Source organism: Streptomyces sp. DSM 116793 (genome assembly GCF_057320905.1).
Genome location: NZ_CM170494.1, coordinates 8,623,432 through 8,681,102, shown reverse-complemented (window position 1 = coordinate 8,681,102; position 57,671 = coordinate 8,623,432). Strand labels below are relative to the sequence as shown.

General features: G+C 72.9%; 44 protein-coding genes and 1 pseudogene (2 of these 45 only partly in view). 21 read left to right on the top strand and 24 right to left on the bottom strand.

Annotated elements, in window-relative coordinates:
* The 3 genes from ACSMXW_RS34300 to ACSMXW_RS34290 form a co-directional block, all read right to left on the bottom strand.
* A protein-coding gene (locus tag ACSMXW_RS34300) for a response regulator (protein WP_485802130.1) crosses the window boundary here: on the bottom strand, positions 1–652 show its 5' portion. It extends 50 nt beyond the left edge of the window; the window shows 652 of its 702 coding nt (coding positions 1–652); the start codon lies at positions 650–652; its stop codon lies off the left edge, out of view.
* A gap of 339 nt (positions 653–991) precedes the next feature.
* Complete coding sequence (locus ACSMXW_RS34295; protein WP_485802129.1) at positions 992–1,729, bottom strand: L,D-transpeptidase family protein; 738 nt, start codon at positions 1,727–1,729, stop codon at positions 992–994.
* A gap of 208 nt (positions 1,730–1,937) precedes the next feature.
* Positions 1,938–3,578: an amidohydrolase gene (locus ACSMXW_RS34290; RefSeq protein ID WP_485802127.1), complete on the bottom strand. Its 1,641-nt coding sequence runs from the start codon at positions 3,576–3,578 to the stop codon at positions 1,938–1,940.
* 274 nt (positions 3,579–3,852) lie between these two features.
* Between ACSMXW_RS34290 and trpS the strand changes: the two genes are divergently transcribed.
* Together trpS and ACSMXW_RS34280 are read left to right on the top strand one after the other, a co-directional pair.
* Complete coding sequence (trpS, locus tag ACSMXW_RS34285; RefSeq protein WP_485802125.1) at positions 3,853–4,971, top strand: tryptophan--tRNA ligase; 1,119 nt, start codon at positions 3,853–3,855, stop codon at positions 4,969–4,971.
* A 312-nt stretch (positions 4,972–5,283) separates the two neighbouring features.
* The gene (locus tag ACSMXW_RS34280) at positions 5,284–8,676 is read left to right on the top strand and encodes a CHAT domain-containing protein (protein WP_485802124.1); all 3,393 of its coding nucleotides are present in this window, start codon (positions 5,284–5,286) and stop codon (positions 8,674–8,676) included.
* 268 nt (positions 8,677–8,944) lie between these two features.
* Here ACSMXW_RS34280 and ACSMXW_RS34275 read toward each other — a convergent pair whose 3' ends face one another.
* Entirely contained in the window at positions 8,945–9,901 is a 957-nt protein-coding gene (locus ACSMXW_RS34275; protein ID WP_485802122.1) for an acetoacetate decarboxylase family protein, read from the bottom strand.
* A gap of 436 nt (positions 9,902–10,337) precedes the next feature.
* Between ACSMXW_RS34275 and ACSMXW_RS34270 the strand changes: the two genes are divergently transcribed.
* Positions 10,338–11,474, top strand: coding sequence for a PP2C family protein-serine/threonine phosphatase (locus ACSMXW_RS34270; protein WP_485802120.1), 1,137 nt, complete (start codon positions 10,338–10,340; stop codon positions 11,472–11,474).
* 351 nt (positions 11,475–11,825) lie between these two features.
* On the top strand, positions 11,826–13,148 hold the full coding sequence (locus ACSMXW_RS34265) for an FAD-dependent oxidoreductase (RefSeq protein ID WP_485802119.1): 1,323 nt from the start codon (positions 11,826–11,828) through the stop codon (positions 13,146–13,148).
* A gap of 79 nt (positions 13,149–13,227) precedes the next feature.
* On the opposite strand, the gene ACSMXW_RS34260 is transcribed toward ACSMXW_RS34265, so the two are convergent.
* The 3 genes from ACSMXW_RS34260 to ACSMXW_RS34250 form a co-directional block, all read right to left on the bottom strand.
* Entirely contained in the window at positions 13,228–15,534 is a 2,307-nt protein-coding gene (locus ACSMXW_RS34260) for a CehA/McbA family metallohydrolase (RefSeq protein ID WP_485802117.1), read from the bottom strand.
* A gap of 458 nt (positions 15,535–15,992) precedes the next feature.
* Positions 15,993–17,549 (bottom strand): alpha-L-arabinofuranosidase B, encoded by a 1,557-nt coding sequence (locus ACSMXW_RS34255; RefSeq protein ID WP_485808484.1) that lies wholly within the window; start codon positions 17,547–17,549, stop codon positions 15,993–15,995.
* Between the two features lie 400 nt (positions 17,550–17,949).
* Positions 17,950–18,666: a DUF2267 domain-containing protein gene (locus ACSMXW_RS34250; protein ID WP_485802116.1), complete on the bottom strand. Its 717-nt coding sequence runs from the start codon at positions 18,664–18,666 to the stop codon at positions 17,950–17,952.
* A 165-nt stretch (positions 18,667–18,831) separates the two neighbouring features.
* Between ACSMXW_RS34250 and ACSMXW_RS34245 the strand changes: the two genes are divergently transcribed.
* Positions 18,832–19,179, top strand: a complete 348-nt coding sequence (locus tag ACSMXW_RS34245; protein WP_485802114.1) for a DUF3140 domain-containing protein — start codon at positions 18,832–18,834, stop codon at positions 19,177–19,179.
* Between the two features lie 204 nt (positions 19,180–19,383).
* Here the strand turns inward: ACSMXW_RS34245 and ACSMXW_RS34240 are convergent, their stop codons facing one another.
* Both ACSMXW_RS34240 and ACSMXW_RS34235 read right to left on the bottom strand, forming a co-directional pair.
* Entirely contained in the window at positions 19,384–21,177 is a 1,794-nt protein-coding gene (locus ACSMXW_RS34240) for a TIM barrel protein (RefSeq protein WP_485802112.1), read from the bottom strand.
* 27 nt (positions 21,178–21,204) lie between these two features.
* Positions 21,205–22,080, bottom strand: coding sequence for a shikimate dehydrogenase (locus tag ACSMXW_RS34235; protein ID WP_485808482.1), 876 nt, complete (start codon positions 22,078–22,080; stop codon positions 21,205–21,207).
* 408 nt (positions 22,081–22,488) lie between these two features.
* Between ACSMXW_RS34235 and ACSMXW_RS34230 the strand changes: the two genes are divergently transcribed.
* From ACSMXW_RS34230 to ACSMXW_RS34215, 4 genes are all read left to right on the top strand, one after another.
* Positions 22,489–23,148, top strand: coding sequence for a TetR/AcrR family transcriptional regulator (locus ACSMXW_RS34230; RefSeq protein ID WP_485802110.1), 660 nt, complete (start codon positions 22,489–22,491; stop codon positions 23,146–23,148).
* A gap of 203 nt (positions 23,149–23,351) precedes the next feature.
* The gene (locus ACSMXW_RS34225) at positions 23,352–24,722 is read left to right on the top strand and encodes an MFS transporter (RefSeq protein WP_485802109.1); all 1,371 of its coding nucleotides are present in this window, start codon (positions 23,352–23,354) and stop codon (positions 24,720–24,722) included.
* A gap of 185 nt (positions 24,723–24,907) precedes the next feature.
* Positions 24,908–25,156, top strand: coding sequence for a hypothetical protein (locus tag ACSMXW_RS34220; RefSeq protein WP_485802107.1), 249 nt, complete (start codon positions 24,908–24,910; stop codon positions 25,154–25,156).
* 131 nt (positions 25,157–25,287) lie between these two features.
* The gene (locus ACSMXW_RS34215; protein ID WP_485802105.1) at positions 25,288–26,241 is read left to right on the top strand and encodes a TIGR01777 family oxidoreductase; all 954 of its coding nucleotides are present in this window, start codon (positions 25,288–25,290) and stop codon (positions 26,239–26,241) included.
* Positions 26,242–26,298: 57 nt separating this feature from the next.
* On the opposite strand, the gene ACSMXW_RS34210 is transcribed toward ACSMXW_RS34215, so the two are convergent.
* Together ACSMXW_RS34210 and ACSMXW_RS34205 are read right to left on the bottom strand one after the other, a co-directional pair.
* Positions 26,299–27,084 (bottom strand): SAM-dependent methyltransferase, encoded by a 786-nt coding sequence (locus ACSMXW_RS34210; RefSeq protein ID WP_485802103.1) that lies wholly within the window; start codon positions 27,082–27,084, stop codon positions 26,299–26,301.
* A 228-nt stretch (positions 27,085–27,312) separates the two neighbouring features.
* Positions 27,313–28,206, bottom strand: a complete 894-nt coding sequence (locus tag ACSMXW_RS34205) for an arginase family protein (protein WP_485802101.1) — start codon at positions 28,204–28,206, stop codon at positions 27,313–27,315.
* Positions 28,207–28,529: 323 nt separating this feature from the next.
* Here ACSMXW_RS34205 and ACSMXW_RS34200 point away from each other — a divergent pair.
* Positions 28,530–28,942, top strand: a pseudogene (locus ACSMXW_RS34200) (formylglycine-generating enzyme family protein); the annotation flags it as partial.
* 139 nt (positions 28,943–29,081) lie between these two features.
* Positions 29,082–29,354, top strand: a complete 273-nt coding sequence (locus tag ACSMXW_RS34195; RefSeq protein WP_485802100.1) for a hypothetical protein — start codon at positions 29,082–29,084, stop codon at positions 29,352–29,354.
* Between the two features lie 124 nt (positions 29,355–29,478).
* Here the strand turns inward: ACSMXW_RS34195 and ACSMXW_RS34190 are convergent, their stop codons facing one another.
* On the bottom strand, positions 29,479–30,516 hold the full coding sequence (locus ACSMXW_RS34190; RefSeq protein WP_485802098.1) for a cytochrome P450: 1,038 nt from the start codon (positions 30,514–30,516) through the stop codon (positions 29,479–29,481).
* 365 nt (positions 30,517–30,881) lie between these two features.
* Positions 30,882–31,598, bottom strand: a complete 717-nt coding sequence (locus ACSMXW_RS34185) for a class I SAM-dependent methyltransferase (protein ID WP_485802096.1) — start codon at positions 31,596–31,598, stop codon at positions 30,882–30,884.
* 512 nt (positions 31,599–32,110) lie between these two features.
* Here ACSMXW_RS34185 and ACSMXW_RS34180 point away from each other — a divergent pair.
* The 6 genes from ACSMXW_RS34180 (at position 32,111) to ACSMXW_RS34155 (ending at position 42,301) form a co-directional block, all read left to right on the top strand.
* Positions 32,111–33,205: a LacI family DNA-binding transcriptional regulator gene (locus ACSMXW_RS34180; protein WP_485802095.1), complete on the top strand. Its 1,095-nt coding sequence runs from the start codon at positions 32,111–32,113 to the stop codon at positions 33,203–33,205.
* Between the two features lie 214 nt (positions 33,206–33,419).
* On the top strand, positions 33,420–34,649 hold the full coding sequence (locus ACSMXW_RS34175) for an extracellular solute-binding protein (protein WP_485802093.1): 1,230 nt from the start codon (positions 33,420–33,422) through the stop codon (positions 34,647–34,649).
* A gap of 13 nt (positions 34,650–34,662) precedes the next feature.
* Complete coding sequence (locus ACSMXW_RS34170; protein WP_485802091.1) at positions 34,663–35,622, top strand: carbohydrate ABC transporter permease; 960 nt, start codon at positions 34,663–34,665, stop codon at positions 35,620–35,622.
* Between the two features lie 6 nt (positions 35,623–35,628).
* Positions 35,629–36,510, top strand: coding sequence for a carbohydrate ABC transporter permease (locus tag ACSMXW_RS34165; protein ID WP_485802089.1), 882 nt, complete (start codon positions 35,629–35,631; stop codon positions 36,508–36,510).
* A gap of 16 nt (positions 36,511–36,526) precedes the next feature.
* Entirely contained in the window at positions 36,527–38,836 is a 2,310-nt protein-coding gene (yicI, locus tag ACSMXW_RS34160) for an alpha-xylosidase (protein WP_485802087.1), read from the top strand.
* Between the two features lie 111 nt (positions 38,837–38,947).
* Positions 38,948–42,301 (top strand): glycoside hydrolase family 3 C-terminal domain-containing protein, encoded by a 3,354-nt coding sequence (locus tag ACSMXW_RS34155; RefSeq protein WP_485802085.1) that lies wholly within the window; start codon positions 38,948–38,950, stop codon positions 42,299–42,301.
* A gap of 133 nt (positions 42,302–42,434) precedes the next feature.
* Here the strand turns inward: ACSMXW_RS34155 and ACSMXW_RS34150 are convergent, their stop codons facing one another.
* The 10 genes from ACSMXW_RS34150 to ACSMXW_RS34105 all read right to left on the bottom strand — a co-directional run bounded on the left by ACSMXW_RS34150 (position 42,435) and on the right by ACSMXW_RS34105 (position 53,113).
* The gene (locus ACSMXW_RS34150) at positions 42,435–43,613 is read right to left on the bottom strand and encodes a cytochrome P450 (RefSeq protein ID WP_485802083.1); all 1,179 of its coding nucleotides are present in this window, start codon (positions 43,611–43,613) and stop codon (positions 42,435–42,437) included.
* A 357-nt stretch (positions 43,614–43,970) separates the two neighbouring features.
* Positions 43,971–44,828 carry an alpha/beta hydrolase gene (locus tag ACSMXW_RS34145; RefSeq protein ID WP_485802081.1) on the bottom strand — a complete coding sequence of 286 codons (858 nt, stop codon included), beginning with the start codon at positions 44,826–44,828 and terminating at the stop codon, positions 43,971–43,973.
* 72 nt (positions 44,829–44,900) lie between these two features.
* The gene (locus tag ACSMXW_RS34140; protein ID WP_485802079.1) at positions 44,901–45,086 is read right to left on the bottom strand and encodes an acyl-CoA carboxylase epsilon subunit; all 186 of its coding nucleotides are present in this window, start codon (positions 45,084–45,086) and stop codon (positions 44,901–44,903) included.
* A 20-nt stretch (positions 45,087–45,106) separates the two neighbouring features.
* Positions 45,107–46,744, bottom strand: coding sequence for an acyl-CoA carboxylase subunit beta (locus ACSMXW_RS34135; protein ID WP_485802077.1), 1,638 nt, complete (start codon positions 46,742–46,744; stop codon positions 45,107–45,109).
* A gap of 119 nt (positions 46,745–46,863) precedes the next feature.
* Positions 46,864–47,844, bottom strand: coding sequence for an ACP S-malonyltransferase (fabD, locus tag ACSMXW_RS34130; protein WP_485802076.1), 981 nt, complete (start codon positions 47,842–47,844; stop codon positions 46,864–46,866).
* Between the two features lie 217 nt (positions 47,845–48,061).
* On the bottom strand, positions 48,062–49,015 hold the full coding sequence (locus tag ACSMXW_RS34125; RefSeq protein WP_485802075.1) for an aromatase/cyclase: 954 nt from the start codon (positions 49,013–49,015) through the stop codon (positions 48,062–48,064).
* Between the two features lie 61 nt (positions 49,016–49,076).
* Entirely contained in the window at positions 49,077–49,862 is a 786-nt protein-coding gene (gene fabG, locus ACSMXW_RS34120; RefSeq protein WP_485802074.1) for a 3-oxoacyl-ACP reductase FabG, read from the bottom strand.
* 158 nt (positions 49,863–50,020) lie between these two features.
* Positions 50,021–50,284 carry an acyl carrier protein gene (locus ACSMXW_RS34115; RefSeq protein WP_485802072.1) on the bottom strand — a complete coding sequence of 88 codons (264 nt, stop codon included), beginning with the start codon at positions 50,282–50,284 and terminating at the stop codon, positions 50,021–50,023.
* A 187-nt stretch (positions 50,285–50,471) separates the two neighbouring features.
* A complete protein-coding gene (locus tag ACSMXW_RS34110) occupies positions 50,472–51,773 on the bottom strand; it encodes a ketosynthase chain-length factor (RefSeq protein WP_485808480.1) in 1,302 nt (433 codons plus the stop codon).
* A gap of 2 nt (positions 51,774–51,775) precedes the next feature.
* Complete coding sequence (locus ACSMXW_RS34105) at positions 51,776–53,113, bottom strand: beta-ketoacyl-[acyl-carrier-protein] synthase family protein (RefSeq protein WP_485802071.1); 1,338 nt, start codon at positions 53,111–53,113, stop codon at positions 51,776–51,778.
* 320 nt (positions 53,114–53,433) lie between these two features.
* On the opposite strand from ACSMXW_RS34105, the gene ACSMXW_RS34100 reads away from it, so the two are divergent.
* The 4 genes from ACSMXW_RS34100 (at position 53,434) to ACSMXW_RS34085 (ending at position 57,053) form a co-directional block, all read left to right on the top strand.
* The gene (locus tag ACSMXW_RS34100; RefSeq protein WP_485802069.1) at positions 53,434–55,056 is read left to right on the top strand and encodes an alpha/beta fold hydrolase; all 1,623 of its coding nucleotides are present in this window, start codon (positions 53,434–53,436) and stop codon (positions 55,054–55,056) included.
* Positions 55,057–55,129: 73 nt separating this feature from the next.
* Positions 55,130–55,627 (top strand): MarR family winged helix-turn-helix transcriptional regulator, encoded by a 498-nt coding sequence (locus ACSMXW_RS34095; RefSeq protein ID WP_485802067.1) that lies wholly within the window; start codon positions 55,130–55,132, stop codon positions 55,625–55,627.
* Between the two features lie 83 nt (positions 55,628–55,710).
* The gene (locus tag ACSMXW_RS34090) at positions 55,711–56,220 is read left to right on the top strand and encodes a hypothetical protein (protein ID WP_485802065.1); all 510 of its coding nucleotides are present in this window, start codon (positions 55,711–55,713) and stop codon (positions 56,218–56,220) included.
* A 65-nt stretch (positions 56,221–56,285) separates the two neighbouring features.
* Positions 56,286–57,053: an AfsR/SARP family transcriptional regulator gene (locus tag ACSMXW_RS34085; protein ID WP_485802064.1), complete on the top strand. Its 768-nt coding sequence runs from the start codon at positions 56,286–56,288 to the stop codon at positions 57,051–57,053.
* Positions 57,054–57,216: 163 nt separating this feature from the next.
* On the opposite strand, the gene ACSMXW_RS34080 is transcribed toward ACSMXW_RS34085, so the two are convergent.
* Positions 57,217–57,671: the 3' portion of an AfsR/SARP family transcriptional regulator gene (locus ACSMXW_RS34080; protein WP_485802063.1), read on the bottom strand. The gene runs 343 nt beyond the window's last position; only the last 455 of its 798 coding nucleotides appear in the window; its start codon lies beyond the right edge, outside the window — the gene reads right to left on this strand; the stop codon is at positions 57,217–57,219.

Sequence of the window (57,671 nt, the reverse complement as noted above, 5' to 3'; positions counted from 1 at the left end):
GGCGGACGGGCCGGCGCGGGTCGGGCTCTATCTTCCTGCGCAGGTTCATGATGTGGGCGTCGATGGCCCGCTCGGTGGACGCCCGGTCGATGCCCCGGGTGCACTCCAGGAGCTGTCTGCGGGAGAACACCCGGCCCGGCTCGGCCGCCATGGCCAGCAGGATCTCGTACTCGCCGGGGGTGCAGTCGACCGGCGAGCCGTCGCAGCGCACCTCGTGACGGGCGGGGTCGACGACGAGTCCGGCGGCCCGCAGCACGGGGGTGGTCGCGGGCCGGCCGGGCGCCGGGGGCCGGCTCCGCCTGAGGACCGTTCGGATCCGGGCCATCAGCTCCCGCGGGCTGTAGGGCTTGGTCATGTAGTCGTCCGCGCCCAACTCCAGGCCGAGCAGCACATCGTCCTCCGTGGAGCGGGCGGTGAGCATCAGGATGGCGACGTCGTCGTCGCGCCGCAGCACGCGGCACACCCCGTAGCCGTCGATCACCGGCAGCATGAGGTCCAGCACGACCAGGTCCGGCCTGTCCCGCCGCACCGCGTCGAGGGCGGCCCGCCCGTCGTGGACCACGGTGGCGGTGTGGCCCTCCTGCAGCAGGGAGCGGCGGATCAGCTCGGCCTGCATCTCGTCGTCCTCGGCGACCAGCACATGTGCGCACACGCCGCTGATGCTAGGCCCGTACGGCGGTGCCCGGAGCGGGGACCCGTACCGGGGGCCCGTACCGGGGGCCCGTACCGGGGGCCCGTACCGGGGGCCCGACGCACCCGAGCAGGGTGGGCAGGCGCAAGCGGAAGGGGTGAGCCGAGTCGAACCGCCGCCGGGACTCAACCGCTCCCGCAGGCGCACCCGTTCCCCAGAACCCACCCGCCGCGACCGCTCCCGCAGGCGCACCCGTTCCCCAGAACCCACCCGCCGCGACCGCTCCCGCAGGCGCACCCGTTCCCCAGAACCCACCCGCCGCGACCGCTCCCGCAGGCGCACCCGTTCGCGGCGAGCCGCTCACTTCCGCAGGGCCGCCGCGTCGCCCATCACCACCACCGGATGCAGGGCGGGGTCCAGCGCGCGCAGCAGTTCCTTCATGTGGTCCTTGCTGAGGCTGACGCACCCGTGGGTGGGACCGCCGTGGTCGACGTGGAACCAGATGCCGCCGCCGCGTCCGGCGCCGAGCGGCCGGGTCCAGTCCAGCGGGGTGGTGCCCGGCTTGCGGTTGTAGTTGATGGCGACGACGTAGTCGAAGGAGCCTTCCAGCGGTTCGCCCTCGAACCCGGTGCCGGGCATGGTGAAGGCCCCCGAGTGGTCGTACGGGAGTCTGGTGCCGGGGTCGGCGAGCCGGCCTCCCGCGTCCGTGAGGGTGTAGACGCCGATCGGCGAGCGCAGGTCCCCGGCGCGGTGGTGGCCGGTCCAGCCGTGCAGGGCGTTGTGCGCGGGCCAGCTCTCCCCCGCGCGCCAGCCCGCCGCGGTGCGTTCGTAGAGCACGGCGGTGGACAGCGGCGAGTCCTTGTCCCGGCCGGTCACCACGACGGCCTGGCGGGCCGTGGGCGGCACCTCGGCCCAGGTCTTGGGCCCGAGGCCGGGGATCTGCTGGGGTGCCACCTCGACGGACAGCGAGGGCGCCGGGGACGGTGCGGCACGGTCGTCCGCGGTGGCCGCGGCCTCGCTTCTTCCGCCGGTGGTCACGGCGCCGCACCCGGACAGCAGCAGCGCACCCGCGAGCACGGCCGCCGGCACGGCCGGCATCCGCGGGCGAACGGTGCGTCCACGGGGCACGGCGGAACCGGGGGGTGCCACGGAGGCGGAGGACCCCGCAGAGGCGGCGAACAGTCCGGTGTGGGGGGCGGATCCAGCGCGCGGGCCGGAACCGGTGGTGCTGTGCGGCTTCCTCGTCATGACTCCGACCATGGCGCCCAGTTGTGAGGAAATCGTCAGGTCCCAAGAGCGATCTCCGTCACTCTCGGGCGGCTCCCCCGCCGTGCACCACCCGGCCGCCCACCACGGTGAACTCCGGGCGCAGCGTGAGCAGTCGCTCCTCGGCGCAGGCCAGCGGGTCGTCCGGGTAGGCGACCAGGTCGGCGGGGGCGCCCGGGGCGAGCCCGCCGGTGCCGCCGAGGAGCCGGGCACCGGCCGTCGTGGCGAGCCGGAAGGCGGTGTGCCGGTCGATCGCGTGGCCGGGCCCGAGGACTCCGACGGGAGTGCGGCGGGTGACCATGCCGTGGACGGCCCGCAGCGGGTCCAGGGGGCCGATGGGGTGGTCGGTGCCGGCGCTGATGGAGACGCCCGCGGCCAGCAGCTCGCGCAACGGGAAGAGACCGGCGGCCCGTTCGGCGCCCCATGCCGTGCTGAGCGCCTCGGCGAGGCCGTCCAGCAGCGGCTGCTGGACGGTGATGTGGCACCCGAGGTCCGCGGCGTCGGCGATCCGCGCGCCGACCAGACCGCCGTGCTCGACCACCAGGGCGCCCGGCGGCAGCGGTCCGAGCCGGTCGCGCACCGCACGCAGCACATCGAGGAGGAGCGCCACGGCACGGTCGCCGAACGCATGGGTGCCGACCGGCCAGCCACGGCGTGCGGCGGTGGCCAGGACGTCGGTGAGCGCCGCCCGGTCCCACATCAACTCGCCGTGGTAGCCGGGCCGGTCGGCGTAGGGCTGCTGGAGCGCCGCGGCCTCGACACCGCCGTCGAGCACCAGCTTCAGGCCCCACAGCCGCAGTCCGGGGCGGCCGGCGCCGGGCCGGATGCCCTGCTCCTCCAGCGCGTCGAGGTAGGCGTCGGGCGAGCCGGCGCTCTCGACCTTCGTCCGGGTGGAGAAGATCATCGCGTGGGAGCGCACGGAGAGCCGCCCGGCGTCCCCGGCAGCCGTGTAGGCGGCCCACTCCGCCGGGGTGACGGCCGGGTCCCTGACCGTGCCGATGCCGTGCCCGGCGTAGTGCGCCGAGGCCTCTTCGAGCCCGGCGGCGAGCAGGTCGGGGGGTGTCGGCGGCAGGGCGCGCTGGGCGTGTTCGAGCGCGGTGTCCTGCACCCACCCGGTCGGGTTCCCCGACGCGTCGCGGGCGACGAAGCCGCCGGGCGGGTCCGGAGTGCCGGGGCCGATGCCCGCGAGGCGCAGGCCCGCGGTGTTCAGTACGCCGTTGTGGCCGCCGCGCAGCACCAGCACCGGGTGGTCCGCGGTGGCCCGGTCGAGCTCGGCCGCGGTGGGCAGGCGCCGCTCGGTGAGCCGGAGTTCGTGCCAGTCGGCCGCCGTGACGATCCACCGGCCGGGCGGCGTGTGCGCGGCGCGCTCCCGGACCAGCCGCAGGAACTCCGCGAGGTCCGCCGCCCCGGACACCGGCACGCCGAGGCGGTTGCGGGCGGCGAGCATCAGATGGTTGTGGGTGTCGACGAAGGCGGGGAGCACGACGGCGGACGGGCCGCCGAGCCGGCGCGTGCGGGGCCCGCACAGCGCGTCCAGGGCGTCGGCCTCGTCGGCGGTCCTGGCGACCGCGGCGATGGTTCCGTCCCGTACCGCCAGTGCCACCGCGGTGGGGTGCGCCGCGTCCATGGTGTGGATCCGCCGTGCGCGGACCACGAGATCGGCCGCTGCGACTTCCGCCATGCGGGCGATCGTACGGGCGGGGTCGGCCGGGGCGCAGGGCCGGGGTGCCGTCGGCACGGGGCCGGCCACCGGAGCCGGAGGCCCTGGACCTCGCGGTGGCCGGCGTTACGATGTGCCCATGCGTCTTTCGTCGTGTCTGAGCTGGTGGCGCTCCTCGTAGGAGCGGCCACCTCTCACGCGCGCACCGGGCCGTTCGGACGGACGGCCCTTCCGTGGTCCCTGGATCAGGGGTCGTGTCGTCCTGACGGCGATACCGACCCCACCAGGAGACACCATGAACACCACACTCCGCACCGCGGGCCCCGCCGCCCCCGTCCCAGCCTCCTCCGCCGGCGCCGACGCGCTCCGGACGTCTGCCGCCCGGGCCCGCAGCGCGGAGCTGGAGAGGCTGATCGCCGAGGATCCCGAGCGGTTCCGGGTGCTGACCGGCGACCGCCCCACCGGGCGGCTGCACCTGGGCCACTACTTCGGCACCCTCCACAACCGCGTACGTCTCCAGAACCTCGGCGTGGAGATGTTCGTGATCATCGCGGACTACCAGGTGCTGACCGACCGCGATGTGGCGGACAACCTGACCGGGTACGTCGAGGAGCTGGTCCTGGACTACCTCGCGATCGGCGTGGACCCGGCACGCAGCACGATCTTCACGCACAGCGCCGTTCCCGCCCTCAACCAGTTGCTGCTGCCCTTCCTCAGCCTGGTCTCGACGGCGGAGCTCGGCCGCAATCCCACCGTCAAGGACGAGATCGCCCAGGCGCGGCAGTCCTCCGTCAGCGGCCTGATGTTCACCTACCCCGCCCACCAGGCCGCCGACATCCTCTTCTGCAAGGCCAACCTGGTCCCGGTCGGTCAGGACCAGCTGCCCCACCTCGAACTCACCCGGACCATCGCCCGCCGATTCAACGACCGTTACGGCGCCGGCACCGCCGTCTTCCCCGAGCCCGGTGCGCTCCTGTCGGACATACCGCTGCTGCTCGGCACGGACGGCACCAAGATGAGCAAGAGCCGGGGGAACGCCATCACCCTGGCCGCGGGCGCGGACGAGACAGCCCGGCTGATCAAGGGTGCCAGGACCGACTCCGAGCGCCACATCACCTACGACCCGGCCACGCGCCCCGAGGTGTCTTCGCTCCTCCTGCTGGCGGCCCTCTGCCAGCACCTCACTCCCCAGCAGGTCGCCGCCGACATCGGCTCCGCGGGAGCCGCCGCTCTGAAGAGGACGGTGACCGAGGCGGTCAACGAGTACCTGGCTCCGATCCGGGCCCGCCGTACCCGGTACGCGCAGGACCGCGGTTACCTCCGCCGGGTCCTGCGCGAGGGCAACGACCGCGCCAGAGCCGTGGCCGACACCACCCTCGCCGAGGTGCGTGCCGCCATGAACAGCCACTACTGACACCGGGCCGGGTCAGGCCGGGAAACCGCGGAGGGTGCTCCACGGGCGCGTCGGGCCGCTCCTCAGGGATGAGGTGACCGCGTTCGGGGATTTCGGCCCCGGTGACCCGGTCCGCGTACCCGCGCGAGCCGTCTGGTGCCGGGGCCCGCTCCAAGCGGACAATTCCCTTGGCGGGGCGTGGCGTCGGACATCGTCGTGGCGGGGCGTCTCACGGCACCGCGGCCACCGTCGGCGTCCGGGGCCGCCCGAGATCCCGATGCGGGACCGTCCACGCCGCCGATGCGCCACCAGAGCCGGTGAGGGGGGAAACCGATGACGTCGTGTGGGGTCTCCGGCAGCGGGCCCGGGGGCGACCCGCTGGCCGATGCCGTCCGCGGGGTCCTGCCCTGGGCTTCCGGGGACGTCGCGCGGTTCACCGGCCTGGTCTGCTGGCTTGCCACCACCGTCTACGATCCGTGTGTCCCCGCCGGACAGGCCGCCGCGGAGGTCGGCGCCCTCGGGCTGGACGCCCCGCTGTACGCGCCCCTGCGCGCCCTGCTCACCGGGCTGAGATCGGGCGGCGACGCACCCGCCGGGGCGCGCGCCGAGGACGTCCGGCGCTGTGCCGACGTGGTCCGTGGGGCCCTGCGCTCACTGCCTGGGCGGGCCCACGGCGAACGGCCCCGCCTGGCCCGGCTCCACGCCGCCCTGCTGGTGCAGGCGAACGTCCTGGTGCCCGGGATGATGGACTTCGACGAGGTGGACGAGGCGGCGGAGCAGCCGGAGAGCGATCCCGCCGGCCGCCGTGAGCTCGCGGGGTGGGGGCAGGTCGGCCTGGTGGAGTACCTGGCCCTGTCCGTGGACAACGTGCGTGCCTGCCAGAGCGGGGACATGGGCGCCCTGGAACGGCTCGTCGCCCGGATCCGGCGGCTGATCACCACGCTGCCGGGGGACCCGTCGGCGGCCACCGCCTACGGGCCGCTGGCCGGCATGCTCGCCACGGCGCTGTCCCAGGCGGCGGGCCTGGGCGGCAGCCTCCAGGACGCCGAGGCGGGACTGGCCGTGCTGCGGGAGCTGCGCACCGCCCTCGGCCGCGCGGGCACCGCCCTCCCGGTCTCCATGGCGGTGGCCGCCGCACTCGCCGAGATCGATGTGGCCCGGCGGCGCGGGGACCCCTCGGCGCTGCCGCCCCTGATCGCGGAACTGAGCGCTCTGGCCGCCGCTCCGCCCGCGAGCGACCACGACCGGTTCGCCGTCGCCGTCGTCCTGGGGATGGCGTACGAGACGAGCGCCGACTGCGCCGGGGACCCGGCCTCGTACCACCTCGCCGCGCGCTGCTTCCGGCAGGCGCGGCAGGTCGCCCCGCAGGGGCTCCCTCCGTCGATGCGGGTGTTCTTCCAGTACCAGCAGGCCTCGCTGGTGACCCGGCTGGCCATGATCGAGCCCAGCCGGGAGGCCGTGCGGCGCGCCGTCGAGGCCGTGCACGAGGCCCTCGCGGGGACGGGGTGCCCGGCGCCCACGGAGATGGCGCTGCGACAGGGCCTGGCACGGGCCCTGCTGCGCGCCGCCGACCTGCTCGGCGCCCCCGATCTCCTCGGCCCCTGCCTGCGGGAGCTCTCCCTGCTCCTGGCACGGACGAGGGAGCTGATCGACCGGGGCGAGGTGTGGCCGGGCACCGCCGACGTGATGATCCTGGCGTCCGACGCCGTGTGGGCGCACGGCCGGAGCCGCACCGGCGACGACGCGGCCCGGGCCCGGGAGGCCAGCCTGTCGATCCGCGGGAAGGCCCTCCTCGTCATGGCCTTCAACGTTCTGATCCAGGGCAGGGCGGAGCACGGCCTTGCGGTGGCCCGGTCCGGGACGGTGCACGCATTGTGGCTGGCGCACCGCAGGATCGAGTCCGGCGAGGTCGCCGACGCCGTGTGGGCGCTGGAGCTCGGCCGCGCCCTCGTCCTGCGCAAGGCCACCGCCTCACGCGGTCTGTCGGAGCAGATGGCCGCGGCGGGCCGGCCCGACCTCGCAGCGCGCTGGCACGCCGAGGCCCTGCGGGACCTGCTCAGCCCGGACGCCGCCGCGCTGCTCGAACCGCCGAGCGGACCGCAGTTCTCCAGCACCCTGCGGCGCAGGATGATGCAACTGCGTCCGGCGAGCGAGTACACCAGGGACGTGGTGGAGGTGCCGGGTGTGGCCGAGCTGACCGGCGCCCTCGCGGCCGCCGGCGCCGACGCGCTCGTCTACCTCGTGCCCGGGGAGGGGCCCGGGCAGCCCGGCCACGCGCTGGTCCTCAGGCCGGGCGCCGGAGCGCAGGAGCCCGTCACCCTCGCACTGCCGCTGCTCACCGACGCCAGCCCGCCGCTGGAGGCCTACCTCGACGCCGCCGCGCAGCGCTCGCGGGCCCGCACGGAACGCGTCCACATGTCGTGGCAGTCGGCGTGGGACGCCCACTGGGAGGTCATGCTGGACAAGCTGTGCGACTGGGCCTGGCCGGCCGCCATGGGCCCGGTCCTCGCGGCCGTCGGCCACCCGGGCCGGACACCGCGGATCGTGCTGGTGCCCTGCGGGCGGCTCGGCGTCGTCCCCTGGCACGCGGCGCGCGCCCCCGGCGACCCCGGCGGGGACGGGGCAGGCGGACACCGCTACGCCTGCCAGGAAGCGGTGATCAGCTACGCCTCCTCGGGCAGCCAGTTCCGGCGCGCCGCGGCCCGGGAACGCATGCCCGCCACCGGACGTAAGGTACTGGTCGACGACCCGCAACTCGAGCTCGTCTGGGCCGCCATCGAGACGGAGGCCCTCCTGACGGCCTGTTATCCGGACGCCCTGTGCTACGGGGAGCTCTCCTCGGACGGCGGGGGCGAGGGCGCACCGGGCACTCCCGAGGACGTCCTCGCCGTCCTGCCGGGCGGCTCGGCGCCGGCCGCCGTCGTGCACATCGCCTGCCACGCCCTCGCCGGTCCGGATCCGACCCGGTCCGCCCTGCGGCTCGCCGCGCCGCCCGGCGCTCCACCGGACGCGGGGCGCCTGACCGTGGCCAGGATCCTCGACAGCACCGCGGTCGCCCGCCCCGGCACCGCGGGCCCGCTGGTCGTGCTCAGCGCCTGCGAGACCGACCTGAGCACCCGTGACCACGACGAGGCCCTCACCCTGGCCACCGCCCTCGTCGCGCACGGCGCCTCGGACGTGGTCGGCTCGCGCTGGGCCGTGCACGGCGCCCCGACCGCCCTGATGATGGCCGTCTTCCACCACTTCCGCACCGCCCGGGGCCAGGCGCCCGCCGACGCCCTGCGTTCCGCGCAGCTCTGGATGCTCGACCCGGACCGGAAGGTCCCGCCCGGCCTCCACGACGTGCTGCGCCGCGAGGCCGCCCGGACCGACCTCCACCGCGTCCACCGCTGGGCCGCCTTCACCCACCAGGGCAATCCCACGACGGACGAGAGGACCGACGAGATCACGGCCGTCAGAAGGCGACGGGAACTCTTCAGGGCCGGCGGTCACCGGCTCGGCGTGGCGACGGCATCGAGCCACCTCGGAGCGCTGCTGCTGCGGGAACGCAGGTACGAGGAGGCCGTCGCGGCGCACGACGCCGCCCTGGAGGCGTGGCAGGGACTCGGCGACGGCCATCCCCTCCGGACCACGGCACTGGTGGCCTGGACGGTGGCCCACAACGAGCGCTGGCTGCGGCGGGCCCACCACTCCCCCGTCCGGGCGGACGCGCTACGCCGGGCGTGACGGGTGGCGCCGAACCACCACCTGACCCCGAACCACCACCGGACCACCCACCTGCGGTCGCCGCGGCGCGCCCACCGGAGGTGACCCGGTGGGGCGCCGCGCACCGTACACGCGGCGCCCCGGGTGCCGGGCCGTGCCGGGCCGTGCCGTCCCCCGGCCCCCCGAGAGCCGTCGCCTCCCCGTACCGTGACGCGGCGACGGACGGGCGCCGGGGACGGCACCCGGCGCCCGGCGGTCCACGGACGCCGGGCGGCCGGCCGGGCAGCTCCTACGCGTCGGGGCCGGTGAGGATCTTCAGGTCCGTCACGGTGTAGGAGAGCGAGCCGCGGAAGCCCACACCGGTGCGTTCGATCTTCAGGTCGGCCAGCTCCTCGTTCGGCGCGGCGAAGAAGCCGAGGTCGCCGCTTCCGGTCCAGACCCCCGCCACCTGCGGGCTGTCCAGCACGGACTGCGTGAGTTCGTGCACGGCCGGGTTGTCGTACTGCCCGGCGGTGAGCCGGGGGAAGTGCCGCAGGTTCACGATCGGCCGGCTCAGGGCGGGCAGGCTGGTGCCCGTCTTCTCCAGGGTGATCCGGGCCTCGGCTAGCCGGTGCCCCGCGGCGGACATGCTCGCGGCGAAGGTGCCCCCGGGGCCGACGACCGGAGCGGCCTTGCTGTCGACGGCGAAGGCGCGGGTCTGGCGGATGGCGCCCAGCTTCTTGGGAAAGCCCTGGAACCAGCCGCGCGCCAGCGCCGCGTCGTTGTCGACGTAGATGAACGGGCACCAGGCGACGGGGCTGCTCTGCCACTGCGCGTCGAGCAGGACGAGGAACTCCGCGTACCGGCTGCGCACCGGGTCGAGGTACTCCTGCTTGTCGCCGGAGAACTGCCAGTCGATGAAGAGGGCGTAGCCGTGCCCCGACGTGGTGGGATCGGGCGTCAGCCCCGCGGGCAGCGCGGCCTCCGCGGCGTCGGAGGACGTCCAGAACTCCACACCGACCACGTCGCCGACGTAGTGCCACGGCGGCGCCCCGACCAGCTGTGCGGTGCCGCGTGCGCTGAGCGGCAGGCTGTAGCCGAGCAACTCGCCCTCCGGGACGGTCACGTCGGCGCGGGCTCCGGACGTGGCCGTCGCCGCGTCGGCCGAAGCGGGTGCCGCCAGTGCGGTGGTCGCCACGGCCGCGATCCCGCCGCCGATCAGGCCGCGTCTGCCCAGGGTGGCCCGGGGCGCGTCGTTGTCTGTCATCGAGATCGGTCTCCTTGGTGCTCGTCAGGTGCCAAGGCCGGCGCGCCGGCCCCGCCTCCCGCGCCTCCCGGAGCGCGGTGCGCCCGTGCGGGCCTCCCCCGAGAGGGTGTTTTCCATGGACGTACGTAAGGGGGGAACGGAGGCCGGCGCGGCACCGTTCAGCCGGATTCGGCGCGGGCGGGATCTCCTGCCCGTCCCGCGGCCGCACTTCCTGGGGCGGGACGACACGCGCAAGCCGCCGGAAACCGGCTGTTCGGCCCCGGCCGCGCGCCGCTCACCACGGCCCCACCGCGCGAGGCGGCTCCGGCATGTCCGGCCCTGCGCAGCGCACCGCGACGCCCCGCCGGACGTCGCCGATCGGCCGCAAGACGCCCGTCGGCTATGCTCACCAACCGGTCCAATACCGTCATTCCTCATGTTCCGGGAAAGAGGGGCCGTGCGGGCAGGGCAGAGAGCACCGAAGGCGCGGGCCGCGATCGGCCTGGGTGCGGCGAGGCCGCGCAGGGCCCTGGCCTTCCCGCTCGGCCTGATCGTCGCCATCGTGCTGGCGGACGTGCTGACTCCCCCTGAGGTCCATCTGGGCTCTCTGCTGATCGTGGCTCCCGCGATCACGGCGTCCTTCGCCGGAGCGCTCGTCACGGGCGCCGTCGGGGCGCTGGCGGTCGCCGCCCAGTTGGTGACCAGCCTCCTTCCCCCCGCCCCGCTGCACATGGAGAACGTGGTCGCGCACACCATCGCCATCGTGGTGGTCACGGTCCTGGTGAGTCTGTTCCGCCACCTCCAGGACCAGCGGGCCACCGAACTCGGCCAGGTCAGGCGCGTCTCCGTGGCGGCCCAGCAGGCGGTCCTGCGTCCGCTTCCGCCGCGCGTCGGCCCGCTGCGCGTGGAGTCGCTGTACCTGGCGGCCGAGGACCACGCGCTCATCGGGGGCGACCTCTACGCGGCCGTACGCACCCCGGGCAGCACCCGCCTGCTGATCGGCGACGTCATGGGCAAGGGCATCACCGCCATGGGGGACGCCGCCCTGCTGCTCGGCGTGTTCCGCGAGGCCGCCCCGCGCATCACAGGACTCGACGAACTGATGGCCTATCTGGAGAGCCGGATCTCCGCGAACATCACCGAGCCGACGCGCCCCGACGAGGCCACGGAGTTCTTCATCACGGCCGCGGTCGTCGACATCCCCGACACACCCGGCTCCGCCCGGATCATCAACTCCGGCCATGTTCCCCCGCTCCTGCGCCGGGGGGACCGGCTCCTCACCCTCGACACCGAGACCGACCCTCCCCTGGGCCTGGGCCTGCCGGGCGCCCGCTCCTTCCGCCCCTGTTCGTTCGCCTTCGGCGGCGACGACGTCCTCCTGCTGTACACGGACGGAATCACCGAGGCCCGCTCCCCGGACGGCACCTTCTTCCCCCTGGCGCATCTCGCCGCCGGGTGGACCTGGGACAGCCCCCGGACCGTGGTGCAGCAGCTGCGACACGATCTGGAACGCCATGTACAGGGCCCTCTGCGGGACGACGCGGCGGTCGTCGCCATCCAGCGCACCGGGACCCACCGGCCGGACCGGGCATGACGCCCCACGGGGGCGGCGCCGGGCACCCGCACCTAGGCGGCCGGGCGTTCCCGCGCCGCCCGCCGTCCCGCAGGTCACGGCCTGCGTGGCCGTGTGGTTTCCTCCGGCCCGTTGACCTCGCGCCCCGGCGCCGCGCCCTGATCGCCTTCACCCCGGGTGCGTCGCACGATGAGGTCGGATGCGGCCCAATCGGTGGTCGACCGGGCCCCGGGTGCGCTTGGCTGTACGCAGCGAAGCGCGGGTGGGGTCGCGGCTGCCGGGCGTCCGTGCGGCGGATCGTCGCCATCCGGTGGATCACCGTGCCGCCGGTGGACCGTCGTGACTCCGGCGGGCCGTCGTCGAGGAGGTCTCATGGGCAGGGGCAGTGCGGTTGTCGTCGGGGGAAGCGTGGCCGGTCTGCTGGCCGCCCGCGCGTTGAGTGACCGTTTCGAGCGCGTCACCGTCTTCGACCGCGACACCCTGCCGACCGCGGCCCGGCCGCGCACCGGGGTCCCCCAGGGACGCCAGGTGCACGCCCTGCTCAACCGCGGCGCGCAGGCCCTGGAGGCGCTGCTGCCCGGATTCCTGGACGACCTGAAGGGCGCGGGAGTGCCCACGGGGGACGGCCAGCTGGACCACTACATGTACCTGGACGGCCGCCGCATCGCGCCCGCCGCGTCCGGGCTCACGCTGTACGGCGCGAGCAGACCGCTCATCGAACACCTGATCCGCACCCGGGTCGCCGCGCTGCCCAATGTGACGATCCAGGACGGCACCGCGGTCACCGGGCTCGTGCTCGACGGGGACGGCCGGGGTGTCGCCGGGGTGCGGCCGGCCGGCGCCGCCGACGAGGTCCGCGCCGACCTCGTCGTGGACGCCGCGGGCCGCGGCTCGCACGGGGTGCGCTGGCTGCGCGAGGCCGGTCTCACGGTGCCGCGGTCCCCCGCCATCCGTGCCGACGTCGTGTACGTCACCCGGCACTACGCCCGCAGGCCCGAGCACCTGAACGGGCTGCTCGGCGCCACCATCGTGCCGTATCCGGGGATGCACCGCGGCGGCGTCGCGGTACGGCAGGAGGGCGACAGGTTCGCCGTCGTGCTCGCCGGCATGCTGGGCGAGGAACCGCCGCTCGACGACACGGCGTACGCCGCCTGGGCCCGTACCCTGCCGGCGCCCGACGTCGCCGATGTCATCGACGTCGCGAAGCCGCTCGACGAGCCGGCCAGGATGCGCTTCCGCCAGAGTGTCCGCCACCTTTTCGAACGGCTCGACGCACCGCCCGCCGGCTTCCTGGCCGTGGGCGACGCGCTGTGCGACTTCAACCCCGTGTACGGGCAGGGCATGACCGTCGCCGCCATGGAGGCCGAACTGCTGCGGGGACTCCTCGCCGGTGGGGGTGAGCGGGACCTGCCGCGGCGCTTCTTCGCCGCGGCCGCCAAGGTGGTGGACGGACCGTGGCAGCTGGCGGCCGGAGGCGACTACCGGTTCCCCGAGGTCGAAGGGCCGCGCCCGGCCCTGGGGAGGCTCGTGGGCCGCTACCTCGACCGCTATCGGGCGGCGTCCGCCGTGGATCCGGTGCTGGGCACCCGCTTCCTGCGCGTCGCGCACCTCGTGGACCCGCCGTCCGGCCTGCTGTCCCCCGGGGCGGTCCTGCGGGTGATGCGGGCACGCCCCGGGCGGATGCCCGGCCGCTGACCCACGCCGCGGCCATGCCGGCGGCATCCCGGTCCGGGATCCCGCCGGCATGGCCGCTCCGTGCGGCCGTCCCCACCGGTCAGCGCAGGTCGAGCAGGTACACCTGGTGGGTGCGGTCGCGCTGGGTGCGGCGCCCGGCGCGGTCGCCCGTGAAGACCACGGTGCCGCGGTCCAGCGCGGGCCAGGTGGAGTTGCCGCGGGTCGTCACCTGCCGCGCGGCGGACCAGCCCGACGTCGCGTCGAACGTCGCGGTGTACACCTTCCACCGCCAGTCGGCCGAGCGTGAGTCGTACCAGACCGCACGCAGCGGGCCGCCGGGGTCACGGCTCAGCCTGGCCCGCTGGCTCATCGCCGCGGGAGCGGGAGCGACCTGCTCGAACGGCGTCCAGGTGGCACCGCCGTCGGTGGAACGGCACGCGCGCAACTGGAGGTTGGCGCCGGAGCTCTGCAGCGCGCCGCTCTCCCAGATCGCGACGAACGCGCCCGCGGCGTCGACTGCCACATCCGGGTGCCGGTCGGCCCGGTCGGTGACCGCGCTGACCTGCACGGGGTCACTCCAGCCGCGGCCGGGTGCGGTGCGGACCGCGGCCAGGATCTGCCAGTTGTCCGGGTCCGTGCCGCCGCTCGCGGGCTGTCCCGGGGGCGGAGTGTGGCCCGTCCACAGGGGGTCCGGGTCGAAGCGGTCGTCCTGCCAGGTGATCACGGCGTGCCCGCGGTCGCCGACGGCGATCGAGGGGAAGAGGGAGGCGGGATGGCGCGGTGACCGCGCGTCGTCCGGTGTGCCGGCGCTGACCGTCTTGCCCGCCGCGGAGATGTTGACCGGGGCCTTGTCGACGCCGACGATCTGCGCGAAGACGTCGAACGCGCCGGAGCTGTTGTCCGACCAGGCCACGAGCGGGTGCGTGTCGTCGATCAGGGCCAGCGCCGGGTGGATGGAGCGGCCGTCGCCGCCGCCGAGTCGCCGGGGAGGCCGGAAGGACGCGCCGCCGTCGGTGCTCTGCCGCAGGAGGATCACCGGGCGGTGCGGCTGCTCCCGGCCCAGCTCGTCCTGCCAGACGACCCAGACGTTCCGGCCGGCGGCGATGATCCGGGGGAAGCGGGCGGTGGCGGAGTCGCCGGACAGGGTGAGGGTCCGGGTGAGCCGGCCCTTGGCGTCCAGCCGCCGGTAGACGATCCTCGTCGCGCCGTCCTGGTGGTCCTCCGCGACGACATGGGTGGCGTCGCCGGCCACGGCGACGTCGGGGAACCCGGTGAACCGGCCCTGCTCACCGGCCACGGACCGCGCAGCGTCGGGCCGGGTGTCGGCGGGCGGCAGGGCGATCTCTGGCCGCGGGGCGGCGGGCGCGCCGACGGAGAGGAAGACCGGTGACGTGGCGCCGCGCAGCTGGGTGGGGCGGGTGGGGTCCGCGTCCGCGCCTGAGGCGCTGCCGGGCGAGCGTGCCTCAACCCGGTACCAGGTGTGGTCCGTGCCGGGCGTGGGCAGCGGCAGCTCGTAGGTCTCGACCTGCTTCGCCGGTGTGAAGGTGGCGACGGGCCCGGCCGAGCGGCCGGGCGCGGCGTACACCTGGACGGTCGTGCCCACGCCGCCCACCACCGTCACCCGCAGGGCGGCGCGCTTCGGCAGGCGGCGCGCGGCCAGGACGATCTCGTCGCCGCCGAGGGCCTCGAACACGCCGTCGCCGTCGGCGTCGGCCTCGATGGTGAGGAACGGTCCGCGGACGTTCTGCGCGACCGTGGTGCGGCCGCTCTGGAAGCCGTCGAGGATGGCCCGTACGGAACGTGCGGAGGCGAAGACGTGCGTGGTCGGCTCGCCGGGCCCGGCGATGTCCCAGTACTCGCGGAAGTGGCAGTCGCTGGCCGCGGCCACACCGAAGCGGAAGCCTGCGTTCCAGCGGTTCTCGGCGTAGTCGAGCTGGGCGTCCGGATCGGTGGACACGTTCAGCACCTCCACCAGGTCCGCGCCCTGGACGCTGGCGTTGTCGTTGACGCCGTCGGCCGGCGTGTACTCGCCGTCGTCCGGGTGCGCCTGCGAGAAGACCGCGTCCTGGGCGTGCACGTCCCAGACGGACTGCTGGACGTGCCGGAAGGCCGCGGAGCCCTCGGGGTTGGCACCGTCGACGACCACGTCCACGGTGCCGAGGAGCACGGCGTGGGGTGAGCCGTTGGCCTCCTCACCGGGGATGAGCAAGAGTTTCGAGGACGTCCACTGGGGATCCCAGTGCTGGTCGTACGTGCGGTGGTCGGTCAGCGGCATGAAGGCCAGGCCCGTCCGCTCACCCTGCGCGATCTGGTCGCCGACGGGGAGGTTGCCCGGCAGCGTCTGCTTCGAACGTCTGCCGGGGTGCGCTGCCGTCCGAGGAGTGGTCGTCGTGGACGTGCGTGTCACCGGCCAGCCACTGGCCCGACGGCGCGGTGCGCCGCGCCCCGGAGCCGTCCGCGGGGCCCTGCTCCGTCCCGCCCGGGCCGCCGCCGGCGCCGGTGGCCGCCTGCGCCTGTCCTGCGCCGGCCCCGGCGGCCGCGACGGCCGCACCGGCCGCCGCCACGAACCCCCTGCGCGTCAGCTCTCCGCGGGCCGCCGCTCTCTGTGGATCGGACGCTCTCTCCGGATCGGACGCTCTCCTGGATGTCCCCATCAGGGCCTGCCTTTCGTGTACCGCTCCGCACCAAAGCGGTGCGAACCGGCGGAGAGGCTAAAAACTGCCCTGTCCTGTGGCGTGAACCCATTGGGAAGGGACCGTGCAGGGTGGGCGAACAGCAGGGGCTGCCTCGGTGCGGGGCCGCGCCACCGAGGCGGTGACGCGGCCCCGTCACCGGCGCGAGTACCGGCGGGGGTGGGGGCCGGGCTCAGGCCCAGGGTTGGGCGATGGCCCAGCTGGTGTCGTCGTTCCAGGACGTGGTGCTGTCCCAGGTGTGGGATCCGCCGTTGCCGGCGATGTAGACGGTGTAGCTGTAGTGGCGCAGGTAGTCGTCGGGATAGTTCACGGCCTGGAATGAGAGGCCCTGGCCGTTGTGGCCCGGCTGCGGGCAGAAGGTGGCGTCCTGGGCGAACTGGGAGCTGCCGTCGTTGGGATCCAGGTGCAACTGGAAGTTGTTGTGCCGCAGGTACTGGCCCGACTTGTTCGCGGACTCGAAGGAGACGCAGGAGCCGTTGGACAGGCCCGCGCGGACGATCCAGGTGGCGTCGGCCTTGTCGGTGGCCGGGCTGGACGAGGAGATCGCCGAGATCACCACGTTGCTGTCGGCATCGTCGTGCCGGACGTAGTCGTTGGTGCAGCACGAGGTCGTCGCCCGCAGCGAGATCCTCGACCCGGGCGCCGGTGAACCGGTTCCCGACGACGACGTCCCGTAGCCGACCGACGTGATGTTGGCCTGCACCGCGTTCTCGGTGGCGTCCGACGGATAGCCGGAGGTCATCACGCCCTCGTAGAAGGTGCCGGCGGAGCCGTGGCTGTTGTCGCCGCCGATGCCGAGGATGATGGCCCCTTCCTTCTTCATCGGGTTGTAGCCGGCGACGTTGGGGCGGGGCCCGTTGTAGTAGGTCGACAGGCCGCCCGACTGCGCGTTGCCCGCCCGGATGGACCAGTGGTTCGGCTCACCCTTGACGATGGCCGTCAGGAAGCGGTGGTTGACGGTCGGATCGCCCGCGTTGTAGCCGGCGTTCACCCCGGAGAACAGGCCGTTCTCGAGGTCGGCCATGACCCAGGGGCCGTTGCCGGTGCCGTAGCCCCAGACCTTGATGTTGCCGAAGTAGATGGCCTCCATGGTGCCGTTGCCGTTGTCCCGGCTGTTGGTCTCGGCGTTGCCGTAGTCGAAGCAGCAGCCGCCGTTGTAGTGCGAGCCGTCGAAGATCGCGTACATCCCCTCCGGCTGGTCGCCGGTCGCGACGCCCGAGGTGCTGTTGTCGCGGTAACCGGTGCCGGGCGCCACGAAGACGCCATAGGCCTTGTGGCCGCCGACCGTGACCGGCGCCGCGGTCGCGTCCGCGAGGTTGTCGTATCCGCCCGGAGCCGGGCCGGAGAAACCGCCGGGCGGCGCCTGGGTGAGCTTGTTGCCCCGGCCGGACTGGTCGTAGATGACGGTGATGAGACAGGTCGTGCCGGAGCAGAACGAGTCCTGCGCCGCGGCGTTGGCGTATCCGCCCGCGCTCAGCACGCCGATGTCCCGGGTGGCGTTGTCCGAGGCGCGTCTGACCTGGTAGAGCGGGCCGTTGTAGCCGGCGTACAGCGCCCGCGTGGTGCTGTGCGCGGCGACACAGGGCGTGCCGCCCGCGGCATAGATGTCGCAGGGCAGCGACGCCGCGGCGAGCGCGCCGCCACCGGCGCCCGCCCGGTGCGCCCCGGTGGGCGAGGCCGCCGCGGGCCCGTTGGCGGCCGCCTGACCGCCGAACACGGCCGCGGCCATGGCGAGCACGAGCACGAGTACGGCAAGCGGTCTGGCCCGCCGGACACCGGTCGATGGTAAGGACATGCGGGTCTCCTTGAGAGGTGAGCGATGGGGGCCACGGCCGGCGAAGAGGAGTTGCCGTACCGAGGTCCCACCTCGACAGGCAGGGACTGCCATGAACATGACATACCTGGTGCGTTCCGAACCTCGGCGGCTTCCGGGGGCAGCCAGCGGCCCGCCGCGTACCCGGCGTGCAGCTACGGAGTCCGCGAGGAGGACACCGATCAAGGCCGATATTTCGAACAATGGTCGAACTCTCGGACAACCACTGATGATAGAGGGGGGCCGAAGGGTGTCAACACCTCGCGCGCGCCGGACGCGGCGGCCGGAGAACGCGCGTACGCACGGGTGCCCCCGGTCAGGACGGGCGGCCGCCCGAGCCCACGGCGGTCACCGCCGCGTCGATGCGGTCCGCCAAGGCCATGTCCAGCATGGTGACGGCGTCCACCGAGCGGGTGCGCAGGGTGAAGGTGATGCCGTCCCCGGCCCGCTCGTGATCGACGTGGTGGTTCAGCTCTCGCGCGTCCTTGGTGATCTGGTTCATCAGGGGCGGCATGCGGTCGGCGGGCAGCACCACGGTCCGGGTCATGCGGTGGGCGTCCCCGCTCCACTCGGGGCGCCGGCGCAACTCTGTGCCGAGTTCCTGCGGGGTGAGCGGGCTGGGGGACACGACGGCCGAGTTCCGGCGTTCCGGATAGGACTCGGGGGCGGTGAACAGTTCCTCGACGTCCTCCGGCAGGCTCTCGCGCAGTTCCCGGCCGAGGCCCGGATCCTCCGCCGCCACGGTGGAGAGCACCGTCCGGGCCAGGTGGCGGGCGCGCTCCGGCGTGGACAGAAGATTGCGGGCGATCTCCTCCTGCAGCTCGGCGACCCCGCCCTCGGCACGCGGAACGGTCACCACCGCGGCGTCCCGCTCGGGGCCAGGCAGGGCCTGCCGCAGCCGCCGGCGCCGGGGCATCTCCAAGCGGCGGGCGAGCGCCGCCAGTGTGACGTTGACGACCCGTACCGCCTCGCCCGTGGTGGCAAGCCGCGCCTGGGACGCAACGTCCTCCACCAAGCGCTCATGAGTGATCATCGCTGCCTCCAAGCGGATCCGCCATGACCCGGTCGGGTGCCCGTGACCTGATCGGGTGCCCGCGGGAAACGCGCCCCAAACGGCCGGGCCGCCCGGCCACCGGGACCCTCCGCCCTCTCCCGAGGTCCCTCGTTTCCACCCGGGCCGAGGGAGCACTCGGCGGGCATGCGCAATATCTCCATCTCCGAGTCCGAGCTCGACGCTCTCTGGCAGGAGTTCCACCGCGTCGTGAACATGACGTCCGTGGAGCTCAGCGAATGGTTGCGGGTGGCATCGGCGCACGAGCGGTCCGAGGAGCTGCCGGAGGATTCCGGGTCGATGACCGGCCGGCATGTGCTGGCGATCCTCCAGAAGCGCCGCAAGGACCTCACGGACGACGATGTGCGAATCATGCGGAAGGTGGTGAACACGGTCGAGAATCAGCGCCGCAGTGATCTGGCCACCACCGCGGGTGACAGCGGCTGGCGGCACCGGCTCATGACCCTGGGGCACGACCCGCTGAAGCCGGCGTGAGCCGGCCGGCGCGTACGGCGGGGAGAACCGCGGACGGGCTGAGCGCGCGGGCGTCCGGCCCGTCATATGCCGGTGAGTGACCGGATGTGCCGGTGAGTGACCGCCTGGTCGGGCGCCGACGGCCGGCGCGCGCCGGCCGTCGCCGGTCGTCGCCGGCCGTCGGCGGCCGTGGGGGCACCGGGCCGTGGCCGGGCCCGCACGTGTTCAGTACTGACCGGTCGCGGAGTGCTGCGCGGCCAGCCGGATGGGGGCGTTGACCGCTCCATAGCCCCGGTAGCCCGCGTCGCGCTGGACCAGTTCGAAGAACAGCCGGCCGGTGGTCGCCGTGTAGCAGTGCCGGAAGGCGCCGTGTTCGTCCTGGTCGTAGAGGATGCCCAGCTCACGGTAGACGTCCAGGACGTCATCGGGGAGCTCGAAGCGGGCCGCGAGGTCGTCGTAGTAGTTGCGGGGAATGGCGAGGAGCCGGCCGCCGGCCGCCCGGAAGGCGCGGGCCGCGGCGACGACGTCCTCCGTGGCCAGCGCGATGTGCTGGGTGCGGGGCCGGTCGTCGGTGGGGGCCGGGCCGATGCTCAGCGCGATACGGACGCGGCCGGCGGTGTCGGCGACGGCCCGGCTGCGCAGCAGGCCGTGCGGCTCCGCCACTTCGACGCTCTCCTGGGGGCTGAGACCGAGGACGGTGCGGTGGAAGAGTGCGGCCTCGTCGAACTGGTGCCAGGGCTGCGTCAGGGCCAGGTGGTCGATGCCCAGCACGGTCGCGGGACGGCCGGGGCGGTGACCCGTCGCCGTGAAGTCCGCCAGCCAGTCGGGCAGCCCGGGGCGGGCGGTGGCGCAGAAGAACAGCTCGGTGCCGTCCGGGGCGGCGACGGCGTCGAGCGGGGTGTCGTCGGCGTCGCGACGGCGGGGCAGCACGGGGGCGAGGAGGGCCTCCGCGCGCTTGGCCGCGGCGGCCGGATCGGACGATTCGAGGCCCACGGCCGCCAGCCGCGTCCCCGCGCGCCGGCTGGCCGGCCCGGTGTTGAGGAGGATCCGGGCGCCGCCGTGCTCCCACAGGGAGACGGGCTTGGTGCGGTGCGCGCCGGTGCGGGTGAAGCCGAGGGCGGTGAGCTGGGCGGCGGGGAGTTCGGGGTCGGGGGTGGTGAGTTCGGCGAACGCGATGCCGGTGGGGGGTGCGGGCGCCGGCAGGACGGCGGCGCCCACGGCCTCCTGCAGAGCGAGCAGGGAGCGGTGGGCGTCGACCGCGGTGGGGCCGGGGTCCGCCTGCCTGAAGACGTCGTTGAAGACCTCCAGGGACAGCGGGCCCCGGTAGCCGGCGGCCAGCACGTGGCGTAGCAGCGCGGGCAGATCGAAGCCGCCCTGGCCGGGGAAGCAGCGGTAGTGGCGGCTCCACTGCAGGACGTCCATGGCCATGATCGGGGCGTCGGCGAGCTGGAGGAAGAAGATCTTCTCGCCGGGGATCGCCTCGATGGCCCCCGGATCGCTGCCCCGGGCCAGGATGTGGAAGCTGTCCAGGCAGACGCCCAGTGACGGGTGGTCCGCGGCCTCGACGATGCGCCATGCGTGGTCGTAGGTACTGACGTGCCGCCCCCAGGAGAGGGCCTCGTAGGCGACCTTGATGCCGTGATCGGCGGCGAGTTCCGCGAGCCGGTACAGGTGCTCGGCGGCCAGGGCGTCGTCGTCCACCGCGTGGCGGGCCAGAGTGGAGCAGACCAGGACCGTGTCGGCGCCGAGCCGCTGCATGGTGCGGAACTTGTGCCGGGCGCGCCGCAGGTTGCGCGCGAAGTCCGCCTCGGGCACCGCCTCGATGTCGCGCATCGGCTGGTAGAGGTCGACGCCCAGGCCGAGGTCGGCGCAGCGGGCACGGATCTCCTCGGGGGTGAGCGGGCTGGCCAGCAGGTCGTTCTCGAAGATCTCCACACCGTCGAAGCCCGCCCGGGAGGCGGCGGTGAGCTTCTCGGTCAGGGAGCCGCTCAGGCTGACGGTGGCGATGGCGGTGCGCACGGGGCGCTCCTTCCCGGTGATGGCTGATCAGGTGCGGGCGCGCGGCGCCCCGGTGAGGTCGGCGAGGTCGGCGAGCATCCGGGCGCGGTCCGGTGCCAGGCCGGTGAAGAGCCGGAACGCGTCCGCCGCCTGATGGACGGCCATGCCGCCGCCGTCCAGGACACGGCAGCCCCGGGCGCGGGCGGCCCGCAGCAGCTCGGTGTCGAGCGGGCGGTACACGATGTCGGCGACCCACAGGCCGGGGTGCAGGAGGTCGGCGGGGAGCGGGACGCCGGGGTGGGCGGCCATCCCGGTGGGCGTGGCATGGACCAGCCCGTCGGCGCGGGCCAGCTCGGCGGCGAGGTCCCGGGGTGGGCGGCTGCGGACGCGGTCGGTGCCGAAGTGCCCGTTCAGCGCCCCGGCCAGGGCGTGGGCCCGCTCGGGCACGGTGTCCACGAGGGTGAGGTGCCGCGCCCCGAGGCCGAGCAGCGCGTGCGCGACGGCCGCGCCCGCGCCGCCCGCGCCGAGCTGGACGACGCGGTCGAGCGGGCCGTCCAGGCCGCGGGCGAAGGCGGCGGCGAACCCGGTGACGTCGGTGTTGTGCCCGACGGCCCGGCCGTCCGGCGTGAGGACGACGGTGTTGACCGCCTTGAGCGCGGCCGCCTGGCCGGAGAGCTCGTCCAGGTGTCCTATGACGTGCTGCTTGCAGGGGTGGGTGATGTTCAGGCCGGTGTAACCGGTGTCGCGGGCCGCCCGCAGCAGGCGCCCCACCTCGGTGGGCGGGATCCCGAGCCGGTCGATGTCGAGGAGGCGGTAGAGGTAGCGCAGACCGTGCCGGTCCGCCTCGCGCTCGTGCAGCGCGGGGCTGAGGGAGGGGCCGATCCCCGACCCGATGAGACCGACGAGGTGGGAGTCCTGGGCCACGCTGCTCTCCACTGGCTCACGAAAGCTAATGTACGAACTGGTTCGTTATCTATATCAGTCGGTGCGCTTCAGCGGAAGCCCCGATGCCGGGGGTGCCCGATGAGTGCACGGAAGCCACGAGCACACACGGAGGTCCGAGCACACGGAAGCCGCGGGCGCCGCCCGGTGCACGCCGCGGGCGCACGAGGTATCCGTGAGCCCCGTGAGCATGCGGCGAGCGCTCGCGAGGAAGCCGCAGACGCGCACCACGAAGGCGCGTGCGCCGTCCCGGCGAGCCGCGTGCGCTGTCCACGGCGGGAGCGCGGAACACGTCCGGCCGTGCGGAAGGTGCCTCTAGGATTCCGGCGGGAGGTCCGGCGGCATGCCGGCCGGACACCGTGTTCACGCTCCGCGCCACCGAGGAACCAGATGCCCACTGCCGAGAAGCCGGCCGCAGGCCGGACGCGGGACGCCGCCCGCACCCAGGCCGAGATCCTCGACGTGGCCACCGCCGAGTTCGCCCGGGCGGGCTTCACCGGTGCCCGGGTGGACGAGATCGCCGCACGCACCCGCACCACCAAGCGGATGATCTACTACTACTTCGGCAGCAAGGAGCAGCTGTTCACGGCCGTCCTGGAGCGGGCGTACGCGGTGATCCGGGGCGCCGAGCAGGACCTGGACGTGGAGCACCTCGACCCGGTGGCCGCCATACGCCGGCTCGCCGAGCTCACCTTCGACCACCACGAGGCGCACCCCGACTTCATCCGGCTGGTCAGCATCGAGAACATCCACGACGCCGAGCACATCGCCGCCTCCGAGAAACTCGGCCGGCTCAACTGGCCCGCCATCGACGTGATCGCCCGGATCCTGGCGAACGGCCGGGAGAGCGGCGTGTTCACCGCCGACGTGGACGCCGTGAACCTGCACGCGATGATCAGCTCGTTCTGCTTCTTCCGCGTCGCCAACCGGCCCACCTTCGCCGCCCTGTTCGGGCGTGACCTGCTGGCCGCCGGGGAGCGCGAGCGCTACCGCACCATGCTGGGTGACATGGTGGTCGGCTATCTGACCGGCGGCACACCACGCCGGTAGGCGGCGGCCGACGCCCGCCCCGTGCGGCGCGTCGCGACGCGTCGCGTGCAGGGGCCTTGACACCCGCGGTCCGGCGCAAGCAGCATCCGTCCCACCACTTAATTAACTATCTAGTGGGTTATTCGCGGTGCCGGCGTCCCGCTCCCCGCCCGCCGGCACCGCCAGCCGTCCTGCCCCCTCCCCCGGAGCCGAAGGAGTTCGCCGTGCCCTCCTCCGCCACGCCGCCCGCCGCACCCCACGGGCAACCGCGCAGAGCCGCGTTCGCCGCCTGGATCGGCAGTGCCCTGGAGTACTACGACTTCTTCATCTACGGCAGCGCCGCCGCGCTGGTCTTCCCGAAGGTCTTCTTCGACGAGTCCGACCCGGCGAACGCGACGCTGCTCTCGATGGCCACTTTCGGCGTCGCCTACGCGGCCCGCCCGGTCGGCGCGCTCGTCCTCGGGCACTTCGGGGACCGCATCGGCCGGAAGAAGATCATGGTCTTCACCCTGGTCCTGATGGGTCTGTCGACGTTCCTCATCGGCTGTCTGCCCACCCGCGCAGAGGTCGGCGGCCTCGCGCCCGTCCTGCTGGTGCTCTGCCGGATCCTCGGGGGCATCTCGGCGGCGGGCGAGCAGGCGAGCGCGAGTTCCATGACGCTGGAGCACGCGCCGCAGCTGCGCCGCGCCTACTTCACCAGTTTCACCCTGAACGGCACTCAGGCCGGGCAGTTGCTGGCCACCCTGGTCTTCCTGCCCGTCGCCGCCCTCGGGGACGACGCGCTGCTGTCCTGGGGCTGGCGGCTGCCGTTCCTGTTCAGCGTGGTCGTCGCCGTCGTCGGCTATGTCATCCGCCGCACCCTCGAGGAGCCCCCCGCCTTCACCCGGCAGGCCTCGGCGGAGGGCGTCGACCGGCTTCCGCTGGTGTCGCTGCTGCGCGGGCACTGGGCGGACGTCCTGCGGGTCATCGGCGGTGCGCTGGTGGCCTCGGTCAGCACCATCTTCACCGTCTGGTCGCTCTCCTTCGCCACCTCCGACGCGGTCGGCATGAACCGTACGTTCATGCTGTGGGTGGGCGCGCTCGCCAACCTGGTGGCGCTCGGGGCCATCCCGCTGTGGGCCGTGCTCTCCGACCGCATCGGCCGCAGGCCGGTGTTCCTCGTGGGCGCGGTCGGCAGCGCGGCCTTCATGTTCCTCTACCTGTGGGCGATCGCCGCCGGCTCGTACCCGCTGACGGCGCTGCTCGGCATCGTGGCCTTCGGTGTGGTCTACAGCGCGGCCAACGGCATCTGGCCCTCCTTCTACGGAGAGATGTTCCCCACGCGTGTGCGGCTGTCCGGGGTCGCCGTCGGCACCCAGATCGGCTTCGCCCTCTCCGGCTTCGCCGTCACCTTCGCCGCGCAGATCGCCGGCCCGGACGACGACTGGGTCGCCGTCGCCCTGTTCACGGCCGCGCTGTGCGTCCCGCCGGTGATCGCCGCGCTCACCGCGCGCGAGACCCATGACGTGCCCACCGACGAACTCGGCCCGCGCACCGCCGGCGCCGCGGACGGTGACCCGGTCAGGGCCGGCGCGAGGGCGGTCCCGCCCCGGTGACGCCGGACGGGGCCCCGACCAGACGAGCACCGTGCGGCCGTGCCGTCGGCCGCCGCCGCGGTCCGTCCGGGCCGGCGACGAGGGCTCCGTCCGCAAGCCCCGCACCCGCGCCCGGCCCGCCGAACCGGCTCGATAAGCCGCGGCCGCGGTCCCATGTGCCCGCACGCTTGGCGGGCATCTCCTCCATGTCCCTGCGCCAGACGGTCACCCCTGACCGGCTCCTCGGCCGGGTCACCTCCGCATGCTGGACGGTGCACGGCTCGCTGGCGCCCGCCGGGGCCGCCGCGCCGACCGCGCTGGTGGGCCGTTACGGCGTACGCGGACCGCTGCTGGGCGCGAGCACCGTGTTCCTCGCCGTGGTGGCGGTGGGCGCCTGCACGCCCGTCCGCTGGCGCAGGCCGGAGGCGGAGGTCGTCCCCGGTGCCGCCTCCTGAGCCCGCGTCGGGACTGCCGGGCATGCCCGTACGAACTGCCGGCCAGGGCTCCGGAGCCGCCGGTACGGCCCCGCGCCGGGAGTCCGGTGGACGGGACGTACCCTCGGTGCACCACACGAGGGGAGAGCCGAGTGAAGATGGTGCTGCCGGGGGGAACCGGCCAGGTGGGCGGCATTCTGCACCGGGCGCTGACCGCCGCGGGCCACGAGGTCGTGGTCCTGACCAGACGTCCGGCGCGCGAGGGCGACGTCCGGTGGGACGGCAGAACGCTCGGTCCCTGGGCGGAGACGATCGACGGCAGCGACGTCGTGATCAATCTGGCCGGCCGCAGCGTCAGCTGCCGCTACACCGATGAGAACCTCCGCGCCATGATGGAGTCGCGCGTGGACTCCGCGCGGGTCGTGGGCGAGGCGATCGCGGCTGCCCGGCGGCCGCCCCGGGTCTGGCTCCAGATGAGCACCGCCACGATCTACGCCCACCGTTTCGACGCGCCCAACGACGAGGCGGCCGGGGTGATAGGCGGCGGCGAACCCGGTGTCCCCGGTTACTGGGCCTTCAGCGTGGAGATCGCGAGGAACTGGGAGCGGGAGCAGGAGCGGGCCGCGACGCCGGGCACCCGCAAGGTGGCCCTGCGCTCGGCGATGGTGATGAGCCCCGATCGCGGTGGCGTCTTCGACTACCTGCTGTGGCTGACACGGCTCGGCCTCGGCGGGCCGGTCGCGGGCGGCGCGCAGTACGTGTCCTGGATCCACGACCGTGATGTCGTCCGCGCGGTGGAGTTCCTGATCGACCGGGACGACATCACCGGCCCGGTCAATCTGGCGGCCCCCGCTCCCCTCCCGCAGCGGGCGTTCATGCGCGCGCTGCGCAGGGCCTGGGGCGTCCCGGTGGGGCTGCCGGCGACGAAGTGGATGGCCGGCATCGGAGCGTTCGTGCTGCGCTCCGACACCGAGCTCCTCCTCAAGAGCCGCCGGGTCGTGCCGGGCCGGCTGCTCGAAGCCGGATTCACGTTCGACCACGGTGAGTGGCCGGGGGCCGCGGCCGACCTCGTGCGGCGGGTGCGTCAGGAGCGGGCCCGTACCTGATCGTCCCCGGACACGCGAGTCCCGTGTCGGTGGGCCGCCGCCCGCCGCGGCGGCGGCTCACGGCGTCAGCGCGGTGCCCGCGTACAGCGGCGTCGGCTCGTCCACCGGCGCGGGTTCCTCCTTGTACCACTCGACGGCGCGGACCACCCCGGGGTCCACCAACGTGAGACCGTCGAAGAACCGTGCCACCTCCGCGCGCGTGCGCGGCACCAGAGTGATGCCGCCCGACTGGTACACGCTCGTGACGTCGGCCTCCAGCTCGCCGTGGAAGTCCGCGGTGCCGTGGGAGAGGACCAGCGCGCTGCCGCTCGGCAGGGCACTCACCAAGGTCCGGGCCACACCGTAGGGATCGTCCGAGTCCGGGATGAAGTGCATCAGGGCGACGAGGAACAGGGCGATGGGCCTGTCGAAGTCGAGGAGGCGGCGGGCCTCGGCGAGGATGGTCTCCGGTTCGCGCACGTCGGCCTGGACGTAGTCCGTGGCGCCCTCGGGCGTGCTGACCAGCAAGGCTTCCGCGTGGCGCAGGACGATCGGGTCGTTGTCGGTGTAGACGACGCGGGCCGTCGGGTCGATCCGCTGCACGATCTGGTGGAGGTTCGGCTCGGTCGGGATGCCCGTGCCGACGTCCAGGAACTGGTCGATGCCCTCACGCGCCGCCCAGGCCGCCGCCCGGTGCATGAAGGCCCGGTTCTGTCGGGCGCTGTCCCTGGCTATCTGCGGGAGGCGCAGCCCCACCTCCTCGTCGACCGGGTAATTGTCCTTGCCGCCCAGCAGCCAGTCGTAGACACGAGCCGGATGCGCTCTGGAGGTGTCCACCAGGCCTCTGCCTCTACCGGATGTCATGTACGGCTCCGATCTTGGTCCGAGTTCCCACGCGCACAGCCCTGGACGGCGGTACGCGGCACTCACATGATCGCACCCGGCCGTTCCCGGCCGCGGCGAGGCTGCCGACGGCCTGCCCGCTCCGCGGGCCGTGGACGCGCCGGCCGGCACCGGACACGGTGCCGGCCACGACCACGGCCACGACCACGGCCACGGCCACGACCACGACCACGGAACGAGCCCTCCGGCTCAGCTTCTCCGGCCGGCCCGCCGGGAAAGCCCACGGGTCAGGCACTCCGTGAGGCGCGCTGCGATGCTCCCGTCCGGATCGAGGCGGGGGTTGAAAATCGTGACGTCGAGCCCCAGGGCTCGTTCGTCGGCCAACGCCACTCCGAGCACGTTTTCCAGTTCGAGCCAGGTCAGTCCGCCGGGCAGCCGGTAGTCGACCGCCGGCATGACCGCATCGTCCAGGACATCGACGTCGAGATGGACCCAGAATCCGGCACCGACGGCGGTGAGCCGGCCGACCGCCTCGCGTGCCGCCGCGGCGGCTCCGGCTGCCCGCACGCCGGCGAGGTCGATCGCGTGCAGCCCGGATGGCAGCGGCTGCATCCCGTCGGCGGCGGACTCCGCGGCGTCACGGAAGGCGAAGGCGACGACGTCCTCGTCGCGCAACAGGGGTCCACGGCCTTCGAGGTCGCTCAGCGGGCGAGGGCCGCGGCCCGTGGCCAGGGCGAGTTCCATCGAGGCCGCCTCACCGGTGGGCTCGGCCGACGGCTGATAGAAGTCGGTGTGGCCGTCGATGAACAGCAACCCATGGCGTCCGCGGCGCCGCAGGGCGAGGAGGTTGCCGAGCAGGATGCTGCAATCACCGCCGAGGACCACGGGAAACCCGCCACCGTCGAGGACACCGCCGACCGCCTCTGCCAGCCTGACGGAGTACTCCGCGATGCCGTCCGGGTTGAGGATTCCGGTCTCGTCGTCCCGCCTCGGGTCGTATTCCGGCGCTTCGACGCGGTCGGCCCACTCCGCCCCGAGACCGGCCAGCAGACCGGCGTCGAGCAGCGCCGCCGGCAGGTCCTGGACCCCGGAGGGCCGCAGCCCCAGCACCGACGGCGCTTCGATGACCACACATTGCCGCATGCGCGAATCCCTTTTACGCCGCGAGACGCCGCCGCACCGGAAGCAGGGGGGCCGCCGGCCGTGCTCAGCTCCTCGACTGAGAAGACGCCGATGCCGCCTTCTCTATCACGGGCGGGACCCGCCCATGGGTACGACACCGGCACACCGTGCCTCGCACACGCGTGAGGGTCCGTGGCGCCTGCCGGCCCGGCTTCTGGCCGGGTGCGGCCGGGCCGGTGCGGCGCCGACTGCCTCCCCGCCGACCGGAGTCACGGCCGTGGCTTGCGGCAACCACAGCCGCCGCACGTCAAAAAAGCATGAGTGCTCCCATGGTGGGGTGTCCTCTGGCGGCCCGCACCGAGCGGGCCTTCCGCCTGCCGACGGAGCCGAATGGGAGTACGCGGCCGGCGGGGGCGACGGGCGAGCCTACCCGTGGGGCGAGGAACCGGGCCCCGACCGCGCCAACACGGTCGAGTACGGACCCCTGGCCACCACCCCGGTGGGCATGTACCCGGCCGGCCGCTCCCCGTTCGGCGCCTCCGACATGGGCGGCAACGTGGAGGAGTACGTGGCCGACGACTACCGTCCCTACCCGGGCGGCGCGGCGGTCGACGACGACCTGGGCGGGCCGGTGTCATACCGCATCGCCCGCGGCGGCAGCTTCACCCGCTTCGCGGACCTGGCCCGTTGCCGCCGCCGGCACGGCTGGTACCACAGGGGCATGTACGCGATGGGCTTCCGGCTGGCCGAGTCGTGACCCCGCGCCCGGAGAACGCCGGGCCGGGCCCCGGCCGGCCTGAGCGCGGCCGGGGCCCGGTGCACCGAGGTTTCCCTGCGGAGCACACGGCTACCCAACGCAGGAGGAGGCCGAGACCCCAGCAGACGGAGAGAAGTCCATGGCCTGTCAGCTTGATGAACAGGACACGATCGACACCTCACCACCAACTTCCGCCGCGGCCACGAGGATCGTGCTGCGACCGTTGGCGAGCAGCCTGCCCCTCGGCTGCTTCGCGCTGTACGGGGGGCTGGCCCTGTTGCTGGAGGACGGCGCTCAGCGCACGGTCCTTCCCCTGGGCCGCCGCGGCCGTGCCCGGCTGTCCCTGGAGGGCGACCTCGGCCACCAGATACACCGCACCGAGCGCGAGGCGGGCGTCCGCCGCCAGCTCTGAGACGCCCCCGTGTGGCCGCGGGACACGCCGGCCACCCCACCCACAAGGCGGCTGCGCGGGCGGCGCGTCCTGCGACGCGCCAGGTGAGGAGGCCGAGGGCGGCGGCGGGGTGGCCTCCGCCGTGTCACCACAGAACCGGAAGACGTTCGGGCGTGCGTTTGATCCACCCCGACCGCCAGCTGATCTCTTCCGCGGGGACGGCCAAGCGCAGCTGGGGCATCCGCTCCAGGACAGCCGACAGCGCGACGGACGCGTGGGTGCGCGCGAGAAAGGTGGCCGAGCAGTAGTGCCGTCCCGCGCCGAACGTCAGGTGCGCCTTCGGATTGCGCGTCAGGTCCAGCTTCTGCGGGTCGTCGAACGCGGCGGGATCGTGGTTGGCGCCTTCGACGAGGACGAGAACGAGATCACCTTTCGCGATGGCCTGCCCGCCCAGTTCGGTGTCCCTGGTGGCGATGCGCGGAAGTCCGTCACCGATGGCGAGGCTGTAGCGGAGCAGTTCCTCCACCGCCGGCTCCATCGCCTCGGGGTGCGCACGCAGCCAACCCATCTGGTCACGGTGCACCATGAGCAGCAGCAGGGACAGCAGGAGGAATGCCGAGGTGCTCAGCCCTCCCGCGACGAAGAGGTTGTTGAGCATCAGCGCGAGCTCTTCGTCGAGTTCGGCCGTCGTCCCCTTCTCCACCCGGAAGCGGGCCAGCGCGCCCAGGAGACCCGGCGCCTGCACGGCATCGTGGGCCAGCAGCCGGGCGCGGGTGCGCGCCATGCCCTTCTCCCAGGTGACCCGCGCGCCCTCGAACGAGTGCGGCACGGTCATGATGCTGATGTCGAACCCGTCCATCAGCAGGCGTCCATGGTCTTCTGAGAGGCCCAGGACCGTGGACATCACGGAGGAGGTGTAGGGCTGGGTGAAGCGCGCCCGGACGTCTACCGGTGGGCCCTCGGCCGTCAGCTCGTCGAGCAGTTCGTCGGCCCTGCGGCGAAAATCGCCGATGACCTCTTTGACCGCGTGGGGGGAGAGGGCTTGCATGACCGTCTCGCGCAGCCCCGCGTTCACCATGTCCTTCACACTGCTGCGGTTCGACGCCGGGAAGAGCGGCGCGTACTGCAGGCGCGCCCCCGGCTCGGCCAGGGCCGACATGCTGAAGGTGTCATCCTGCAACACGCGTGTGGCCAGTTCGTGAGTGGCGACCAACCACGCCGGATCACCGGTCAGCGTACGGACTCGGGCGACAGGCCTGTGCTCGCGGAGCCACGTGCACACCTCGGGGACGACATCACCGCGCCGGGAGAGGGGCCACTCCACATCCACCTCTGACACTGCTTCCGTATTCATGACAAACCTCTGCGCAATGGGGAGAAAAGGGATAATTCCTGTGGTGTGCGGACCTCGTCGCGGGCGTCGGCGGGCTTGAGGGCGGCGCGCAGGGTGCGCGGGTCGGTGCCGGCGTCCGCCTGTCCGGCGAAGGCGCAGCGGCCGAGCGGCCGATAGGGCACCGCCCGGCACCGGGGCCGACCGGCCCCGGCCCCTCACGGCGTCGAGGGAGGGTTTCTCGCCGCGCCGGTGGCCGGGTCCGGTCGGAGCGGGGACGCCGGAGTCCTCGCCCACAGGAACAGGCTTCTCTCGGGTGACGTCTGCTCGCGCGAGGGTGCTCCGGCACGGACCTCCACGCGCTCAACCTCCAGACCGGCCAGTCGGGCGTAACGGTCGACGTCCTCGCGGAGGCAACGCACAGGATGGTAGGTCCGGTCGAGGAACCGCACTTCTTCGGTGCCCTCGTACTCCGGAACGGCGAGCAGAATGGTGCCGCCCGGCACGGTGAGGGCCGCGAGCCGCCGCAGCCCCGCCACGAAAGGGCGCTCGGGCACATGGACGAGGCAGAACAGACACACAACGGCGTCGTACACCCCGAGGTCGGCGGGGACGTCGCCGAAGAGGTCGGCCAGGACGAAGCGCGCCTGCGGCACCTGGCGCCGCGCATGGGCCAGCATGACCTCGGAGACGTCGATGCCCGTGACGTCCAGGCCCTTCCCGCACAGCTGCTCCGTCGTGGGGCGGCCCGTCGCGCACCCCACGTCCAATACGCGTGAGCCTGGGGCGAGGCGGTGCGCCAGGTCTTCGACGGCCTCGATCTGGGCCTGCTTCCGGCCGGTGAAGGCGTGCTCGTACGCCATCCCGAGACCGTCGAAGATGCGCGCCACACGGGCGCCATCCGGCGAGATCGCCTGCGGCTCACTGCGGGCCATCGTCACTCCTTGCGTGCACGTGTACGCATACACCTCGCCGTATTCCCGCGTAGAGTGACGTGAATGCCGTCAACACCTCTAAAGCGTGACGCTGAGTAGCCGCCGGCGAGGTCGCACGCCCCTCACCGCGCGCCCTGCACGCCCGGCTCACCACCCCTAACGGTCGGCGGGTCCGGCGACGGCCACGATATGCGTGGGTGAGCACGTACCAGCGGTGCGCCCGGAGCGCCGACGCGCTTCCCGATTCTCGTCCGCGAGGTCGGCGCCCATGCAGGTGCCGTCCGGCCGCACGGTGGGAAGCGTGGCCGTCCGGGCCGGCTCCGCCGTGAGTGCCCGGAGCGTGGTCCGTCCGTCGAGCGGATCCGCGACCACATCGAGGTCCCACCGCCGGCCCCGATGCCGTCCACCGACACCACGGCGATACGGTCCCCGCCGGTACGGACAGGTGTACCCGCACAGCACAGCACAGCTCGGCGGTGGGCCCGACCGAGCGTTCGATAGCATGGCCGATCGTGTCGTCGAAGGGCCCCAGGATGGCCACCATCAGGGACGTCGCCCAGCGGGCGGCGGTCGCTCCGAGCACCGTCTCGTACGTGCTCAACGGGTCGCGGTCCATCTCCCAGGAGACGCGCCGCCGCGTGCAGGAGGCCGTGGAGGCACTCGGTTACCACCCGCGTGCCAGCGCGCGGACACTGCGGAGCAGCCGTACCCGGGTGATCGCCCTGGCCCTGCCCCGCAGGGCGGGGCTCCAGCACTCGGTGGACGGCAGGTTCGCCATCGAGCTGAGCGATGCGGCCAACGGCCTGGGCTTCGACCTCCTGCTGACGACCAACCGGGACAAGGCCGAGGGGCTGCGCCGGGTCGCGCTGAGCGGGCTTGCGGACGCGGCGGTGCTGATGGCCGTCGACATGGAGGACGCCCGCATCGACGTGGTGCGCGAGGTGGGCTTCCCCGCGGCGCTGATCGGCCGGCCGGCCGACGAGGACGCGCTGCCGTGGACGGACCTGGACTGGGAGGAGGCCGCGGCGCGCACCGTGCGGACCCTCTCCGCGGCAGGGCACCGTGCGCTGGTGTACCTGGCGCCGACCGAGGCGGAGGTGCGGGCGCGACGCAGCTACGCGTTGCGCGGCATCGCGGGCGCGCGCAGGGGTGCCGCGGAGACCGGGTGCGCCGTCGAGGTGGCGCACTCGCTGGACGACCCGGCGGGGCTCGCGCGCCGCCTGCGGACCCTGCTGGCCAGCGACGGTGCGGCCCGGCGCCCCGGTGGGCCGACCGCCCTGGTGGTGCAGCATCCGTCGGCACACCACCACATCCTCGCGTCGATGCCGTCGGCGACGGGCCTGCGGGTGCCGGACGACCTGACGATGGTGGTCATCGGCACGCTGCCGGAGGATCCGTCGAGCAGCGGTCTTTCGCGGATCGAACTGCCGGTCAGGACTCTCGCGGACGAGGTGACACGGCTGGCGGTGGCGGCCGCCGAGGCGCTCCGGGAGCAGCGCGGAGCCGGCGGGCCCGGCGCGCGGCCCCCGGCGGACATGGCACGGCACCTGCTCGTCGCACCCGAACTGCTCCCGGGCGCCGTGCCGCTGACGCCACCGCGCGCCTGACCGGCCCTCCGCCCCGCGACGCCGAGTCCCCCGCCAAGCGCCTCCGCCCACCCCACTGCCGCTCCCCCGCCAAGCGCTTCCGCCGACCTATTGTCGCCGCCCCAACAAGCGCCTAGCATCGCGGCGTCACCCAGTCGAATCGATTCGACAGACCTTCGACCCGGGTGCCCTCCGCGTTCTCACAGAGCCGTAGACCGAAGGAGTGCCCACGACCATGCACGTGAGTCGTCGTCGCCGCACGGCGATGGCCACCCTTTCCGCCGCCGCCCTGGCGGCGACCGCGCTGACGGGATGCGCGAGCGTCCCCGACCCCGGCACCATCACGGTGCTCAACTCCGCGACGGACACCCTGGAACACGACAAGGAACAGAAGTTCTTCGACCGGTGCGCGAGACCGCTCGGGATCAAGGTCAGGCAGACCAGCGTCCCCGCCGACCAGGTGGTGTCCAAGGCCCTGCGGATGGCCTCGTCCCACTCGCTGACCGACATCCTGGAGCTCGACGGCTCCGAGGTGCCCCAGTTCGCCGACACCGGCGGCCTCGTACCGGTGCGGAAGGCCGGCGTCGACGTCTCGGGGATGTCGAAGAGCGCCGTGACGATGGGGAGTTTCCGGGGCACGCAGTACGGCGTGGCCAGGGCGGTCAATTCACTGGCGCTGATCTACAACACCGACCTGCTGAAGCGGGCGGGCCTCCGGCCGCCGACGACCTGGGCCGAGCTGAAGGACACGGCGAAGAAGCTCACCCACGGGTCCACGTTCGGGATGGCGTTCAGCGCGACGCCGGACGCCGACGGCGTCTACCAGTTCCTGCCGTTCTTCTGGTCGACGGGCGGCGACGAGGCGCACCTCGACGACGGGAAGGGCGCACCCGCGCTCCAGCTGTGGAAGGACCTGGTGACCCGGAAGTCCGCGTCACGGGCGGTGGTCACCTGGAACCAGCAGGACGTGAACGACCAGTTCATCGCGGGACGCGCGGCCATGATGATCAACGGTCCGTGGCAGGTGCCGGTGCTGAGCCAGCACAAGGACCTGCACTGGGCCGTCGCGCCGATCCCGGTGCCCCGGGCCGGGATGCCGCCGGTGCCGCCGATCGGCGGGACGGTGATGACGATCCCGCAGACCGGCGACACGGGCAGGCAGCACACCGCGGCGAAGATCATCAACTGTCTCAACCGGCAGCGGAACCAGGTGGCGTGGGGCGAGTCGGTCAACAACGTGCCGACGGTGGCGGCGGCGGCGCGGCAGTACAAGGCGCAGAACCCGAAGCTCGCGGCCTTCGCCGACGAGGTCACGACCGCCAGGTCCCGCACCGACCGGGTCGGCTCCCGCTGGCCCGTCGTCTCCGACGCGCTGTCGGGCGCCTTCCAGTCCGTGCTGACGGGACGGGCGTCCCCGCGGGCGGCCCTCAGGCAGGCCCAGACGCGGGCCGCGGCCGGCGAGTGAGGAGAGAGCAGCCATGACCATCACCGCCGCCGGCGCCACCACCGCGGTCCCCGGATCCGCGTCCGCGCGCACCACGGGAACCAGCGGGCGCCGCGCCCACCTGCTGCGCTGGTGCTTCGTCGCGCCCGCCGTCCTGTACATGCTGGCCTTCTTCGGCTACCCGCTCGTGCGCAACATCGTCATGAGCTTCCAGCACTACACACCGAGCACGTACTTCACCGGGCAGTCGCCGTTCAACGGCTTGGACAACTGGCGGGCCGTCTTCGCGAACCCGCTCTTCACCGGCTCGCTCTGGCACACCCTGGTGTTCACCGCGGGATCGCTGCTCGGCCAGTTCGTCATCGGCCTCTCTCTCGCCGTCTTCTTCTCCCGGCGCTTCCGGCTCTCCGGCTTCGCCCGCGCGGTGCTGCTGCTGCCGTGGCTGGTGCCGATGGTCGTCACGTCCATCGTGTGGCGCAAGCTGCTCGACCAGGAGACCGGGGTGGTCAACACCCTCCTCACCGACCTGCACCTGACGTCGTCGCCGGTGCCGTGGCTGAGCAGCCCGGGCGTCGCGCTGCTCTCCGCGATCCTGGTCAACGTCTGGATCGGCATCCCGTTCAACATGGTGATCCTCTACGGCGGTCTGCAGGAGATACCGCGGGACCTGTACGAGGCGGCGGCGCTGGACGGAGCGGGCGCCTGGCGGGCGTTCCGCAGCGTGACCCTGCCGCTGCTGCGGCCCGTGGTCACCGTGGTGCTCGTCCTGGGCTTCATGTCGACCGTGAAGATCCTCGACCTGATCCTCGCGCTGACGGCGGGCGGTCCCGCCGACTCCACCCAGACGCTGGGCACCGTCACGTACCAACTGTCGTTCCAGCAGCTCGACTTCGGCCAGGGCGCCGTGGTGGGCGACATCCTGATCCTGGTGAGCGCGGTCTTCGCCGTGCTGTACCTCCGAGCCAACAGGGCCGACTTCGGCCGGGGGAAGTGAGCTGCCATGTCGTCACCCTCGACGCGGACGTCCCGTCCGGCACCCGCCCGGGCCGGCGCCCGGCGGCCCGGGCGCGGGACCCGGGGAACGCCCCGCGCCCTCAACACGGCCATCGCCGTGGCCATCCTGGTCGTCCTGCTGTTCCCGCTGTACTGGATGCTCAACATCGCGCTCCAGCCCGGTGAGAGCCTGGCCGCCGTCGACTGGTTCCCGGTGTCGCCCGGCTGGGACAACTTCCGGCGCGCGCTGAGCAGTCAGGGCGGCTCGCTGGGCACCAGCCTGATCGTCGCGCTCGGCGCTGTGGTCGTGTGCCTGGCGCTCGCGGCCCCCGCCGCGTACGGACTCGCCCAGTTCGGCCTGCGCGGCAGCCGGATCATCGTGTTCGGCACGCTCATCACGCAGATGGTGCCGGGCATCGTCATTGCCAACGCCCTCTACAGCGCGTACGTCGACCTGCACCTGGTGAACTCGCTGCTGGGGCTGATCCTCGCGGACGCGTCGCTGGGGCTGCCGTTCTCGCTGGTGCTGCTGCGCGCCTTCATGGTGTCGATCCCGCGCGAGGTGGTGGAGGCGTCGCTGGTGGACGGCGCGAACCGGTTCACCTCGTTCGTCCGGATCGTGCTGCCCATGAGCCGCAACGCCCTCATCACGTCGGGCCTGTTCACGTTCCTGTTCGCCTGGTCGGACTTCATGTTCGCACTGACGCTGAACACCACCGACGACGTCAAGCCGATCACGCTGAGCATGTACGAGTACATCGGCGCCCACGTCAGCGACTGGGGCGCGGTCATGGCCACCGCCGTGGTGTCCGCGGTCCCCGCCGCGATCCTTCTGGTGCTGGCCCAGAAGTACGTCGCCGCCGGCATCACCGGTGGCTCGGTCAAGTGAACAGTTGGGAGCACTGATGAAGTTCACCGACGGCTACTGGCTGATGCGTCCCGGGGTGAGCGCGCACCATGCGTCCTCGGTCGCCGACGCCGTCGTCGCCGAGGACCGGTTCACGCTGTACGCGCCGGTCGGCAGGGTCAGGCACCGGGGGGACACGCTCAACGCACCGCTCCTGACGGTCGAGTGCTTCTCCCCCGCCGAGGGCGTGATCGGCGTCCGCACCACCCACCACGCGGGACGGGCCCCCCGTGGCCCTCGGTTCGCCCTCGCGTCCGCCGGCGACGGCGGTCATGCGACGGCCGTCCGGGAGGGCTCCACGCTCGTGCTCCGCTCGGGCGAGCTGACGCTGACCGTCGACACCGCGGACGAGTGGCGGCTCGACTTCGGCGCCGCGGGGCGGACCCTCACCTCGCTCGGGACGCACGGCACCGGCTACGTGGAGGACGCCGAGGGCCGGCACTTCATGGTCGGCCGGCACACACTGGCCGTCGGTGAGCAGGTGTACGGCCTCGGTGAGCGGTTCACACCGTTCGTCAAGAACGGGCAGAGCGTGGACATCTGGCAGGCGGACGGGGGCACCAGCAGCGAGCAGGCCTACAAGAACGTGCCGTTCCACCTCTCCAGCCGGGGCTACGGCGTGTTCGTGAACCATCCCGGGCGGGTCTCCTACGAGGTGGGGTCCGAGGCCGTCGGGGAGGTCCAGTTCAGTGTCGAGGACCAGTCGCTGGAGTTCTACGTCGTCCACGGTCCGACGCCGAAGGAGGTGCTCGCGCGGTACACCGCGCTCACCGGGCGGCCGGCGCTCCCCCCGGACTGGTCCTTCGGCCTGTGGCTGTCGACGTCGTTCACCACCGACTACGACGAGGCGACGGTGAACCGCTTCGTCGACGGGATGACGGACGCGGGGATCCCCCTGAGCGTCTTCCATTTCGACTGCTTCTGGATGCGCGCCTACCAGTGGAGCGACTTCGTCTGGAACCCGGACGTCTTCCCCGATCCCGCCGGCATGCTGGCCCGGCTGCGGGAGCGGGGCCTGAAGGTCTGCGTGTGGATCAACCCGTACATCGCGCAGAAGTCCCGCCTGTTCGCGGAGGGGATGGCACGGGGCTACCTGCTGCGCAGGCCGGACGGCGACGTGTGGCAGTGGGACCGCTGGCAGGCCGGCATGGCGCTGGTGGACTTCACCAACCCGGAGGCCAGGACCTGGTACGCGGACCAGCTGAAGGTGCTGCTCGAGACGGGCGTGGACTGCTTCAAGACGGACTTCGGCGAGCGGGTGCCTCTCGACGTGGCCTGGCACGACGGCTCGGATCCGGAGCGCATGCACAACTACTACACGCAGTTGTACAACGAGACCGTCTTCGACCTGCTGCGCCGGGAGCGGGGTGAGGGCGAGGCGGTGGTCTTCGCCCGTTCCGCCACCGCGGGCGGGCAGCGGCTGCCGGTGCACTGGGGCGGCGACTGCGAGTCGACGTTCGAGGCGATGGCGGAGTCGCTGCGCGGCGGCCTGTCGCTCGGCCTGTCCGGCTTCGGCTTCTGGAGCCACGACATCGGAGGGTTCGAGGGGACGCCGACGCCCGCGCTGTTCACGCGCTGGGTGCAGTTCGGACTGCTCTCCTCGCACAGCAGGCTGCACGGGTCGAAGTCGTACCGGGTGCCGTGGGACTACGGCGCGGAGGCGGTCGAGGTCACCCGCGCGTTCACCCGCCTCAAGCACCGCCTGATGCCCTACCTGTACGGGACGGCCGTCCAGGCGAGGGAGCACGGTACCCCGGCCATGCGCGCCATGGTGCTGGAGTTCCCCGACGACCCGGCCTGCCGGACGCTGGACCGGCAGTACATGCTCGGCGACGACCTCCTGGTGGCGCCGGTGTTCAGCGAGGACGGCTCGGTCGAGTACTACGTTCCGGCCGGCACGTGGACCAACGTCCTCACCGGGGAGCGGATCACCGGGCCCTGCTGGCGTCAGGAGACCCACGGCTTCGACACGCTGCCGCTGCTGGCGAGGCCCGGGTCCGTCGTGCCGTTCGGCGCGGTCGACGTCCGCCCCGCGTACGACTGGGCGGACGGGGTGACCCTCAGGGTGCACTCCCCCGCCGACGGTTCGCGGGCCGTCACCACGGTCCCGTCCCGCGACGGGACACCGGCCGCGGTGTTCACCGTCCGGCGCGCGGGCGACGCGGTGACGGTCGAAACGGACAGCGACCTGCCCTGGCGGGTTCTGCTCGTGGGCGCGGCACCGACCGGCGAGGCCGTGTCCGACCCGCTGGGCGCGCTGTGGAGCTGCGCGGCGGGCACGCACCGGCTGACCGCGTCCCTGTCCTGAGCCCACCGAGGCCCCGTGCGCGGGGCCGTGCGCGGGGCCGTGCGCCGGGCCTCGGTGAATCGATTCGATCGGCATGGAGCAGAGGTACTTCCCCAACGGAGGACAGTCACCATGACCCAGCACCCGCAGACCGGCGACGCACCCCAGGACGGCGGTCTGCGCCGCCGCGCCCTCCTCGGCGTCCTCGCCGCGGGCACGGGCGGCCTCGTGTTCGCCCTGCCCGCACAGCACGCCACCGCCACCGCCACCGACTCGGCCGCGTCCGCGGCCGAGCAGGCCGTCGCCGACTACCTCGACACCTCGCTGCCGCTCGACCGGCGTGTCGACGCGCTCCTCGCCCAGCTCACCGACGAACAGAAGCTCTCCTGCCTCACCGGACTCCCGGCCATGACCCTGGCGGACGGCTATGAGCTGCCGGCCCGCGGCAGCGCGGGCGTCGAGGGCCTGCACGGCTCCGGCCAGGTGCCGAACGCGACGATGTTCCCGCAGGCCATCGGCTTCGGCTCCACCTGGGACACGGAACTCGTCGAGGCCATGGGCCGGGTGGTGGGCACCGAGGTACGAGCGAGGAACCCGGCGAACCTGCGTGCCTGGGCCCCGGTGGCGGACGTCCGCAGCAACCCGCTCGCGGGCCGCTACGAGGAGGGCTACGGCGAGGACCCGTTCCTGTGCGGGACGCTGGGCACCGCGTACGCGTTCGGCATCAAGGGCCGCCATCCCCTCTACATCCTGGCGAAGCCGGAGATGAAGCACTTCTTCGCCTACAACCACGAGTGGAACAGGGCCCGTTCCAGCAGCAGCATGAGCGCGCGGGCGCTGCACGAGTTCAACATCGTTAGCTACCGGATGCCCGTGGTGGCGGGGGCCGTGCTCGGCGCGATGGTGTCGTACAACCTGGTCAACGGCGTCCCGGGCAACATGAACCCGATCCTTGAGCAGGTCAGGGACGAGTGGGCGCCCGGCAGCTTCATGTTCGTCTCGGACGCCTGGGACGAGTTCAACGTCTACCACACCAAGGGCGCGCCGTACGTGTTCCCCCTCCGGGTGCCCGACGGCGCCGACGTCTCGTACACGGCGGGCCTCAGCCCCGATCCGTCCGACGACGCGACGAACCGGGCCACCACGGGCGCGCTGCTTCTCCACTCGGGCATGTCGAACTTCTCCGACGGCAACGGCGCCGGTTTCACCCCGGACGCGTACGCCCGTGACGCCGTCGCGCGGGGTGTCCTCGGCGCGTCGGTGACGGACGTCGACCGGGTGGTGCGGGACTGGCTCGCGTACCAGATCCGCAGCGGCGCGCTGGACGGGGACGCCAGCCCGTACACCGTGCGCACGGTGCCGCCGGACTCCGAGCCGCAGAGGAGCAAGAGCAGCAGACGACTCGCGCTGCTCGCCGCGCGCGAGCAGGTGGTACTGCTGAAGAACGACCACGGGCTGCTGCCGCTGGACCCCTCGACGACGCGGAGCGTGGCGGTGGTCGGCCCGCTCGCCGACGTCAACCTGCGGGACTACTACAGCCCCGCGCCGCCGGACGCCGAGCGGGTCACACCGCTGGCGGGCATCACCGCCGAGCTCGGCGCCGACAGGGTGCGGTTCACCACCGGCACCGACGTCGTCGCCTGGCGGTCCGCCGCGTACGGCACGTACGTCACGGCGGGGACCGGCGACGGGCCGATGACCGCCGCGTTCACCCCGTCGGCCCGGAGGGTGACGGACGGTTACGCCGTCCCGGGCGGCTGGATCGGCCCCGAGCAGGCGTTCCGCATCTACGACTGGGGCTACGACCAGCAGTTCTTCCGCAGCGTGGCGACCGGCGCGTACGTCGACACCGACCAGGACACCGTGGGCTCGGCGACCGAGCTGCGCACCTCGCAGGCGACCATGCCGGACGGCGACGCGCAGTGGAACACCAACACGAACTGGCACTATCCCCGCAACCAGAACGGCACCCGGTCGCTCTACGGTGTGGACTACATCCAGGACGACCAGTTCTACCGGCGGTTCCCCACCGGCCGGTACGTGCGGGCGGAGCCCGGCGGGGACCACCGGCTCGTGCCGTCCCTCACCCACGACGCGTTCCACTCCGGCGACGACGCCCTGCGGGCGACGGCCGAGTTCGGCGAGGTCGTCCTGGAACGCGGTGCCGAGACGGCGGCCGCGCTGGCCCGCTCCGGCGACTACGCCGTCGTCGTCATCGGCAACAACGTCCGCGTGAACGCCCGCGAGAGCCAGGACCGGCCCGGCCTCGCCCTGCCGCCGCGGCAGCTCGAACTGGTGCGCGCGACCGCCGCCGCCCGTCCGGGACGCACCGTCGTCGTGATCGTGAGCAGTTACCCGTACGCCGTGCAGGAGATCCAGGACGACCCCGACGTCGCGGCGGTCCTCTACTCGTCGCACGCGGGCCAGGCGGCGGGCACCGCGCTCGCCGACGTGCTGTTCGGCCGCTACGCGCCGGCCGGGCGGCTGAGTGGGACGTGGCTGCGGGACGAGTCGTCGCTGCCCAGGATGACGGCCGACGCCGACGGCCACGAGCCGCAGTACACCGTCGACATGCTCCAGTACGACCAGCTGGCGGCACGGCTCACGTACCGCTACTCGACCGCGCCGTACACCTACGCCTTCGGGCACGGCCTGACGTACACCACGTTCCGGTACGGGAATCTGTCGCTGCCCGGCAGGACGGGGTCCCGTGACCCGTTCACGGTGTCGCTGCGGCTCACCAACTCGGGCCGCACGCGCAGCGACGAGGTGGTCCAGGTGTACGTGCGGTCGCTCGACTCGGCGTACGGGGCGAACGTGCCCAGCAAGCAGCTCGCGGGGTTCCGGCGCGTGAAGGGCGTACGGGCCGGCGAGACCCGCACGGTCCGGGTGCGGATCGACCCGGCGGACCTGGCCGTGTGGGACCCGGTGAGCGGCACGACCGTGGTCGAGGACGGCCGTTACGAGGTCATGGTGGGAGCGGCGTCCGACGACGTCAGGCTGCGCGGCACGGTCCGGATCGACGGGCACACGATCGGCACCCTCGACCTGTCGGGCCCGGCGCACAACGCGTGGGAGCACTACACGGTCAGCAGCCCCGGCATCACGCACTGGGAGGTGTCGAAGGAGAACACCTTCGCGCGCCGCGGCGGCTACCACTCGGTGGCCTCACGCCGGGCGGGCGACCACATCGGCTTCACACGGGTCGACCTGCGCACGGCACGCGGCATCGAGCTGCGGGTGGCCACGACCACCGCGCCCTGGGCGAAGGTGCGCAGCCCCGCCGTGCGCGTGCACGCCGACGCGCCCGACGGACCGCTGCTGGGCACGGTGACGTTCGCGCCGACGGGCGGGCTGCAGGACTTCCGCACCGCGCGGACCACACTGCGGCCCGCGCCGGGCGACCGGGGCCCGCGGTCGCTCTACCTGGTGTTCACCGAACCGGGCAGCTACCTGGACACGCTGCGGCTCACCACGGACGGCTGAGGGATCAGCGGCAGGGCGGGGGGTGCGGCCGCCGCCGTGCCCGTCCTCGCGGGGGGGGCTCCGCGGCGGCGGGCCGTGCTCGGACGGCCCGCCGGCGGCACTGACTGCCGTGGGCGACCAGCGCTCCCGGCGATCAGGCAGGACCTCGCCCCCACAGCACGTGGAGGGCGGCGGGCTTGCGGAAGACCAGACCGCGTGGGGTGGTGGGGCGAGCCGGGTCGAGACGGAGGGAGGGGAGGCGTTCGAGCAGGTGCTGGAGGGCGATGCGCGCCTCCAGGCGGGCGAGGTGCACACCGAGGCAGTAGTGCGGGCCGTAGGCGAAGCCCAGGTGGAGACGGACGTTCTCGCGACGGGCGTCGAACCGGTCGGGGTCGGGGAAGACGGCCGGGTCCCGGTTGGCGCCCGCCAGGGAGACGGTGACCAGGTCACCCTCGCGGACCGTGGCCGGGCCCAGGGCGACGTCGCGGGTGGCGTACCGGTCCACGAAGGCCGCGCCCGGTTCCAGGCGCAGCGATTCCTCGATCGCGCCGTCCAGGAAAGCCGCATCGGCACGGACGAGGGCGAGCTGGTCCTCCCGTGCCAGCAGGTGCAGCAGGGCATTGATGATCATCGCCTCGGTGGTCTCGATGCCTCCGAACATCAGGACCGCGGCGTTGGACGCCACCTCGGGAACGGCAAGCGACTCGGCGGCGGAGCCGACGAGCGAGGAACCGCCCTGGTCGGCGACGGTGGTCTCCACGGCGGTCCGTAGCCGGGCGTACGCGCCGGCACCGGCAGCCCCCGCCGCGTGCCCCGCGGTGATCTCCGATACCGACCGCACGATGGCGTCGTACCAGGACAGCACCGTGTCCGTGGTCGTGCCCTCAAGTCCCAGAGCCCGGGTGACGACGGCGACCGACAGCGGTCCGGCGACGGCACGCCGCAGTTCGGCGCCGCCCGCCGGTTCCAGTGCGGAGATCAGCCGGTCGGCCTCCTCCTCGATGAACGTGGTGAAGGAGTGGCGCACCGCCCGAGGACGGAAAGGAGCGTTGAAGGGCTCACGATGACGGGCGTGCCGGTCGCCGTCCGTGGAGAGCATGCTCGGCCCGATGACCTGCGCGGTGGAGAACCGGGGGTCCTCGACGGTGAAGGTCACGGAGTCACGCATCACGCTCGTCGCGAGGTCGTGCCGGGTCACCAGCCAGCCGCCCAGTTCGGGCAGCCAGGAGACGGGCTCGTGCGCGCGGAGCGACGCCAGTCGCGGGTGCGGGTCCCCGGTGAGCTCGGTGAGCGTGGTCGCGGCACCGAGCGGGAAGGAATCGACGACGCTCATCGCGGCCTTGTCCGGTATGGGGGGGGAGCTACCACGGCCGACGCTATCAATCGCCGTGAGGGCGGGGGCCGCCGGGTCTGCGTGGTGCCGTCGGGCGCGGGCCCGCCACGACGGCACCGTCCCGACCCGCCGGGCGGGAACGGTGGGGCGGCCGGGCGGGCGGGGACCGGGTGAGGACCCGGGAGCAGGCGGGAGCACGGGAGCAGGCGGGAGCACGGGGGCAGGCGGGGTCATGGGGGCCGGGCGAGTCGACGGGTGCGGGTGGGGCCATGGACGCCGACGGGGACGCCGGTTGGGTCACGTTCCGGCCGGCGAAGGGCATCACCGCCTCACGGCTCATGTCGTCGGGGGCGTGGCTCACCGGCGGGCCAGGCACTCCTCCAGGAAGGCGAGCGCTCGGAGGTGGTAGGAGCGGGCGGACCAACCGAGGCTGATGTTGTGGCCTGCCTCGGGTTGGTGGTCGACGAGAACGCGGGTGCCGGACAGCATGCGGGTCAGCTCGGCCACGGCTGCCTCGTCGTGCCGCCACCACCGCTCGTGCTCGGCGAACGTGAGGCGTACGGGTACGCGTACGCGCGCGGCGACGCCGGGGAACATCTCCGGCCAGTGCGAGGCCTCCTCCCGCTCCCGCTCGGGCATGGGCGCCAGCAGCGGCCGGCAGCTCAGGAAGGTGCCGGGCGGGTAGAGGCGGGGCGGCCCCCAGTTCAGGCGCCAGCGTGCCGATGCCCCTCTGTCGGACGGCTCGCGGGGTGTCACCGCGTACTGGTGGCCGCAGCCCGAGACGTCCAGCCCGATCAGCCGGTCGCCCATGTCGGCGGCGGCGGTCAGGGCGAGCTTGCCGCCGTAGGAGTGCGCCGTGACGAAGAAACCCGCCCCCACCGGGTGCCGGCGGGCGAACCAGGCCAGCGCGGCGTGCAGCGTCGTGGACTGTTCGGCCAGCGACTGGCCGCGAGCCAGTCGCGAGGCCGACAGTCCGTAGCCGGGCCGGTCCAGGGCCAGCACGGCGAACCCCAGACGGGCGCCGAGGGTCAGCAGCGAAAGACCGGGGTGGGCCTGGCCGTCGAAGTAGCCGGCGCGCATGCCGCCGCCGTGGACGGCCACCACGACGGCGCGGGGTGGCGCCGCCACGGGTTCGCTGAGCAGGCCGGACAGGGTGATGCCGCCCGCGTCGAGGGTGGTCTCCCGCACGCCGGGAGAGGCGGTGAGCCGGGTCATGGCTGAGGTCAGTCCTTGAGGTCGCAGAGGGCGGCGCCGGAGGGCACGGAGCCTCCTTGGTGTGGGATTCGGTCACGGGCCCGTCTTCCAGGAGCCGGCCACGTGGTGTCCGTCCGTGTTCCAGTCGGCCCGCGCCGGGTGCCCGGCCGGAGTGTCCGGTGCGGTGGCGGGGCGTCCCGCCGTGGCGAGCAGGACCGCCAGGACCGCGGCGAGCTCCTCGTCGGTCGGCTTCCCGGCGACGACACGTACCTCGTTCACTGTGCTCCTCGTGCTCTGTGTCAGATCGGGGCATTGGCGTGCTTGCGCGACGGCAGGTCCGCGTGCTTCCCGCGTAGCATCGCCAGCGAGCGGACGAGTGCGGAGCGGGTCTCGCGCGGATCGATGACGTCGTCCACCAGGCCGCGCTCGGCCGCGTAGTACGGGTGCATGAGCTCGGTCCTGTACTCCTTGATCTTCTGCTCCCGTACCGCGTCGGGATCGTCGGCCGCGGCGATCTCGCGGCGGAACACGACCTTGGCGGCGCCCTCGGCGCCCATCACCGCGATCTCGTTGGTCGGCCAGGCGAGCGACAGGTCGGCGCCGATGGAGAGCGAGTCCATCACGATGTACGCGCCGCCGTACGCCTTGCGCAGGACGAGGGAGATCCGTGGCACGGTGGCGTTGCAGTACGCGTGGAGCAGTTTGGCGCCGTGCCGGATGATGCCGCCGTGCTCCTGGTCGACACCGGGCAGGAACCCGGGGACGTCGACGAGCGTCACGAGGGGGACGTTGAAGGCGTCGCAGAACTGCACGAAGCGTGCGGCCTTCTCGGACGCCTCGATGTCCAGGACGCCCGCCATGGACAAGGGCTGGTTCGCGACCAGGCCGACGACGTGGCCGTCGAGCCGGGCCAGGGCGCAGATGACGTTCGTCGCCCAGGTGGGGTGCACCTCGAAGAACTCGCCGTCGTCGACGGTCTCCTCGATCACCGCACGCATGTCGTACGCCTGGTTGGGGTCCGGAGGCACCAGGTCGAGCAGGGCCTCGGTGGGCCGTTCGGCGGGATCGTCGCACTCGGCGACGGGCGGCAGTTCGCGGTTGTTGGCGGGCAGCAGGGAGAGCAGGAAGCGGACGTCCTCCAGGCAGGTCTCCTCGTCGTCGTAGGCGAGGTGTGCCACGCCGGAGGTCGTGGCGTGCACGTCGGCGCCCCCGAGGCCGGCGTGGGTCACCTCTTCCCCGGTGACGGCCTGGACGATGTCCGGACCGGTGATGAACATCTGCGCGGTGTCCCGCACCATGAAGACAAAGTCGGTGAGCGCGGGCGAGTAGGCGGCGCCGCCGGCGCAGGGGCCGAGTATGACGCTGATCTGCGGGATGACGCCCGAGAAGCGGGTGTTGCGCTGGAAGATGCCGCCGTAGCCGGCGAGGGCGCTGACGCCCTCCTGGATGCGGGCGCCGGCGCCGTCGTTGAGTGACACCAGGGGCGCACCGGCCGCCTCCGCCATGTCCATCAGCTTCTGGATCTTCTCGGCGTGCGCCTCGCCCAGTGATCCGCCGAAGATCCGGAAGTCGTGCGCGTAGACGAAGACGGTGCGGCCGTACACGGTGCCCCAACCGGTCACGACTCCGTCGGAGTGCGGGCGTCGGCGCTCCAGTCCGAACCCGGTGGCGCGGTGCCGGCGCAGCGCCTCCACCTCCGTGAACGACCCCTCGTCCACCAGCAGGTCGATCCGCTCGTGGGCGGTGAGCTTGCCCTTGGCGTGCTGACGCTCCGTGGCGGCCGGGTCGGGGCCCTGCCGGGTGGACTCCTTGAGGGCGCCGAGTTCGGTGAGCCGGTCGCGCAGCGTCGGCTCTCGCGGGGACTCGGGCACGAGCCGCAGTGGCGTCCCGGTGGGTTGCTCGGTGATCTCCGTGGTGGTCTGTTCGGCGGTGGTCATGGTGCCTCACTCTCTGGACGCTGCTTGCGGGCCGGACGTGCGCGGCGCGGCGGATCGCGCGCGCCGCGCGGTGCCGCTTGTGCGCCGGCCCCCTGTGAGCGGTGCGGGGCGGGTGGCGGTCAGGCCGGGCTGTGCACCGGGGTCCTGTCGGCGGGGACGACGGGGTCGGCCGGCGGGCCGACGGTGCGGGAGAGGGCGTCCGCGTCGTGGGTGTGGTCGATGCGCGCCGCCGGGGCGATGCGACCGGCGAGGCCGCCGAGCACCCGCCCCGGACCGACCTCGACGAAGCGGTCCACCGAGCCGAGGCGCCGCACCGCGCCGGTCCACCGCACCCGGCCGGCGAGCTGCCTGCGCAGGTAGCAGGTGGCCTCTCCGGCGCTGTCCACCCGTTCCGCGGTGACGCTGGAGACCACCGGCATCCGCGGCGCGCGGAACGGCACCTCCGCCAGGGCGGCGGCGAACTCGTCCTCGATCTCCCGCATGAGGGAGCAGTGGAAGGGGGCGCCGACCCCGAGGGTGACGACACGCCTGCTGCCGGCGGCACGGGCGCGTTCCATGGCCGCCTCCACGGCGGTGGCCTGCCCGGAAACGACGACCTGGCCGGGCGCGTTGTCATTGGCGACCTCGACGACCTGGCCGGTGGCCGAGGCCGCTGCGGCGCAGATCCGCTCGACGGCCGGCAGGCCGAGGCCCAGTACGGCCGCCATCTTGCCGGTCAGGCGCGCGTTGACGGCCTGCATGAGCTCTCCGCGCAACCGCACCAGCCGCAGGGCGTCGGTCCAGTCGAGCACGTCCGCGCAGACCAGCGCCGCGTACTCGCCCAGGCTGTGGCCGGCCACGACGTCCGGGACGACGCCGTGGCCACGGAGGACGTCCAGCGTGGCCACGCTGGTGAGGAAGAGCGCGGGCTGGGTGACGGCCGTTTCGCGCAGCGTCTCGGAGGGACCCTCCCAGCACAGTCGGGACAGGGGGAAGCCGAGCACCTCGTCGGCCCTCCTGTAGTAGGTGTCGAGCAGGTCGGGCCGGTCGGCGAGCAGGTGGCGTCCCATGCCGACGCGTTGGGAGCCCTGACCGGGGAAGAGGAAGGCGGTACGGGCCATGGCGATCGGGTCCTTTCAGATGGTGCCCGCAGGGCGGGCGGGGGCGAGCCGGGGGGCGGGAACGGCGGCGGGGCATACGGGGGGGCAGGCCGCGAGGGGATCGGGGGGTGCCCCGGCGGAGGCGGGTGCGGGGAGCGCCCGCTCCCCCGCGCGCGGGCCCCCATACGAACGACGCCGCCGCCGGTCCCGCCGAGGTCACGGCGGCGGCCTCGGGTCCTCAGACGCGCGAGGGGGCCGCGCCGGACTCGGCGAAGGACTTGGCGTGTTCCAGCGTGATCCGGCTGTTGCCGCTGAGCGCCGACCGGGCGAACTCGCGGGCGTCGGCGAGCGTCGCACCCGCGCCGAGGACGTCCGGCACGGCCTCCGGGCGGATCGCCACCGTGTGCCGGGAGGTCACCGCCACCCCCTCGGGCACCGTCTTCAGGCTCCAGACGCCGGTGTGCGCCGTCATCAGCGGCGGCACGACGGTCTGCTTGTAGACGATGCGGTCGTCGGTGAAGCAGATGCGCACCGACTTGGTGGTGTGGCCGGCGCCGTCCGCCGTGATGGTGTCCATCTCCATGACCTGCACGCCCGGTTCGTCCTCCGTCAGGGCCATATGGGAGACGTGCGGCAGCCGGTCGGGCCACCGGTCGGCCCGGTACAGGAAGTCGTAGGCGTCGCCGGGCCCGCCCGCCACGACGACCGTGTCCTCGAAGGTCAGCCACAGCTCGGAGCGGTCGGTCGCCTGCTCGGCCAGGGCCTTCAGGTTCGCCAGTTCGGCACGGCTGTTGCGGTCGGTGACCTCATCGATCCAGGAAAGGTACTCCGGGTCGTCGTCGACCGCGCGGTAGGCGTGTTCCAGCACGACCTCGGTCCCCCCGTCCGTACGGGGGTGGAGGACCCAGGCGCCGGACATCGCGGCGATCGGGGGCTGTGAGACCTCCTGCCGGAAGCCGATGCGCAGGCGCTCCGGGTCGAGTTCGCGCCGCGAGGTCCAGCTCTTGACCTGTTCGCCGGCGACCGCCCAGATGCGGATGCGCTCCGACGAGGCGTCCCGTTCGAGCTGCTCCACGTGGACCGTGGGGCGGAAGCCGACGGGCCACCGGGTGGTGTCCGCGAGCAGTTCGTACACCGTCTCCGGTGCGGCTGCCACCGTGATGGTGTGCCGTGCGTCGTGCAGGTCGTTCATGGTTCGCATGTCCTTAGCCGTAGGAGGAGAGGGCCGGGGAGGGGGCTGGCGTGACCGGGGATCAGTAGTTGCCGAGGCCACCGCACACGTTCAGTGCCTGGGCGGTCACGGACGCCGCCGGGTCCGACAACAGGTAGGCGACCATCCCGGCCACCTCCTCAGGGGTGGTGTAGCGGCCGAGCGGGATCTTCGACTCGAAGCTCTCCAGCACGGTCTGCTCGTCGGTGTCCCAGATCCGCGCGTAGTTGCCGCGAACGCGCTGCGCCATCGGCGTCTCCACGTAGCCGGGGCAGACGGCGTTGACCGTGATCCCGGTCTTCGCCAGCTCCCGGCCCAGTGCCTTGGTGAACCCGACGACGCCGTGCTTGGACGCCGAGTAGGGCGCGCCCAGAACCACGCCCTGCTTGCCGCCGGTCGAGGCGATGTTGACGATGCGGCCACGGGACTTGTCGCGGAGGCCGCCGGTGGTCAGGACCTCGCGCGTCATCAGGAAGACGCTGTTGAGGTTGGTGTCGATGACGTCGTACCAGGTGTCGTCGTCGATGTCCGCGGTGACCCCGCCACCGCTGCGGCCCGCGTTGTTGACGAGGGCGTCGACGGTGCCGTAGCGGTCCACGGCGGCCCGGACGAAGGCGCGCACCTCGTCGCGGGAGCGGACGTCGCACGTCGTCCCGTCCACCTCCAGGCCGCGCTCGCGCAGCTCCTTGACGGTGACGGCGAGCTCGTCGGCGTTCCGTGCGCAGATGAAAACCTTCGCGCCCGAGGTGGCCAGGTTCTCGGTGACCGCGAGACCGATGCCGCTGGTGCCACCGGTGACGACCGCCACGTCCGTGTCCTCGTATCCCATGGTGTGCGTACCTCTGCTTCCTCTGTCGGCTGTTCTGGCTCTGTCGGCTGTTCAGGCCGCTTCGTCGTGGAGCGGGGGTGGAACGGGGGTGGGTGGTGGGAGTGGACGGGTTCGGGACCCGCCGGGCGGTCCGGGGCACGCCGGCGGGCAGGGACGGCTCAGGCCCCGGCCGGGATGCGCCCGTTGACGAGGGCCAGGAACGAGCGCGGGGTCTCGGCGATGGCTGCGGCGTCGTCGTCGAGCGAGACGCCCGCCTCGCGCTCGACCCTGCTGGCCACCTCCAGCAGGGCGAGCGAGTCGTAGCCGAGGTCGGCGAACGGCGTGTCCAGCACGTCACCGTCCAGGGTGATGCTCTCGTCCTCGCCGGCGGCCTCCCGGAGGATGCGGGTCAGGTCGGTCAGAGTCAGTTCGTGAGTCGGCACGGGGCTCTCTCCTCGTTGTCGGTCTTCTCGGTTCTCGGTTCTCAGTTCGCGGCTGTCGGTTCTCGGCTGTCGGTTCTCGGTTCTCGGCTGTCGGCTGTCGGTTCTGGTTCCTGGTCGTCGGCCGCCGGCTCCCCGGGCCCCGTCGCCGGTTGTCCCGGTCGAGCCGGAGCGGCGGTCCCAGGACCCTTCAGGGGGTGCCGGGGGCGCGCAGGACCACCGCGGCGTTGAAGCCGCCGTGGCCCCGGGCGACCACCAGGGCGGTGCGCACGGACATCTCCCGCGCGGTGTGGCGGACCAGGCTGACCGGGCAGTCCTCCGCCTGCTCCGCGACGCCCAGGGTCGGGGGGACGAGCCCGTCCCGCATGGCGAGCAGCGCCGTGGCCACATCGAGGGAGGCGGCGCCGGAGTACAGGCGTCCGGTCATCGTCTTGGGCGCGGTGACGGGGACGCCGTACGGGCCGAACACGTCGGCCAGCGCCTCCGCCTCGGCCCGGTCGAGGTCCCGTGTGCCGGCGGCGTCGGCGAAGACGACGTCGACCTCGGACGGGTCCACCGCGGCGTCGCGGAGGGCGAGTCGGATGGCCCGGCCGAGTCCCGGCTGACGACCGGTGCCCGGGGCGGGGTCGAAGGTCGCGGCGTAGCCGGCCAGCGTTCCGTAGCGGCGGGCGCCGCGCTCCCGGGCCCGGGACTCCCGCTCCAGGACGAGCAGGGCGCCGCCCTCGCCGGGGACGTGGCCCGCGGCCGAGGCGCCGAAGGGGGCGTAAGCCCGCTCGGGGTCCGCGCACCGGCTGAGACGTCCGCTGGTGATCTGGGAGACCAGCCCCCAGGGGGAGAGGGAGGCGTCCATACCGCCGGAGACGAGCAGCCCCGTGCCCCGGCGCGCGGTCCGACGCGCGTGGCCGAGGGCGTCCAGTCCGCCCGCCTGCTCGGTCACCAGCACTCCGCTGGGGCCGCGCATGCCGTGCCGGATGGAGATCTGGCCGGTGTTGACGGCGTAGAACCAGGCGAAGGACTGGTACGCGCTGACGTACTCGGGGCCTTTGCTCCACAGCTTCTGCAGCTCGTGCTGCGCGAACTCGAAGCCGCCGGACGCGCTGGCGGTCACCACTCCCATGTCGAACTCCGGCTCCGCCGCCGGATCGATGCCGGCGTCCCGCAGGGCCCAGTCCGAGGCGACGAGCGCCATCTGCGTCATCCGGTCGGTCTGCGGGAGCAGCCGGTTGGACAGGTGGTCGGCCGCGGTGAACGTCTCGACCTCGCCGGCGAGCGGCGAGGGGTAGCGACTCGGGTCATAGCGGCTGATCCGGTCGATGCCGCTGATGCCCTTCACCGTCGCCGTCCAGTACGCCTCGGTGCCCAGGCCGTTCGGCGCGACCACGCCGAGACCGGTGAACACCACGTCCTCGGCCGCGCTCTCCCGCGGCTCGCGCGCGAGCGCCGGCGTCGTCCCGAGTGTCGTCCCCGGTGTCGTCCTCCGTGCGGTGTTCATGGTCATGCCGCCACCGGCCTCTTGGTGGCGCGGGTGAGCACCATGGCGCTCTGGAACCCGCCGAAGCCGCTGCCGACGGTGAGCACCGTGTCCAGTCGCTGTTCGCGGGCGGTCCTCGGCACGTAGTCCAGGTCGCAGTCGGGATCGGGGGTATGCAGGTTGGCCGTGGGCGGCACCACCCCGTGCTCGATGGCCAGCGCGCTCGCGGCGATCTCGATGGAGCCGATCGCGCCCAGGGAGTGCCCGATCATCGACTTGATGGAGCTGACGGGCACCTCGTAGGCGTGGTGGCCGAGGCTGCGCTTGAAGGCGGCGGTCTCGTGGCGGTCGTTCTGCTTGGTGCCCGAGCCGTGGGCGTTGACGTAGTCCACCCGGTCCGCGTCGAGCCGGGCCTCGTCCAGGGCCGTGTCGATGGCGACGGCCATCTCCCGTCCGTCGGGGCGCAGCCCCGTCATGTGGAAGGCGTTGCACCGGGAGGCGAAGCCGGACAGCTCCGCGTAGATGTGAGCGTCCCGGCGGCGTGCGTGCTCGTACTCCTCCAGCACGAAGACGGCGGCGCCCTCCCCGAGTACGAAGCCGTTCCGGCTGGCGTCGAAGGGCCGGGAGGCGTGCTCGGCGTCGTCGTTACGGGGGCTGGTGGCCTTGATGGCGTCGAAGCAGGCCACCGCGATCGGGGAGATCGGGGCGTCGGTGGCGCCGGCGACCATGACATCGGCGGTGCCCTCGGCGACGAGTTCGCGGGCGTGGCCGACGGAGTCAAGACCGGAGGTGCAGCCGGCGGAGACGACGGCGGTCGGGCCCTCCGCGTCCACGGCCCAGGCGACCTCGGCCGCGATGCTGCTGGGCACGAAGTGGCCGTACAGGTGCGGCACTCCGTAGGCGCTGTCGACCAGCCACGTACGACCGCTGTCGCTCAGTACGACGTACTCCTCCTCCAGGCCCATGGTGGCGCCCACCGCGCTGCCGATGGTGACTCCGGCGCGCGTCCGGTCGAAGCCCGCGAAGTCGAGGCCGCTGTCCTGAGCCGCCTCCCGGGCCGTGACGACCGCGAGCTGTGTGGCCCGGTCCATGCGCCGGGTCTCGCGGGGTGTCAGGCCTGCCCGGGCCGGGTCGAAGGTGCACTCGGCGGCGATCTGGGACCGGTACGGGGACGGGTCGAAGAAGGAGATGCGGGAGGTCGCGGTACGGCCGGAGGTGATGCAGTCCCAGAACGCCTTGGTGCCCGTGCCGCCGGGCGCCGTGACGCCGATGCCGGTGATGACCACGCGGCGAGGGGCCGATGGCGCCCGATCGGGCCGCGCGGCGCGGCCGGCGCCGGAGGCGGGGTCAGTCGCTGACATGTCGGTCTGCCTTTCTGAAAAGGGGGGCGCGGCACGGCCGTACGCGGGGAGTCGGCGCGGGCCAAAGGCGTCGGGAGACCGCCGGCACAGGGGCCGTACCAGGTGCTTCGACGTTCTCGACGCCGCCTCAAGGACGACTCAAATGCGCCGCACGCGGCATCCGGCCTCCTCACGGGCGCGCCCCGTGACCAGGCACCGCATCGCTTTGAGCGGACCTTGAGCGGGGCCTGTTTGCTTCCGGTTACCGCCGTTTCGGCGCCCATCCGGGCCGGATGCGGGCATCCGGCCCGCCCCAGCCACCGACGCGATGTGAGGACCTCATGAGCACGCACACGCCGACCGCGGAGAAGACCTCCGTCGTCAACGCCACCGTCATCGGCGTCCCCGTGGAGGACGTCTGGAACTCCTGCACCGACATCGAGCACTGGCCGCAGATCTTCCCCACCACCCTGGAGGTGCGCCGCACCGAGGTCGGCGCGAACGAGGTGGTGATGGACATGACGGTCTCGAACGAGCTCGGCGTCAACACGGTGCGTTCGCACCGCTGGTACCGCCCGGAGCACCACCGCATCGACTTCCGGATGATCTCGCTGCCGCCGGCGATCGCCGAGATGGAGGGAAGCTGGCGCGTGGAAGCGGCCGAAGGCAACGCCCGACTGGAGATCGTGCACACCTTCGTCCCGCGGGACAGCGACGCCGCCGGCACGGCCGAGCTCGCCGACACCATGTCCCGTACCACCGATGCCGTGCTGGCCGCGCTCAAGCGGTGGCTGGAGACCGACCGTCACACCGTCGGCGGCGCCGTGACGGCCGACGGGCTGCGCGACGCGTGGGGGCCGAGGAACGCGGGCAACGGCATCTCACCCGAGACGTTCGAGAACTGCGAGCTGTTCTTCAGCCGGCTCGGTCTGGCCGGCCTCGACTGGGGCGACATCACGATGGTCCTCAAGGACCTGCGCAAGGAGAGCACGCACACGGACTGGTCCGACTGGCACCGCCGGTGGTCGGCGCTGGGCGTGCACTACGAGCAGCGTGCCGCCGAGGCCCTCGACGCCGGCCACCGGGAGACCGCCCGCGTCGCGGGCCGCAAGGCCGCCGCCTGCCACCACTACGCCGAGTTCTTCTACTTCGAGGAAGCGGAGGTCAAGCGGCGCAGCCGGGCCCAGGTCACCGAGGTCTTCGAACGCGGAATGCCGTACATGTCCGAGGTGGTGCGCCCCTTCGGCGTCGTCTGCGACGGAGTCGAGGTGCCGGGTTACGTGGTGCTGCCCGCCGGCGAGGGGCCGTGGCCGTGCGTGGTGCTGGTCAACGGCCTGGACTCCGCCAAGGAGGTCGAGCTGTACGCCTTCGCCCGGGAACTCGTGGCGCGCGGCATGGGCGCCGTGGTCTTCGACGGTCCGGGGCAGGGCGTGAACATCGGCCGGGTGCCGATGCCGGTCGAGTTCGAACGCGTGGTGGCGGCGGTGCGGGACGAGGCCGTGCGCTTTCCGGAGGTGGACGGGGACCGGGTGGGGATCTTCGGGGTGAGTTTCGGCGGCTACCTCGCGGCACGGGCCGCCGCGGCCGTGCCCGGGTTCCGGGCGTGCGTCAACCTCTCCGGCGGCTTCGACCACGACACCTACGCGAGCATCAACTCCATGGTGCGGGAGGACTTCCGGTTCGTCTTCGACGTGCCGGACGACGGCGCCATGGCGGAGCTCGCGGAGACCTCCCTGAACCTCCGCGGCCTCCCGCCGCTGCGGATGCCCCTGCTCGCCATCCACGGAGAGCTCGACACGATCATCCCGATCGAGTCGTGCGAGCGCATGCTGGAGTGGGCGGAGGGGGAGACGGAGCTGATCCGCTACCCCGGCGAACGCCACGTGGCCACCAACTACTTCGGTGACTTCATCCCCCGGTTCTGCGACTGGATGTCCGATCACCTCGGCGCCACCGGCGGCTGACCCCTTTCCCTCGGCCGCGCGCCGTGCGGAGGTTGACAGACATAGCAAGCTATGCATGTATGGATAGCATGCTATGGAAGGCGAGACGCTGATGCCGGGCCGGCACAAGGGGGCGCCGGCCCGGTCATCCGCGAGGCTGCCCCGGGAGACATCGTTGGGGTACCAGGTGAACCACCTCGCACGGATGCTGGAACGCGCCCTGCGGGCGCGGATCGCACAGCACGGCGTGGCGCCGGGCCAGTTCGCCCAGCTCCTCGCGCTCTACGAGCAGGACGGGCTGACCCAGCGCGAGCTGTGCAGGCGGGTGAGGATCGAGCAGCCGACCATGGCGTACACGCTGAAGCGGATGGAGCGGGACGGGCTGGTCTACCGCACCCCCGACCCGCACGGCGGACGCCAGGCGCTGGTCCTGCTCACCGACCGCGCCCGCGAGTTGCGCGAGCCGCTGATCGCGGCTGCCCGCGAGGTGAACGACCTCGCCACCCATGGCCTCGACTCCGAAGAGGCCGACTTGCTCATGAGGACGCTCGCTCGGGTGATCGCGAACCTGGAGGATCCGGATCGCCTCTGACGCGGTGCCGGGCAGCGCGGCCTCAGCGCCCCTGTACGAGGCGTCACCGACGCCTGCCCGCCCACCGTGATGGGAAGTCGAACGTGAAACCGCGAGTGCACGCCTTCGCCGGAATCCTCGCCCTGACCTTGATCACCTCCTTCGCACTGGCCTCCGTCGCCGCCGAGGCCTGGGCCGACGAGCACACGATCGCGCTCGTCAAGACGGCCGTCGTCTGGGCCCTGTTCCTCCTGGTACCGAGCATGGCGGTGACGGGTGCCACCGGACGTTCCCTGAGCGGCCGACGCCGCCGCTCCCCCGTGATCCGGCGCAAGCAGCGACGCACCGCGGTGGCCGCGGCCATCGGACTGGCGGTGCTCGTTCCCTGCGCCGTCATCCTGCGGACGCTGGCCGCCGACGGCGACCTCGGCACGACGTTCGCCGTCGTCCAGGCGGTCGAACTCGCCGGCGGCTCGGTCAACATCACGCTCCTCGCGCTCAACACCCGGGAGGGCAGGCGTCTTTCGTCCGCTCGCCCGAACCGTACGCGGTCCGCGTCACAGCCACCGACCACCGCCGCCTCCGCGGCGCCCTCGGCGATCCCGGAAGGGTGAGCCGGCCGGGCCGGCTCCGGGCGCGGGCAGGAGAGTACGAGTAGCAGAGCAGTGGTGGTGACGACATGTACATATCGATTCTCGGTCCCCTGGCGGTGGGTTCCACCCAGCTCGCCCTGCCGACCGCGCCCAAGCCGCGGCAGGCCCTCGCCCTGCTGGCGGCCAGCGCGGACCAGGTGGTGTCCATGGACGCGCTGGTGGACGAGCTGTGGGGCAGCGAACCCCCGGCGAGCGCGCTGACCGCCGTGCAGACGTACATCATGCAGCTGCGGCGGTCCCTCGCCCGCGCCCTGCGCCTCGGCAACCGAGAGGTCTCCCACGACGTGCTGGCCTATACGGGCTGGGGGTACCGGCTGATCACCGGCCCGGGCGCCTCCGACGCCCAGGAGTTCGCGCACTACGCGACGCTCGGCAGGCGGGCGCTGGTGAACGACGACAACGCCCGGGCTGCCGCGCTGCTCCGTCGGGCGCTGCGCGTCTGGCGGGGCCGCGCGTTGGAGGACGTACGGATCGGCCCGCAGCTACGAGCCCACCGTGCCCGCCTGGAGGAGATCAGGCTCGGCGCGGTCGAGCAGCGGCTGGAAGCCGACCTCCGCCTCGGGCGGCACCAGGAGATCATCGGGGAACTGAACGGCCTGGTGCAGCAGTACCCCTTCCACGAGAACCTCTTCGCGCTGTTGATCATCTCGCTGTACCGGGCCGACCGCCCCGCAGCGGCCCTGCGGGCGTTCGACACCCTGCGCGCCAATCTCGCCGACCAGGTCGGCCTGGACCCCTCGCCCCGTCTGTGCGTGCTGCGCGACGGCATCGTCGAGCAGCGCGTGCCGGCGTGACCGCACCCGTGCGTGCCGACGCGGTCGACGCGACGGCCGGACGGAAGGCGGGAGACCGGTTCTCCCGACGGCACGTGAGCCCGGCACGTGAGCCCGGACCTTTCGAGGACCGGGCTCACGTTGGTGTTGGAATCGGCTGGAGGTGGATTGGCGCAGTCCTGCGCTAAGGGGCGAGTTCGAGTTCGAGCCGGAAAAGGCTCGACTGCTTTTCCCCTTCCAGGGAGGGGTCGGCCGCGAGTATCGCCTGGTGCAGCTCCCAGGTCTGCGGGGACGGCGAAATTCCCAGTTCCTCACGGAGATTCCGCCGAAGCCGTTCGAAGACGTGGAGGGCCTGCGCCGGGCGGCCCGCCCTGTAGAGGGAGACCATGTAGAGCGAGTGCAGCCGCTCGTTCAGCGGATGGTGCAGTACGAAGCCCGACAGTTCGCCGAGGAGTTCATGGTGGTGGCCCAGCCGTAGATCGGCCTCGACGCGTTGTTCGATGACGTCGAGACGGTTCTCTTCGAGAGTCGTCTTGTGGGCGAGCAGATGCGGTCCCGGCCGGACGTCGGCGAATGCGGGACCGCGCCACACCCTTAACGCGTGACGCAGGGCGCGTGACGCCTTCCGGTCCTCCTGGT

Bases quoted from the DNA above. Each gene is read 5' to 3' on its own strand.
- ACSMXW_RS34175 (WP_485802093.1), top strand. From the start codon at position 33,420: ATGCACGTGAGTCGTCGTCGCCGCACGGCGATGGCCACCCTTTCCGCC.
- ACSMXW_RS34145 (WP_485802081.1), bottom strand. From the start codon at position 44,828: ATGACCCGGCTCACCGCCTCTCCCGGCGTGCGGGAGACCACCCTCGAC.
- yicI (WP_485802087.1), top strand. From the start codon at position 36,527: ATGAAGTTCACCGACGGCTACTGGCTGATGCGTCCCGGGGTGAGCGCG.
- ACSMXW_RS34095 (WP_485802067.1), top strand. From the start codon at position 55,130: ATGGAAGGCGAGACGCTGATGCCGGGCCGGCACAAGGGGGCGCCGGCC.
- ACSMXW_RS34110 (WP_485808480.1), bottom strand. From the start codon at position 51,773: ATGAACACCGCACGGAGGACGACACCGGGGACGACACTCGGGACGACG.
- ACSMXW_RS34150 (WP_485802083.1), bottom strand. From the start codon at position 43,613: ATGAGCGTCGTCGATTCCTTCCCGCTCGGTGCCGCGACCACGCTCACC.
- ACSMXW_RS34205 (WP_485802101.1), bottom strand. From the start codon at position 28,206: ATGCGGCAATGTGTGGTCATCGAAGCGCCGTCGGTGCTGGGGCTGCGG.
- fabD (WP_485802076.1), bottom strand. From the start codon at position 47,844: ATGGCCCGTACCGCCTTCCTCTTCCCCGGTCAGGGCTCCCAACGCGTC.
- ACSMXW_RS34250 (WP_485802116.1), bottom strand. From the start codon at position 18,666: ATGATCACTCATGAGCGCTTGGTGGAGGACGTTGCGTCCCAGGCGCGG.
- ACSMXW_RS34170 (WP_485802091.1), top strand. From the start codon at position 34,663: ATGACCATCACCGCCGCCGGCGCCACCACCGCGGTCCCCGGATCCGCG.
- ACSMXW_RS34220 (WP_485802107.1), top strand. From the start codon at position 24,908: ATGTCCCTGCGCCAGACGGTCACCCCTGACCGGCTCCTCGGCCGGGTC.
- ACSMXW_RS34245 (WP_485802114.1), top strand. From the start codon at position 18,832: ATGCGCAATATCTCCATCTCCGAGTCCGAGCTCGACGCTCTCTGGCAG.
- ACSMXW_RS34195 (WP_485802100.1), top strand. From the start codon at position 29,082: ATGGCCTGTCAGCTTGATGAACAGGACACGATCGACACCTCACCACCA.
- ACSMXW_RS34255 (WP_485808484.1), bottom strand. From the start codon at position 17,549: ATGGCCGCGGCCGTGTTCGGCGGTCAGGCGGCCGCCAACGGGCCCGCG.
- ACSMXW_RS34185 (WP_485802096.1), bottom strand. From the start codon at position 31,598: ATGGCCCGCAGTGAGCCGCAGGCGATCTCGCCGGATGGCGCCCGTGTG.
- ACSMXW_RS34210 (WP_485802103.1), bottom strand. From the start codon at position 27,084: ATGACATCCGGTAGAGGCAGAGGCCTGGTGGACACCTCCAGAGCGCAT.
- ACSMXW_RS34100 (WP_485802069.1), top strand. From the start codon at position 53,434: ATGAGCACGCACACGCCGACCGCGGAGAAGACCTCCGTCGTCAACGCC.
- ACSMXW_RS34275 (WP_485802122.1), bottom strand. From the start codon at position 9,901: ATGACAGACAACGACGCGCCCCGGGCCACCCTGGGCAGACGCGGCCTG.
- ACSMXW_RS34105 (WP_485802071.1), bottom strand. From the start codon at position 53,113: ATGTCAGCGACTGACCCCGCCTCCGGCGCCGGCCGCGCCGCGCGGCCC.
- ACSMXW_RS34135 (WP_485802077.1), bottom strand. From the start codon at position 46,744: ATGACCACCGCCGAACAGACCACCACGGAGATCACCGAGCAACCCACC.
- ACSMXW_RS34295 (WP_485802129.1), bottom strand. From the start codon at position 1,729: ATGCCGGCCGTGCCGGCGGCCGTGCTCGCGGGTGCGCTGCTGCTGTCC.
- ACSMXW_RS34155 (WP_485802085.1), top strand. From the start codon at position 38,948: ATGACCCAGCACCCGCAGACCGGCGACGCACCCCAGGACGGCGGTCTG.
- ACSMXW_RS34290 (WP_485802127.1), bottom strand. From the start codon at position 3,578: ATGGCGGAAGTCGCAGCGGCCGATCTCGTGGTCCGCGCACGGCGGATC.
- ACSMXW_RS34280 (WP_485802124.1), top strand. From the start codon at position 5,284: ATGACGTCGTGTGGGGTCTCCGGCAGCGGGCCCGGGGGCGACCCGCTG.
- trpS (WP_485802125.1), top strand. From the start codon at position 3,853: ATGAACACCACACTCCGCACCGCGGGCCCCGCCGCCCCCGTCCCAGCC.
- ACSMXW_RS34165 (WP_485802089.1), top strand. From the start codon at position 35,629: ATGTCGTCACCCTCGACGCGGACGTCCCGTCCGGCACCCGCCCGGGCC.
- ACSMXW_RS34230 (WP_485802110.1), top strand. From the start codon at position 22,489: ATGCCCACTGCCGAGAAGCCGGCCGCAGGCCGGACGCGGGACGCCGCC.
- ACSMXW_RS34125 (WP_485802075.1), bottom strand. From the start codon at position 49,015: ATGAACGACCTGCACGACGCACGGCACACCATCACGGTGGCAGCCGCA.
- ACSMXW_RS34085 (WP_485802064.1), top strand. From the start codon at position 56,286: ATGTACATATCGATTCTCGGTCCCCTGGCGGTGGGTTCCACCCAGCTC.
- ACSMXW_RS34265 (WP_485802119.1), top strand. From the start codon at position 11,826: ATGGGCAGGGGCAGTGCGGTTGTCGTCGGGGGAAGCGTGGCCGGTCTG.
- fabG (WP_485802074.1), bottom strand. From the start codon at position 49,862: ATGGGATACGAGGACACGGACGTGGCGGTCGTCACCGGTGGCACCAGC.